General features: G+C 49.6%; 49 protein-coding genes, 1 pseudogene and 2 riboswitches (1 of these 52 running past the window's edge). Of the genes and pseudogenes, 22 read left to right on the forward strand and 28 right to left on the reverse strand.

The features are described 5' to 3' along the window. From T433_RS14945 to T433_RS0107825, 3 genes are all read right to left on the reverse strand, one after another. A partial coding sequence (locus T433_RS14945; RefSeq protein WP_044109476.1) for a hypothetical protein occupies nucleotides 1–446 on the reverse strand: 446 nt, incomplete at its 3' end. A gap of 724 nt (nucleotides 447–1,170) precedes the next feature. Then, nucleotides 1,171–1,779 (reverse strand): BamJ family beta-barrel-assembly machinery protein, encoded by a 609-nt coding sequence (gene bamJ / locus T433_RS0107820; protein ID WP_027455413.1) that lies wholly within the window; start codon nucleotides 1,777–1,779, stop codon nucleotides 1,171–1,173. Continuing rightward, the gene (locus T433_RS0107825) at nucleotides 1,780–3,321 is read right to left on the reverse strand and encodes a glycine--tRNA ligase (protein WP_027455414.1); all 1,542 of its coding nucleotides are present in this window, start codon (nucleotides 3,319–3,321) and stop codon (nucleotides 1,780–1,782) included. A 149-nt stretch (nucleotides 3,322–3,470) separates the two neighbouring features. Between T433_RS0107825 and T433_RS0107830 the strand changes: the two genes are divergently transcribed. From T433_RS0107830 to T433_RS0107840, 3 genes are read left to right on the forward strand one after another with little or no spacing between them, the layout of a single operon-like run. Beyond that, nucleotides 3,471–6,209: a DNA gyrase/topoisomerase IV subunit A gene (locus tag T433_RS0107830; protein ID WP_027455415.1), complete on the forward strand. Its 2,739-nt coding sequence runs from the start codon at nucleotides 3,471–3,473 to the stop codon at nucleotides 6,207–6,209. Beyond that, nucleotides 6,199–6,990 (forward strand): DUF3316 domain-containing protein, encoded by a 792-nt coding sequence (locus T433_RS0107835; protein ID WP_081778417.1) that lies wholly within the window; start codon nucleotides 6,199–6,201, stop codon nucleotides 6,988–6,990. Before T433_RS0107830 ends, T433_RS0107835 begins: the two co-directional genes overlap by 11 nt. Before the next feature lie 12 nt (nucleotides 6,991–7,002). After that, nucleotides 7,003–8,007, forward strand: coding sequence for a S41 family peptidase (locus T433_RS0107840; protein WP_027455417.1), 1,005 nt, complete (start codon nucleotides 7,003–7,005; stop codon nucleotides 8,005–8,007). Here the strand turns inward: T433_RS0107840 and T433_RS0107845 are convergent. Together T433_RS0107845 and T433_RS0107850 are read right to left on the reverse strand one after the other, a co-directional pair. Next, a complete protein-coding gene (locus tag T433_RS0107845; RefSeq protein ID WP_027455418.1) occupies nucleotides 7,993–8,961 on the reverse strand; it encodes an aminotransferase class I/II-fold pyridoxal phosphate-dependent enzyme in 969 nt (322 codons plus the stop codon). The two genes, T433_RS0107840 and T433_RS0107845, sit on opposite strands and share 15 nt — an antisense overlap. Beyond that, on the reverse strand, nucleotides 8,958–9,437 hold the full coding sequence (locus T433_RS0107850; RefSeq protein WP_027455419.1) for a cob(I)yrinic acid a,c-diamide adenosyltransferase: 480 nt from the start codon (nucleotides 9,435–9,437) through the stop codon (nucleotides 8,958–8,960). The genes T433_RS0107845 and T433_RS0107850 overlap by 4 nt, the downstream gene beginning before the upstream one ends. Nucleotides 9,438–10,230: 793 nt before the next feature. On the opposite strand from T433_RS0107850, the gene T433_RS0107855 reads away from it, so the two are divergent. Genes T433_RS0107855 through T433_RS16485 form a run of 4 tightly spaced genes read left to right on the forward strand, consistent with a single transcriptional unit; the run spans nucleotide 10,231 to nucleotide 16,959 of the window. Continuing rightward, nucleotides 10,231–11,544 (forward strand): hypothetical protein, encoded by a 1,314-nt coding sequence (locus T433_RS0107855; RefSeq protein WP_027455420.1) that lies wholly within the window; start codon nucleotides 10,231–10,233, stop codon nucleotides 11,542–11,544. Nucleotides 11,545–11,580: 36 nt separating this feature from the next. After that, nucleotides 11,581–13,404: a hypothetical protein gene (locus tag T433_RS0107860; protein ID WP_155808428.1), complete on the forward strand. Its 1,824-nt coding sequence runs from the start codon at nucleotides 11,581–11,583 to the stop codon at nucleotides 13,402–13,404. Nucleotides 13,405–13,425: 21 nt separating this feature from the next. After that, nucleotides 13,426–16,803 carry a leucine-rich repeat domain-containing protein gene (locus T433_RS0107865; protein ID WP_027455422.1) on the forward strand — a complete coding sequence of 1,126 codons (3,378 nt, stop codon included), beginning with the start codon at nucleotides 13,426–13,428 and terminating at the stop codon, nucleotides 16,801–16,803. Nucleotides 16,804–16,815: 12 nt separating this feature from the next. Continuing rightward, on the forward strand, nucleotides 16,816–16,959 hold the full coding sequence (locus T433_RS16485) for a hypothetical protein (protein WP_155808429.1): 144 nt from the start codon (nucleotides 16,816–16,818) through the stop codon (nucleotides 16,957–16,959). 133 nt (nucleotides 16,960–17,092) lie between these two features. On the opposite strand, the gene T433_RS0107875 is transcribed toward T433_RS16485, so the two are convergent. Both T433_RS0107875 and T433_RS0107880 read right to left on the reverse strand, forming a co-directional pair. Then, the gene (locus tag T433_RS0107875; protein ID WP_027455423.1) at nucleotides 17,093–18,151 is read right to left on the reverse strand and encodes a sirohydrochlorin cobaltochelatase; all 1,059 of its coding nucleotides are present in this window, start codon (nucleotides 18,149–18,151) and stop codon (nucleotides 17,093–17,095) included. Next, on the reverse strand, nucleotides 18,138–20,264 hold the full coding sequence (locus tag T433_RS0107880) for a TonB-dependent receptor plug domain-containing protein (protein ID WP_052357037.1): 2,127 nt from the start codon (nucleotides 20,262–20,264) through the stop codon (nucleotides 18,138–18,140). Before T433_RS0107880 ends, T433_RS0107875 begins: the two co-directional genes overlap by 14 nt. Before the next feature lie 160 nt (nucleotides 20,265–20,424). Next, nucleotides 20,425–20,609: riboswitch (cobalamin riboswitch) on the reverse strand. A 69-nt stretch (nucleotides 20,610–20,678) separates the two neighbouring features. Next, nucleotides 20,679–20,873: riboswitch (cobalamin riboswitch) on the forward strand. A gap of 65 nt (nucleotides 20,874–20,938) precedes the next feature. On the opposite strand from T433_RS0107880, the gene T433_RS14950 reads away from it, so the two are divergent. The 6 genes and pseudogenes from T433_RS14950 to cbiB all read left to right on the forward strand — a co-directional run bounded on the left by T433_RS14950 (nucleotide 20,939) and on the right by cbiB (nucleotide 28,886). Continuing rightward, nucleotides 20,939–23,098, forward strand: a complete 2,160-nt coding sequence (locus T433_RS14950) for a TonB-dependent receptor domain-containing protein (RefSeq protein ID WP_248616500.1) — start codon at nucleotides 20,939–20,941, stop codon at nucleotides 23,096–23,098. Nucleotides 23,099–23,133: 35 nt separating this feature from the next. Then, nucleotides 23,134–24,402 (forward strand): hypothetical protein, encoded by a 1,269-nt coding sequence (locus T433_RS0107890; protein ID WP_027455425.1) that lies wholly within the window; start codon nucleotides 23,134–23,136, stop codon nucleotides 24,400–24,402. 5 nt (nucleotides 24,403–24,407) lie between these two features. Beyond that, nucleotides 24,408–25,121: a precorrin-2 C(20)-methyltransferase gene (cobI, locus tag T433_RS0107895; RefSeq protein WP_027455426.1), complete on the forward strand. Its 714-nt coding sequence runs from the start codon at nucleotides 24,408–24,410 to the stop codon at nucleotides 25,119–25,121. 16 nt (nucleotides 25,122–25,137) lie between these two features. Beyond that, nucleotides 25,138–26,418, forward strand: a pseudogene (locus tag T433_RS16490) (cobyrinic acid a,c-diamide synthase CobB); the annotation flags it as partial. Nucleotides 26,419–26,529: 111 nt separating this feature from the next. Next, entirely contained in the window at nucleotides 26,530–27,933 is a 1,404-nt protein-coding gene (locus tag T433_RS0107900) for a cobyric acid synthase (protein WP_044109499.1), read from the forward strand. Then, on the forward strand, nucleotides 27,930–28,886 hold the full coding sequence (gene cbiB / locus T433_RS0107905; RefSeq protein WP_027455428.1) for an adenosylcobinamide-phosphate synthase CbiB: 957 nt from the start codon (nucleotides 27,930–27,932) through the stop codon (nucleotides 28,884–28,886). Before T433_RS0107900 ends, cbiB begins: the two co-directional genes overlap by 4 nt. Here cbiB and cobS read toward each other — a convergent pair. Genes cobS through cobU form a run of 3 tightly spaced genes read right to left on the reverse strand, consistent with a single transcriptional unit; the run spans nucleotide 28,856 to nucleotide 31,160 of the window. Continuing rightward, on the reverse strand, nucleotides 28,856–29,638 hold the full coding sequence (cobS, locus tag T433_RS0107910) for an adenosylcobinamide-GDP ribazoletransferase (protein ID WP_027450179.1): 783 nt from the start codon (nucleotides 29,636–29,638) through the stop codon (nucleotides 28,856–28,858). The two genes, cbiB and cobS, sit on opposite strands and share 31 nt — an antisense overlap. A gap of 1 nt (nucleotide 29,639) precedes the next feature. Continuing rightward, on the reverse strand, nucleotides 29,640–30,650 hold the full coding sequence (gene cobT, locus T433_RS0107915) for a nicotinate-nucleotide--dimethylbenzimidazole phosphoribosyltransferase (RefSeq protein ID WP_027455429.1): 1,011 nt from the start codon (nucleotides 30,648–30,650) through the stop codon (nucleotides 29,640–29,642). 3 nt (nucleotides 30,651–30,653) lie between these two features. Next, nucleotides 30,654–31,160 (reverse strand): bifunctional adenosylcobinamide kinase/adenosylcobinamide-phosphate guanylyltransferase, encoded by a 507-nt coding sequence (cobU, locus tag T433_RS16745; RefSeq protein WP_027455430.1) that lies wholly within the window; start codon nucleotides 31,158–31,160, stop codon nucleotides 30,654–30,656. Nucleotides 31,161–31,232: 72 nt separating this feature from the next. Between cobU and cobJ the strand changes: the two genes are divergently transcribed. From cobJ to cobM, 8 genes are all read left to right on the forward strand, one after another. Next, a complete protein-coding gene (gene cobJ / locus T433_RS0107925; protein ID WP_027455431.1) occupies nucleotides 31,233–32,669 on the forward strand; it encodes a precorrin-3B C(17)-methyltransferase in 1,437 nt (478 codons plus the stop codon). Nucleotides 32,670–32,792: 123 nt separating this feature from the next. Beyond that, on the forward strand, nucleotides 32,793–33,317 hold the full coding sequence (locus T433_RS0107930) for a DUF4252 domain-containing protein (RefSeq protein WP_027455432.1): 525 nt from the start codon (nucleotides 32,793–32,795) through the stop codon (nucleotides 33,315–33,317). Nucleotides 33,318–33,323: 6 nt separating this feature from the next. Then, complete coding sequence (locus tag T433_RS0107935) at nucleotides 33,324–33,836, forward strand: RNA polymerase sigma factor (protein WP_027455433.1); 513 nt, start codon at nucleotides 33,324–33,326, stop codon at nucleotides 33,834–33,836. Next, on the forward strand, nucleotides 33,824–34,237 hold the full coding sequence (locus tag T433_RS0107940; RefSeq protein ID WP_027455434.1) for a hypothetical protein: 414 nt from the start codon (nucleotides 33,824–33,826) through the stop codon (nucleotides 34,235–34,237). The genes T433_RS0107935 and T433_RS0107940 overlap by 13 nt, the downstream gene beginning before the upstream one ends. Before the next feature lies 1 nt (nucleotide 34,238). Beyond that, nucleotides 34,239–34,706: a DUF4252 domain-containing protein gene (locus T433_RS0107945; RefSeq protein ID WP_027455435.1), complete on the forward strand. Its 468-nt coding sequence runs from the start codon at nucleotides 34,239–34,241 to the stop codon at nucleotides 34,704–34,706. 12 nt (nucleotides 34,707–34,718) lie between these two features. Continuing rightward, a complete protein-coding gene (locus T433_RS0107950; RefSeq protein ID WP_027455436.1) occupies nucleotides 34,719–35,978 on the forward strand; it encodes a bifunctional cobalt-precorrin-7 (C(5))-methyltransferase/cobalt-precorrin-6B (C(15))-methyltransferase in 1,260 nt (419 codons plus the stop codon). Continuing rightward, nucleotides 35,975–37,114, forward strand: a complete 1,140-nt coding sequence (locus T433_RS0107955; RefSeq protein WP_027455437.1) for a hypothetical protein — start codon at nucleotides 35,975–35,977, stop codon at nucleotides 37,112–37,114. Before T433_RS0107950 ends, T433_RS0107955 begins: the two co-directional genes overlap by 4 nt. After that, on the forward strand, nucleotides 37,111–38,958 hold the full coding sequence (gene cobM, locus T433_RS0107960) for a precorrin-4 C(11)-methyltransferase (RefSeq protein WP_027455438.1): 1,848 nt from the start codon (nucleotides 37,111–37,113) through the stop codon (nucleotides 38,956–38,958). The genes T433_RS0107955 and cobM overlap by 4 nt, the downstream gene beginning before the upstream one ends. 21 nt (nucleotides 38,959–38,979) lie before the next feature. Here cobM and ftsZ read toward each other — a convergent pair whose 3' ends face one another. From ftsZ to T433_RS0108025, 14 genes are all read right to left on the reverse strand, one after another. Then, the gene (gene ftsZ / locus T433_RS0107965) at nucleotides 38,980–40,239 is read right to left on the reverse strand and encodes a cell division protein FtsZ (RefSeq protein ID WP_027455439.1); all 1,260 of its coding nucleotides are present in this window, start codon (nucleotides 40,237–40,239) and stop codon (nucleotides 38,980–38,982) included. 3 nt (nucleotides 40,240–40,242) lie between these two features. Further along, nucleotides 40,243–40,824 carry a hypothetical protein gene (locus T433_RS0107970; protein ID WP_155808430.1) on the reverse strand — a complete coding sequence of 194 codons (582 nt, stop codon included), beginning with the start codon at nucleotides 40,822–40,824 and terminating at the stop codon, nucleotides 40,243–40,245. Nucleotides 40,825–41,044: 220 nt separating this feature from the next. Further along, entirely contained in the window at nucleotides 41,045–41,875 is an 831-nt protein-coding gene (locus T433_RS0107975) for a hypothetical protein (protein WP_027455441.1), read from the reverse strand. Nucleotides 41,876–42,085: 210 nt separating this feature from the next. Beyond that, the gene (locus T433_RS0107980; protein WP_027455442.1) at nucleotides 42,086–42,388 is read right to left on the reverse strand and encodes a DUF6804 family protein; all 303 of its coding nucleotides are present in this window, start codon (nucleotides 42,386–42,388) and stop codon (nucleotides 42,086–42,088) included. A 6-nt stretch (nucleotides 42,389–42,394) separates the two neighbouring features. Further along, the gene (locus T433_RS0107985) at nucleotides 42,395–42,697 is read right to left on the reverse strand and encodes a hypothetical protein (RefSeq protein ID WP_027455443.1); all 303 of its coding nucleotides are present in this window, start codon (nucleotides 42,695–42,697) and stop codon (nucleotides 42,395–42,397) included. Continuing rightward, a complete protein-coding gene (locus tag T433_RS16495) occupies nucleotides 42,678–42,833 on the reverse strand; it encodes a hypothetical protein (protein ID WP_155808432.1) in 156 nt (51 codons plus the stop codon). Before T433_RS16495 ends, T433_RS0107985 begins: the two co-directional genes overlap by 20 nt. Before the next feature lie 29 nt (nucleotides 42,834–42,862). After that, nucleotides 42,863–43,510: a hypothetical protein gene (locus tag T433_RS0107990; protein WP_155808433.1), complete on the reverse strand. Its 648-nt coding sequence runs from the start codon at nucleotides 43,508–43,510 to the stop codon at nucleotides 42,863–42,865. Nucleotides 43,511–43,710: 200 nt separating this feature from the next. Then, nucleotides 43,711–45,069, reverse strand: coding sequence for a DUF4407 domain-containing protein (locus T433_RS15915; RefSeq protein WP_027455445.1), 1,359 nt, complete (start codon nucleotides 45,067–45,069; stop codon nucleotides 43,711–43,713). A gap of 1 nt (nucleotide 45,070) precedes the next feature. Further along, nucleotides 45,071–46,684 carry an OspG family effector kinase gene (locus T433_RS15920; RefSeq protein ID WP_052357039.1) on the reverse strand — a complete coding sequence of 538 codons (1,614 nt, stop codon included), beginning with the start codon at nucleotides 46,682–46,684 and terminating at the stop codon, nucleotides 45,071–45,073. Further along, the gene (locus T433_RS14965; RefSeq protein WP_052357040.1) at nucleotides 46,685–47,764 is read right to left on the reverse strand and encodes a protein kinase domain-containing protein; all 1,080 of its coding nucleotides are present in this window, start codon (nucleotides 47,762–47,764) and stop codon (nucleotides 46,685–46,687) included. Between the two features lie 5 nt (nucleotides 47,765–47,769). After that, on the reverse strand, nucleotides 47,770–48,879 hold the full coding sequence (locus T433_RS0108010) for a hypothetical protein (RefSeq protein WP_027455446.1): 1,110 nt from the start codon (nucleotides 48,877–48,879) through the stop codon (nucleotides 47,770–47,772). 12 nt (nucleotides 48,880–48,891) lie between these two features. Further along, nucleotides 48,892–49,740 carry a vWA domain-containing protein gene (locus T433_RS0108015; RefSeq protein WP_027455447.1) on the reverse strand — a complete coding sequence of 283 codons (849 nt, stop codon included), beginning with the start codon at nucleotides 49,738–49,740 and terminating at the stop codon, nucleotides 48,892–48,894. Between the two features lie 687 nt (nucleotides 49,741–50,427). Further along, on the reverse strand, nucleotides 50,428–50,550 hold the full coding sequence (locus T433_RS16910) for a hypothetical protein (protein WP_282706094.1): 123 nt from the start codon (nucleotides 50,548–50,550) through the stop codon (nucleotides 50,428–50,430). 555 nt (nucleotides 50,551–51,105) lie between these two features. Further along, nucleotides 51,106–51,972: a DNA/RNA non-specific endonuclease gene (locus T433_RS0108025; RefSeq protein ID WP_052357041.1), complete on the reverse strand. Its 867-nt coding sequence runs from the start codon at nucleotides 51,970–51,972 to the stop codon at nucleotides 51,106–51,108. A gap of 95 nt (nucleotides 51,973–52,067) precedes the next feature. Here T433_RS0108025 and cbiD point away from each other — a divergent pair, with 95 nt between their 5' ends. Continuing rightward, nucleotides 52,068–53,846, forward strand: a complete 1,779-nt coding sequence (gene cbiD / locus T433_RS0108030; protein WP_027455449.1) for a cobalt-precorrin-5B (C(1))-methyltransferase CbiD — start codon at nucleotides 52,068–52,070, stop codon at nucleotides 53,844–53,846. A 68-nt stretch (nucleotides 53,847–53,914) separates the two neighbouring features. On the opposite strand, the gene T433_RS0108035 is transcribed toward cbiD, so the two are convergent. From T433_RS0108035 to T433_RS0108050, 4 genes are all read right to left on the reverse strand, one after another. Then, complete coding sequence (locus tag T433_RS0108035; RefSeq protein ID WP_027455450.1) at nucleotides 53,915–54,691, reverse strand: ABC transporter ATP-binding protein; 777 nt, start codon at nucleotides 54,689–54,691, stop codon at nucleotides 53,915–53,917. Further along, the gene (locus T433_RS0108040) at nucleotides 54,684–55,715 is read right to left on the reverse strand and encodes an iron ABC transporter permease (RefSeq protein WP_027455451.1); all 1,032 of its coding nucleotides are present in this window, start codon (nucleotides 55,713–55,715) and stop codon (nucleotides 54,684–54,686) included. Before T433_RS0108040 ends, T433_RS0108035 begins: the two co-directional genes overlap by 8 nt. Then, nucleotides 55,712–56,860 carry an ABC transporter substrate-binding protein gene (locus T433_RS0108045; RefSeq protein ID WP_027455452.1) on the reverse strand — a complete coding sequence of 383 codons (1,149 nt, stop codon included), beginning with the start codon at nucleotides 56,858–56,860 and terminating at the stop codon, nucleotides 55,712–55,714. Before T433_RS0108045 ends, T433_RS0108040 begins: the two co-directional genes overlap by 4 nt. Before the next feature lie 131 nt (nucleotides 56,861–56,991). Then, nucleotides 56,992–57,671: the end of a hypothetical protein gene (locus tag T433_RS0108050; RefSeq protein WP_155808434.1), read on the reverse strand. 2,377 nt of this gene lie beyond the right edge of the window; the window shows 680 of its 3,057 coding nt (coding positions 2,378–3,057); its start codon lies off the right edge, out of view — the gene reads right to left on this strand; its stop codon occupies nucleotides 56,992–56,994.

Raw genomic sequence — 57,671 nt, forward strand, 5'->3', positions numbered from 1 at the left:
GAATAACTATCGAAGAATGCCTTTAAGTCTGCCACAAAACGATCCTTGTCAAACGACTTCCTAATCTTAACAGGGAGATTTACTTCAGTGAAATACTTAACCATCGTATCTCCAATCATCGCGACAGCGTTATCCACAGAACAAGTAGCAAATTCGTCTGGCAAAGGAATATCTACAAAAAGCAAATGATACATACGAAATGTTGCATCACTTTTCTTGTCCCGAGGAAATACCTTTGATGTTTTATCTTCATGGTATACAGGCCTGCTATGATGTTTTAGCCTAAATGGCGTATTGAAGCAATAAAGATCAATGTTTATTTCTTCTACCATAGATGAGTATGTTCTCTCTGAGAAAAAAGATGAGAGTTCTTTGTCTAAATTAGACACCAGCTCATCTTTCTGACTTGCTTGAATATCAAAAACGGTTTTCAGTATAAATTCCATAATAATATATTAAACTATAAGAAAGTATTATCTAAATATTCTGTTTCCAGGAGGAAGTTCACCATGTGTAAAAAAGTAACAATACAAAAAGAGGTAGTCTTTTCATTTTAATTTTTAAAGTTTAGATTGATGTGATGTTAATTATTTGTACGCAAAGGTAATCAATTTTATTGAAACAGATATAATGATTGACCAACTCAATCATCATTTTATATAAAATAGTGGTAAACAGTGCTTTCAGGAAGCAAAAAACAAGTCATGCAATCTAAAAGAGCCAGTATAACAGCGCGACATTGGCACTTTTCAGATGCAAAACAGCTACTATTAGAATGCAATAGTGGCAGTTTTATGTCGATTCTAAAGTCTAGAACACCCATTTCTAGAGTCTAGAAAGGATCATTCTAGAGTCTAGATTAGCCATTTCTAGACTCTAGAATTGAGTCGTCTAGGGGCTAGAATGGAGTCATCCAGGGGCTAGAATCGAGCCGTCTAGGGGCTAGAATGGAGTCGTCTAGGGGCTAGATGCAAACCAAAAGTTAAACTATAACAGCACGAAAGCGCAACTATTACCGAATGATACTGTAAGTATGACTTGGTAAAAGCAAAGGTATTGAGGGCCTATTCTATATATTAATATGGTGTAAAGGGGTATAACGAAAACGCCCCGTCACTCAAACGAATGACGGAGCGTTATGCTGTAAAGATGAATCTTTGTTTTTATCTTTTAGTTCCAGACCGGCATTGCCTGACCTGCAGGACTGAAGTCGATGAGTATGAGGTCGAACACCAAGACACTATAGCCGGGGATGCCCGTGGTGCCATATTCACCATAGCCCAATGAATAAGGAACATAGATGCGCCAATAGTCGCCGCGATGCATGTTCTGCAGAGCTGTGGCAAAACCATCGGTGAGACCCGACACGAGGAACTTGGTCGTGGCACCCGTGACAGGTGTGAACTTACCATAGACGGTTCCCGGGTTGAACACGTAGCCTTCGCTATAAGATGCTGAAGGAATGAGGCGTCCCTGATACATCACACGCACTGAGTCAGTGTAGAACGGACTGGTGGTCTCGCCACTCTCCATGCCAGAAGGCATCACGTGCGCATAGATATAATCGGTGGAAGCCGTCAGCGTGTCTTCACGCAGAGACCAGCTTTTCAGTTTCTTCCACTCGCCGGGCTTAGCTGTCAGCGAGTCTTCCAACGAGGCAAAGAACACAGCATTGCGTGCTTGCCAGTTGTCATATTCATCGACCTCGCCATCGGTCTCACTGCATGAGGCAAAGCTCAACAGTGAGAGACAGGCAAAGATAAAATATTTCAGTTTCATTTATTGAAGTTTCTTAAGCAGACTTGCAATGCTAACCTTGTCCTCGATGATAGAAGCCAAGTCGCTGATCTTCACACGCTCCTGCTCCATGGTGTCGCGGAAACGCAGGGTGACGCAGCCATCGTTCAGGGTGTCGTGGTCAACAGTGACGCAATAAGGAGTACCGATAGCGTCCTGACGACGGTAGCGCTTACCGATAGAGTCTTTCTCGTCGTACTGACAGTTGAAGTGGAACTTCAGGTCGTTGATGATCTCGCGTGCCTTCTCGGGCAGACCATCTTTCTTCACCAGAGGCATCACAGCCAGTTTAACAGGAGCCAAGGCTGCGGGCAACTTCAGCACTACGCGGGTCTCGCCATTCTCTAGTTTCTCCTCGCAGTAAGAGTGGCACATGATAGAAAGGAACATACGGTCAACACCGATAGAGGTCTCGATAACGTAGGGCACATAGCTCTCGTTGGTCTGAGGATCGAAATACTTGATGCTCTTGCCAGAGAACTTCTCGTGCTGACTGAGGTCGAAGTTGGTGCGAGAGTGAATACCCTCAACCTCCTTGAAGCCAAATGGCATCTTGAACTCGATATCGGTGGCAGCGTTAGCATAGTGAGCCAGCTTGTCGTGGTCGTGGAAACGATAGTTCTCAGCGCCGAAGCCCAGTGCCTGGTGCCACTTCATGCGGGTCTCTTTCCACTTGGGGAACCACTCCAGCTCGGTGCCGGGAGCTACGAAGAACTGCATCTCCATCTGTTCGAACTCACGCATGCGGAAGATGAACTGGCGAGCCACAATCTCGTTGCGGAAAGCCTTACCAATCTGTGCGATACCGAAAGGAATCTTCATACGACCAGTCTTCTGCACGTTCAGGTAGTTCACGAAGATACCCTGAGCAGTTTCAGGACGCAGGTAAACCTTCATTGAGCCGTCGGCAGAGGCACCCATCTCGGTAGAGAACATCAGGTTGAACTGACGTACGTCGGTCCAGTTCTTGGTACCGCTGATAGGATCCACAATCTCCTCGTCGAGGATAATCTGCTTCAGAGCCTCAAGGTCTGGACCTTGCATAGCCTCAGCATAGCGGGCGTGAAGTGCGTCGCGCTTCTCCTTAGCTTCCTTCACGCGCTCGCTGGTCTCCAAATATTTTGCTTCATCGAAAGAGTCGCCAAAGCGCTTGCGAGCCTTCTCAACCTCTTTCTGAATCTTCTCGTCGTATTTAGCAATCTGGTCCTCAATCAGCACGTCGGCACGATAGCGTTTCTTGCTGTCGCGGTTGTCAATGAGGGGGTCGTTGAAAGCATCAACGTGGCCAGAGGCCTTCCAGATGGTGGGGTGCATAAAGATAGCAGAGTCGATACCCACGATGTTCTCGTGCAGCAGAACCATAGACTTCCACCAGTACTGTTTGATATTGTTTTTCAACTCCACACCGTTCTGACCGTAGTCATAAACAGCGCCCAGTCCGTCGTAGATATCGCTTGATGGGAAAACGAAACCATACTCCTTACAGTGCGATACAATCTTCTTAAATACGTCTTCTTGTGCCATAATAAAAATAATAATTTCTAGAAATTTGCCTGCAAAGTTACAACTTTTTAAGCAGTTATAGGTAGATTATGGAGTTAAAGGGAGTTAAACTGCGACATTTCTCGCTATTTTTTCCTAATTTTGCAGACAAACTGAAAAACAAGCAAGTAATGGACGACGAAAAAAAAGAAGAATTGAAGAAGTCAGAGAATACTGATATTTCCGACAATTCGGACTACTCTGATCAACCAGAAAACGCCGAGGGCCATTCTGACTACAAGCCGGTTAACCGCTTCGATGCATCGGTGGTGCACCACCTGAGCGGCATGTATCAGAACTGGTTCCTGGACTATGCCTCATACGTAATCCTGGAGCGTGCCGTGCCGCATATCGAGGACGGACTGAAGCCCGTGCAGCGCCGCATCCTGCACTCGATGAAGCGCATGGACGACGGACGCTACAACAAGGTGGCCAACATCGTGGGTCACACCATGCAGTTTCACCCTCACGGCGATGCCTCTATCGGCGATGCGCTGGTGCAGCTGGGTCAGAAAGACCTGCTGGTGGACACACAGGGTAACTGGGGTAACATCCTGACCGGCGACCGCGCTGCTGCTCCCCGTTACATCGAGGCCCGCTTGTCTAAATTCGCTCTAGACACCGTCTTCAACCCCAAGACCACCGAATGGCAATTGTCGTACGACGGTCGTAACAAGGAACCTATCACACTCCCTGTGAAGTTCCCCCTACTTCTTTCACAAGGTGCCGAAGGCATTGCCGTAGGTCTGTCGTCCAAGATTCTGCCCCATAACTTCTGCGAGATATGCGACGCTGCCATCAGCTACCTGCATGGCGAGGAGTTCCATCTGTACCCCGACTTCCAGACGGGTGGCAGCATCGACGTTTCGAAATATAACGACGGTCAGCGTGGCGGCGTGGTGAAGGTGCGCGCCAAGATTGAGAAGCTAGACCAAAAGACGCTGGTCATCCGCGAACTGCCTTTCTCGAAGACGGTATCGACGCTCATCGAGAGCATCACGAAAGCCATTGAAAAAGGTAAGATCAAGGCACGCAACGTGACCGACCTGACCTCAGCTCAGGTTGAGATACAGGTACACCTGGCCCCTGGAGTGTCGAGCGACAAGACCATCGATGCCCTCTATGCCTTCACCGACTGCGAGATCAACATCTCGCCCAACTGCTGTGTCATCAAGGATGAGAAGCCACAGTTCCTGACCGTGAGCGACGTGCTGATTCACAGCGCCGAGCGCACCAAGGACTTGATTCGCCAGGAGCTGGAGATCCGCAAGGGCGAACTGCTGGAGCAACTGCATTTCTGTTCGCTGGAGAAGATCTTCATCGAGGAGCGCATCTATAAGGACAAGAAGTTTGAAGAGGCGCCCAACGTGGATAAGGTTTGCGAGCATATCGACAACCGTCTGACGCCGTTCTATCCTCAGATGGTGCGTGAGGTGACCAAGGACGACATTCTGCGACTGCTGGAAATCAAGATGCAGCGCATCCTGAAGTTCAACAAGGAGAAGGCCGACGAGCTGATGGCTCGCATCAAGGCCGAGATCGACGAGATAAACCGCGACCTGGCCAACCTCACCGAGGTGACCGCCGCCTGGTTCCAGTTCTTGAAGGATAAGTATGGCAAGGACCACGCCCGACTCACCGAGATTCGAAACTTCGACACCATCGAGGCTACGAAGGTGGCTGAAGCCAACCAAAAGCTCTACATCAACCGCAGTGAGGGTTTCATCGGCACAGGTCTGAAAAAGGACGAGTTCGTGTGCAACTGCTCGGACATCGACGACATCATCCTGTTCTACAAGGATGGTAAATACAAGGTGGTGCGCGTGGCCGAGAAGCTCTTTGTGGGCAAGAATGTGCTGTGGATAGACGTGTTCAAGAAGAACGATAAGCGCACCATCTATAATGTAGTGTATCGCGATGGGCGCAATGGTCCCTGCTACATCAAGCGATTCAACATCACGGGCATCACCCGCGACCGCGAATACGACCTGACTCAGGGCACAGCCGGTTCGAAGATCATGTACTTCACAGCCAATCCCAACGGTGAGGCCGAGGTGATCAAGGTGACACTCGATGCCTCTGTACAGGCTAAGAACCCACGCATGAGCATCTTCCTGGAACGCTCGTTTGCCGAAGTGCTGATCAAGGGTCGCGCCTCGAAGGGCAACCTGCTGACGAAGAAGCCCGTGCACCGCATCACGCTGAAGTCGCAAGGCCACTCGACTCTGGGTGGACGCAAGGTGTGGTTCGACCCCGATGTGAACCGCTTGAACTACGACGAGCACGGACGACTGCTGGGCGAGTTCTTCGACGACGACCAGATACTGGTTGTGCTGACGAATGGTGACTTCTACTTGACGAACTTCGATGCCAACAACCACTACGAAGAAAATATCCTGCGCATAGAGAAGTTCAAACCCGAGAAGGTGTGGACTGCCGTGCTCTTCGATGCCGACAATCAGGGCTATCCCTACGTGAAACGCTTCCTGATGGAGGCCACCAAGCGCAAGCAGAACTACCTGGGCGAGAACCCCGCCTCAAAGCTGATTCTGCTCAGCGACCAGGTCTATCCGCTCATCAAGGTGACCTATGGCGGTGCCGACGAGTTCCGCGGCTCGGAAGAGATCGACGCCGAGCAGTTTATCTCGGTGAAAGGTTTCAAGGCTAAGGGTAAACGACTGAGCACCTATCAGATAGAGAGCATCGTTGAGCTAGAGCCTACGAGATTCCCCGAAGAGCCAGAGGCATCCGAAAAACCGGAAGCTACAGACAACGCTGGGGAGGAAGACTTAGATCCTGATGAGGGCAAAAGCCAACAGCAGGTGATTGACGAGATGACCGGTCAACTAAGACTTTTCGATGATGAATAACAAGATAAAATGGCTGATAACCCTTTGCTGGTTCCTCTCTATTGGCTACACAGCCAATGGACAGGAACCAGTTTACGTTACACGCTATCAGCAGGTGGGCTATGGCACCACCAACATACTGGACACGTACCTCACACAGGAGAAGTTCAAAGGTAATGGTCTTAGCATCCTGGTTTCTTCTGAAAGGAAAAAACCGTCGTCAAACTGGAGCACACTGATGCACAGTCAGCTGAACCTGTCAACAGCGAAGGATCGGTCGGGCGACAAGAGCGAGGTGGAGGGCGCCTTCAACTTTCTTTGGGGACGTCTGTACCGATGGCAAATGCTCAACGGCAACCTGCACCTGCAGGCTGGCGGCATGGTGAACGCCGGACTGGGCTTTATCTACAACACCGCCAACGCCAACAATCCAGCACAGGCACGGGCCGCACTACAGCTGATGCCTACGGGCATAGCCAGCTACACCTTCCCCCTGTGGAAGCACCATGTGCTGATGCGCTATGAACTGAACCTGCCACTGGTGGGCGTGACGTTCAGTCCTAACTATGGCCAGTCGTACTACGAGATTTTTTCGTTGGGCAACTACGACCACAACATCGTGCCCACCACATTTGTCTCTGCCCCCTACTTCCGTCAGCACTTCACGGTGGCCTACCCTATCTATCGCACCACCATGCTGTCGCTGAGCTACCTGGGCGACTACCAGCAGCTGCAGGTGAACAACCTGAAACAGCATGTGCTGTCGCACCGTATCATGCTGGGCATCATCAAGGACTTTTAACGACAAGAAGCTATGAGAAGACTGATATACCTGCTTTGTCTGCTGCCACTATTCGCAGCGTGCGTCGACGAGGAACAGTTTGCCAACTCGCCACAAGGCAACTTTGAGGCTTTGTGGAAAATCATAGACGAACACTACTGTTTCTTTGACTACAAGCAACAGGCGTATGGGCTGGACTGGGATGCCGTGAAAGTGAAGTATGCCGCGCGCATTGACGACAACATGACCAGCAAACAGCTCTTTGAAGTGCTGACGGGGATGCTCAGCGAACTGCGAGACGGACATGTGAACATCAACACGGCCTTTGACTACGGACGCTACTGGGCGTGGTACGAGAACTACCCTGCCAACTACAACGACTCGCTGATTCGCCGCTATATGGGCACCGACTATAAGATAGCCTCCGGACTGGACTACAGGCTGCTGGATCGTAATATAGGATATATTCGCTACGAGAGTTTTCAGGATGCCATTGGCGATGGCAACCTGGACGAGGTGATGATGGAATGTATCTTGTGCCGAGGATTGATTATCGACATCCGCAATAACGGTGGCGGCAATCTGACTAACGCCGAGAAACTGGCAGCCCGCTTCTGCAACGAGAAAACGCTGGTGGGCTACTACCAGCATAAGACAGGCCCAGGGCGCCATGACTTCTCGAAGATGGAGGCCCGCTATATTGAGCCATCAAGCAATATCCGCTGGCAGAAGCCCGTGGTCATCCTGACCAACCGACACGTGTATAGCGCTGCCAACGAGTTTGTGATGTACATGAAACAGATGCCGCAGGCCACCATCGTGGGCGACCATACCGGCGGCGGCGCAGGCATGCCTTTCAGCAGCAGTCTGCCCAACGGCTGGAACGTGCGCTTCTCTGCCGTACCGATGTACGATGCCAATCAGCAGTCGTGCGAGTTTGGCATAGAGCCAGACCACCTGGTAGAGCTCACCGACGATGACGTAGCCAAAGGACGCGACACGCTCATAGAGTATGCCATCGACCTACTGACGAAATGAGGCAATAGCCGCTACCAGCGCATCGTTTTCTTCGGGCGTCTGTGCCGAGATGCGGAAATAATGTTCATTTAATCCTGGGAAATTGGATGCATCGCGAATCAACATGCGATGCTCTTGGGCGAGGTATGCCTTCAGCTCTGCCGCTGTGGCACCTTCTATACGAGCCAGCATAAAGTTGGTCTCGGTGGGCAGTGCCTGTACCATGGGCAACTGGTTGAGCGCGCGGTTCAGGCGCTGGGTCTCTGTCAGGTAGGCCGACATATCAGCCACCACGCAGACTTCATTTTCCAGCAGCCATTTGCCAGCCTCTACAGCCAAGGCGTTGACAGACCAGGGGCGCTGCCAATGCTGCAACCTACTGATCATCGACTCGGAAGCTACGACATAGCCCACACGAAGTCCTGGGACGGCATAGGTCTTGGTCAGGGAATGAATCTGAATGACATTCTCTGCGGCCACAGCCTCGGCGGGCGACATCAGCTGGGCTGAAGTCAGATCCTCGTAAGACTGATCGATCACCACTGCCTGATAGTCATCCAATGGCAGTCGGCGGGTCACTGCACCTGTTGGGTTATTGGGATTACAGATCCAACAGACGCCATGCTCCCCTTTCTCCATGCCATACATTCTGCAGGCATCTTCGTATTCGCTGAACGTAGGTTGCGTGACCTTATACTGATGGATGCCCGCGCCAGCCAGCATCTGTGCTACCAGATAGATTGCCTCTACAGCACCATTGGTGACCAGTACACTACCGGCGGGAATATGGTTCTTTTGGGCGATGACCTCTGCCAGCGACGAGGCGTCGGGCTCGGGATATTGCGCTATCACGTCCATGCGCTCTGCCAGAAAAGCCTTCAGGGCAGTCAAGTCGGCATGGGCATAGATATTCGAACTGAAATTCATCCGAATATCCTCATAGCGAAAAGCATCGTCTCCGTGACCTTGAATCATAGTGAAAGCGCGAATAAATAGTCAGACAAGCGATTGAAGAATCTCAGAATATCGTCATCCACGGGATACGTCTTGTGAAGTGTCCACAGCTGACGCTCCACCGTGCGGCACTGGGTGCGTGCCACATGAAGCATGGCAGTCTCCGGTTTGTCGCCAGGCACTACAAAACCCAGGGGCCTGTCAGCTGTCAGGAGGTCAATGGCCGTCTCTATCTCCGCGGTCAAGGCGGCCACATGTAGCGGCTTGGGGTTCTCATCCCCCTGCGGTGTAGCCACATGGCTCATCACAACCATCAGTTCCTGTTGTACACGCCGCAAGAGCGGTGCACCAACAATGCCACGAGCCACGCCAAGCAGTGCATTCAGATGATCTATCTGCCCATTGGTCTCAATGCGCACATCATCCTTATCCACCCGCACACCTCCGCGCAGCGAGGTCTGTCCGTTGTCGCCTGTCTTCGTATAAATCTGTTTCATTCTTGTGGCAAAGTTAAACAAAATATACATACGTTCCAAACAATCCCCATGAAAAATGCGCTCTTGACATAGGTCACCATTATGCTGTTATTCAGACAATAACGACGTAAATGCTTGGCTGTTTGGAGGAAACGTACTAATTTTGCACTCGGTTAGGATTATAGAGAGAAAAAAGATGTAACGCCGACAAGGGGTCGGCCGAGAATTAAAGAAAAGAAAGGATAACGATTATGAAGAAATTAATAAAGAAGATTGTAGCTACTGTAGTTAGCAATTGGAACGAGGCTAATGCACTGATGTCGAAAAGCTACACTTACAGTGTTTAAAGAGAACTAAAGTTTGATTATATAACGAGAAAGCGTGTTGCTCATACGGGCAACACGCTTTCTTTTATTCATCCTATTAATAGGATATGACGTACCCGTCATGTTGACGAGGTATGATTTGTGACACAGTCTGTCGACCAGATAACAAAAAAGAATGGCAAACCGTTTCGTTTGCCATTCTTTTTTTCTACATCTTTTCGCCTTACTCCCCACCTCCATCTGTGTACCCTTGTACCAATTTTATCAAATTTAACTTTTTTTGTTTTATTTGTTTTGAATTAAACGCAGAATATACTATCTTTGCATCAAGAATACAAACTTTCACAACATGGCACTAGCGAGAAAATGCATATAGTGCAATAGCTCGAAGCCAAATCGCGCCTTTGTCATACTAATAATTAATATTACCAGAATTCAAAATGACTACACCTAAAACATTAAACAGGTTGTCTTTACTGACAACGATTATGGCTGCTATTCTTATTTGCTGTCACATATTCACATCATGTTCGAACAATGATGATCCTGCCCCCATTTCAGGCCGTGCATACAATCTCGACCAGAAGATAACGAACCGTCGGGAGTGTCACGCGCTGAAAATGATTGCGAATGATGCGCTGAACTTAAAGTTCCGTCAAATCGTGTTCGAATATACTAGCGTCGGTCCCGACTTGAAGACGCCGGTACGGCTTACTGGCGTCATCTCAATGTCCCCTGACGTATATAATAAGGTGGCTTCACCTCGCGGACTGATGCTCTACAATGAGTTTACATGTGCCAAGCATGGTGAGCGTACTTCTCAGAACGAGATTGACGACATCGGTCTATACATGAACAAATACCAGAATCTCATTATGGTTTCTGCCGACCTCTATGGTTGGACACTCACGGAGGACAAGCCACAGGCCTACTGCTGTCCGGAGATTACAAGCGTTGAGACCATCGATGCTTGGGATGCCGCCATGCAGATTCTGAAAGACGAGGGCTATGCCATCAGCGGTCTGCCCACCTTCAATGTGGGCTATAGCAGTGGCGGTTTCTCGGCACTCGCCGTTCAGCGCTACTGCGACGAGAAACGTCCTGACATCCATTGGGACCTGACCTCGGGAGGTGCTGCTCCCTTCGACTTGCACAGCGTTTATATCAGTAACATTACCAACCCCACCTCTGGTTATGCTTGTTCTTTCCCACTCGTGGTGGTGGCTTACAAGGAGACTTACCACATGGACTTTGACTACAAGGACGTGTTTGTAGAGCCTCTTGCCAGCAACATCCAGAAGTGGATACTCTCCAAGGATTACGGCACATGGGACATCAACAAGCTCATTGCAGGTGGTGATGAAGCAAAAGCCAAGGACTGCCCTGTCAACCTTATTCTGACGCCCGATGCACTCAATCCTCAGTCTGTCGTTGGCAAGAAACTGGCCCAGAAGCTCCGCGAGAACTCCCTTTGCGGCGAAGGACAGACCTGGCATCCCAACACCAAGACCAAATATTACATTATGCACTCTGCCGGCGACAAGTACATGGACTGGCATGTGGGCGAGGAAATGGCCAACTACCTGAAGGGCCACGGCTGCAACGTCGTAACCGAGTTTGGAGACTGGGGCAACCACGTGGACTACGGACTCTTCCAGCACATCGGCAAGACCATTCTCTTAATGGAAGATTTTATGCCCGACAAAGATGCTACCAGGGAGCAGACAATAAAGGATGCTATTGACAAGGCTGAAGAATATATCAGAGACCAGGTCTCTGATATGACGGGAATATCCTTGTAAACAAATACAGAGGACTAAAATAAAACCATTATGACTATGAATATTAGAAAATTCCTATTATTAGCCCTTATGCTGCCTGCAGCAGGAACATGGGCACAAGGAAACCTCGGCTCGTTGACGAAAGAGGTTGACGTGAAAGATGTCATAGTGACTAAGGTGGAGTACGCCATCTTCAGCAGTCACGATAGCATCTGTGTAAATCCGAAAACAGGACAACAAGACACTATTACCGTTGATGAGGGCATGGAGATTGTCACTCCCGAGGTGTTCCAGGCTAAGCGCGAAGCCAAAACCGCAGCCATCAAGAAATTAGTGCAGCGGGCGCAAACCCGTCGTGCTTCAGCCCCTTCCGTCAATGCAGATTCTGACTGGCATTACGAAGGCCAGCAGGAGCGCTCGATGGCACAACTCTATTACTACACCTACCCCTCGGTAGATGCCGACGGCAATCCCGTACGTCTCTCGGCAATGATGGGTATACCGGTAAACACTGTGTGTGAAGATATTGCTGATGTATTAACCACACTTACAACATTTTTCCCCTGGGGTAACAAGATAGCACCCGACTCGAAAGCCCGCCCCAGCAATGTGGTCATTGGCTGTCACGTCACGATTACCAGCAACTGGGAATGCCCCACATCCTACGAGCGTTACGGTAATTCGAGTTTACTTGGCTTTGATAATTTCTCGACCGATGCGGGCATGATGCTGTTCTACACCCGCTACGACGTGCTGCGCCAGCCCTGTTGCCTTGTGATACTACCCGACTACGAGGGCTATGGCAACACTGTAGACCGTCCACACCCCTACCTCTATCAGGAACTGACCGCACGCCAGTGCGTAGATGCTACCCGCTACGGGTTGGCGCTCTACAATTCAAAGGTTACCTCCGGAGACGCCCTGAAGTTGGAGGATGACTGGAAGACCGTCTGCGTGGGTTTCTCGCAGGGAGGCTCCGTGTCGCTGGCTACCCACAAATATATCGAGACCAACGGACTGACTGACGAGCTCCACTTTGCAGGCTCCGTCTGCGGCGACGGTCCCTACAGCCCCGTCGACCATCTGCTCTACTATATGACTGACGATGGTACAACCTACGATGGCGACAACAAGACTTCCCACAAGGCAGGGCGTGTGTCGATGCCTATCGTGATGCCGCTCATACTGAAAGGCATGCTCGACAGCAATCCCTATATGCGCCAATACAGCATCAAGCAGTTCCTGCAGCAGAATTTCCTCGACACGGGTGTCATCGACTTCATTGAGGCAAAGAAGAACCCGTCCAAAAAAGACCAGTATAGCACGGTCGATGTGAATAAAGAGTTCCGTAAAATAATAAAGACGAAAACACATAATGGCATCACCATCCACAACGTCGATAGTTTGTTCCCATACGACGATGGTGAGAACGTACATGGCTCACTGAAGTATATGCTGACACCCGCATGTTATGGTGACTTTGTGCATCTCACGAAAAATGAGGGGATGGATAACACATTCATGAAAGACTTGGTGAAGGCACTGGAGAGCAACAACCTTACCAAAGGTTGGACACCTCAGAAGCGCATCGGCTTCTACCACACTACCTACGACACCGTTGTGCCATACGTCAACCTGCTCACCTTTATAAAGAACCAAGACGGACTGACCTACTATTTCGACGACAAAACAAGAACGCGCTCGCTGACGGCTAGGGTGTCTCCTACACACGTTGGCTCGAAGGAACAGGCGGATGTCATGATTATGGACACCGACAGTAAGGAAGACCACGTAAAAGCTGGTAAGGATTTCTTTCTGCTTAGCGGTATTACATCGCCAGACTATGAGATGATGAAATGGGTTCTTGAGGGCAAGAAATAAAACAGAAAGGAGAATAAAGCGATGAAGAAAACTATATATATTTTGATAGCCCTGCTGCTGCCACTTGCAGCGAGAGCCGACTACACTCTCAGCACGATCAACGTGACTGTGGGCGGCAATACGCAGGCTGCCGTAACGCGACTGGATGCCACCAATAAGATTGCACTGCTGGGTAATGGCTATAACGCCTGTATACCTTACTGGAGCGAGGGGGCACTCACCATTCCGGGAACCGTCAGCGTGGGAGACGATACCTACACCGTAGAAGTGGGGCCTGTAGCCTTCCGGCTGTGTAGTAATCTGACAAGCATCACCATTGGAGAAGGCGTTACGAAAATCGACGACTATGCCTTTGTGGGCTGCTCGTCGGTAGCGAAGATTACACTACCGAAGACGCTGACCACCATCGAGCGTGGAGCCTTTGTCAACATGAAATCACTAAAGATCATGGTTTGCAATGCTACCTCAGCACCGGCATGGAGTTGGAACGACATCTTCAGCGACAAGGGTACGAAGGAGAGCATGACAAACATGGCGGCTGAGCGCATCATGTACGTTCCAGAAGGACATGAAAGCAGTTACCTTTCTACCAAATTCGATGGAACATCCTACGGCAAGGAAACCGTAGGATGGCAGGAGGCCTTCACACGTATCTACGAGATGAACGACGAGCCACAGGAGATTACATCGCTACAAGACTTGGAGGCCTTCCGCAATGCAGTGAACAGTGGCAACAAGTATAAAGGCAGCAACAACAAGATGGTGACACTGACGACAGACCTCGACCTGTCAGGCATTGAAAACTGGACGCCTATCGGCACTTCGGAATATCCTTTTGACGGCGTCTTCAATGGTGGTGGCCATGTCATCAAAAACTTAAATGTTAGTGGAAGCTCAAACTACAACGGTCTGTTCGGGTATGCCAACAAAGCCACCATCTACAACATGCATCTGCTGAATCCCACGGTGTCCGGTCCTGACTATGTTGGCACTGTGGTTGGGTATGTTGAAGGAGATAGCCATATCACGGACATACTGGTCACCAGTAATTGCGACGGTAACGATGGCTATACGGCCAAGGCAACGGATGGTAGTGTTGGCGGTATCGTAGGTCGTGCTAAGAATGCCACCATTGAGCGCTGTCTGTTCGATGGATGGGTAAAGGGAACTGGTTGGACAGGCGGTATTATCGGTAATGTAAACACTAACGTGACCATCATCGACTGCTCAGCTTCCGACTTTGTACAGAATACGAAAAATATATCTGCTCAAGCGATACCTTTCACTGGCGGCATTGTTGGTGGCGCCGGTTATGTCACCATTGAGCGCTGTTTTGCGAGAAACACTGTTAGCTATACAGGAAGCCCATCAACATTTCCTGGCATCATCGTGGGAGGCACAAACGATGTGACGGCAAGCACTATCAAGAACTGTGCATATTTGAATGTAGGATTTAATTTGATAGGACAGCCTCAAGCAGGTAGTAATAATACTTTAACTGATAACCAGGGTTATGAAAACCGATCAAACATGAACCAGGACAAGACCAAGAGCGTTTTGGGCGAGGACAACTGGTACTATTTCACCGACAACTACATCGACTACCCCATACCTGCTACGTTGAAGGACATGTATCTTGCCAATTGCGTAGATAAGGTTGACGGCGATTTCGTTTATCGTCCGGCAAAAGCCGCTGATTCTGAATACGAGGTGGTGGCCTATACCGGTAGTGCCACATCAGTCACTGTCCCCGCTACCTACGACGGTAAGAACGTCACAGCCATCCTTCCTGAAGTGTTCAAGGACAACACCACGATGACATCGGTCACCATCGGTGATAATGTGACAACCATCGGAGCGAGCGCCTTCGAGAACTGCGACGCACTGACTACGGTCAACTTCGGCTCTGGCGTGACAACCATCAACGCCAAGGCTTTCTACGACTGCGATGCGCTGACCAGCGTTGACCTGCCCGATGCCGTGACCGATGTGGACAGGGATGCCTTTGTCAGTTGTGACGCTCTCACCACCTTCAATATCGGCAAAGGCTTCAAGGACCATACAGGCAACTTCCTTGCCTATTGTCCTCAGCTGACCACGCTGACCGCATCGAGAGGAAACGACAACGGCTACCTGTGTGTTGATAATGTGCTGATACATAACTCAGGCGACTATCGCAGTTATGTCATTGCGTGTGCGCCTGGCAAGACGGGTGACTATGTGATACCTGTCTCCAGCCTGACTAATTATACGGTAAATGTGTTTGGCAGTTGTTTCGCTTCCTGCACAGGGCTGACAAGTGTCACCTTCCCTGCAGGAAAGAGGTTCTCTTTAGGCAAGGGTGTATTCGACGGGGCATATAACCTGCGCTATGTCAACCTGTCGGCCATCACAGGGACTATTGAAGATGTAAAGTACACTGTCAACCGTAGCGATGCAGACTCACCGTTCTACGGTATGAGCGAATACACCATGATTTATCTGCCAAGCGGTCATAGTGCCGCTAATGACGAGGTCAATGCGGTAATAGGCGGTACGGCTACGGCAGGAATAAAGCTGAACGACGGCTGGGACTTCAATCCGCCATTTTCCATCACCGCAGGGGGCGCCACGCTGAATCGTGCACTTACAGCAAAGAGCGTTACCTACGCCAAACTTGTCACTGACTCGAATGGCGATCCTATAGTCATTGGTACAGTGCCAGTATATGATGCTAGTGGAAATCCAGTATATGAGGAAGACCGTATAACTCCAAAGACACGGAATATCTACCAGACGGAATCCGAGGAGCGTCTTGATCCCCGTGGCTACACCTGCTACCTGCCTTACGCCCTGACACTCAGCAATGAGAACGCAAAGGTCTATAAGCCTTACACTTCAAGCGTAGAGGGAGGTGTGACCACCATCACCTTCGAGCAGGTGGAGAATAACGCGATGGAGGCATATAAACCCTATTATATCGTGGTAAGCGGAAGTAGCGGTGTTGACCTGAGCACAGATAAGAATATTACGATCGTCAGCGACACCAACGGCTCATGGACGGTGGGAGGCTATGAACTGAAGGGCACTACGACAACCATCCCCAACAGCTCGCTCTACAATGCTGACAAACCTGCCTACCTGCTGCAAAGCGACGGCAAGTGGCACAAGGTGCCTCAGAACCAGTCGAAGGCTTACATTGGTCCCTTCCGTGCTTACTTCCAAGCTACTACAAATAGTGGCGCCCGCGCTATTAACATGGTCATAGACGACGGTGAGGCGACTACTATCGACGCTGTCATCCGCACCATCGATGCCGACGGCACAGAGCACTACTACGACATGAACGGCAGACTACTCAGTGGGAAACCCCAGAAGGGCATGTATATCCAAAACGGTAAAAAGTACATTAACAAATAGGAGGACACTGCAATGAAGAAATCATACGAAAAGCCCGCCATTTGCGTGGTACAAATACGTTATCAGAACCATTTGCTTGTTGACAGCCAGACTCAAAGAAAAAGTCAGTTTGTTGACGATGACTACGAAGATTGGGATTTTGACGGCGCTCAATAAAATTCCCATCACACTTCGAAATATAAGCGTGCTGTGTCGCTATTATAAAAGAGAACTAAAGTTTTATTATATAACGTGAAAGCGTGTTGCTCATACGGGCAACACGCTTTCTTTTATTCATCCTATTGTAAGTTTACTCTGCAAACATCTCTACGGCTTCCTTGGTGTGCTTCTTCCAGATAGCACGGATGTTGGCATAGTCGCCAAGACCTTTCAGGATACAAGTGTTAGCCGTATTAGCATCGTTGCCGTCGTACTTGCAGTTGTAGCCTTTTTCTGCAAAGAACTCACGCCAGCTGTCGCCCTCGTTCTCGATACCAGACATATCGTTGTGAGCGTGGTCACCGGCAATACACATCAAAGCGTGGAGCGTGATGGTGGTACCAGGAGTCACTCGGTCCTTCATGCGCTCATAGAGGTCGTCGAGCAGATTGTCTTCCATATCGACAGTAGCCACGTAATAGTTTGGATTGATGGCCTGCAGAGCGGTCTCCAACTGCTCATAGCGCACGTTACCATTGCCATAGTTATAGCCCTCAGGGTTACCATGGCCCAGGAATGCCATCACCTGACCGTCCTTCACATACTGGCTGAAGTTGCTGTTCAGAGCCTGAGCCACTGCGTCAACATCTTCCTGCTCTGCCATCAGAGGGCCACCGATAAACACCTTGACGCCCTCTTCCAGATACTGATCATCGAGGTCGCCATAGACATTGTTCTTGAAGTCCTTGATATAGTTATCGCGCAAGCGCAGGAACTCCTCACCTGGGATCACGTGGAGCGACTGTACGCGCACCTCTTCGTACTTCTGACGGCCGATAGCCTCCAACCAGAAGTTGGGTGCATAGAAGTCCTGACTCTCGTAGTGCTCGCCCTCACGGCTCTTATTAATACAGATAGCCGATGTGAAAGAGAAATAAACGTCGTAGTCTTTGAAGGCCTGATCATTCTCATAGTCACTGACAATTCCCTTGAAAGTCTGGTGGGCATTCTCCCAAGTAGAACCGAAAGCCACGAGAAGCAGCGCCTTCTTATTGTTGCTCTTTGCCTTTTTGGCCTTCACCTGCGACTCCACGCTTGACAGATACTTCGTAAAGTTGTTCTGCTGGTTGTCTTCATCATCGCAAGCTACGAAGCCCGCACTCATTGTCATGGCCAGAAAAGCCATCAGTAAGAACTTAATCTTCTTCATTGTTGTTTGATTTTAATGTTGAGTAATGTTTATTATAGTTTATCTTTTTGCCGTGATTATATCGTAGGATTAGCGATGCATAGACCGTGGTGCCGGGCGTGGTGGTCCCAAGATGGCGCAGGTGGGGCGTGCGATCCACATAGTTGAACAGGTTGTCGATGCCTGCCTCTACCCTACAGGTGGTGGTTTTCATGTGGAAGAGGTCATGATTGGTAGACAGACGCCACAGCTGGTAACCCTTACCATTGCCGTAGTTCTCGTAATATCGCGTGGAAGAAGCACGACCATAGAGTCCTACGCCGAGGCGGTACGACGGAGTGAAACGATGGTTCCAGGTCAGGAAGACATTACCCTTGTGATGGGCTGTTCCATCGATTGTCATGCGGCGCAGCTGTTCGGTATCCTCGTTATAGACACTGCCTCGTGCCTGCAACAGGCTATAGCCGCCACCCACCTGGATTTCCTTGGTCACGTTCCACTTCACATTGAAGTCAAGACCGGTGGTATAGGCATCCTCCAGGTTCTTGTACTGTCTGACAAAAGCTGGCGCATACTGTATCAGAAGGTCGGCAGGCGCCTGCTGCTTGGGGATGGTGACCAGGTTTATCATATGGTCAACCTTATTGTAATAGCCCGTCAGACTGACGGTGAGCTGGCGGATGTGATACTCCGTGCTAAGCGAGAAGTAATTGCTGGTCTGAGGTTTCAGATCGGTATTACCCAAGAACAGGCGCACGCCACCCATGTCGCGCACATAGCGATAGTGCAACTCTTTGGGTGTAGGCGACTTGAAGCCTTGTGCCCACGAGGCTCGCAACACCACGTCGCCCACGCTCCACATGGTGCTTATCTTAGGCGTGAGGTGCAGTCCAAACTGCTGGTTGTGGTCCAGACGGAGTCCCATCGTGACGTTTAGGTTTGTCAAGGGGTTCCATTCGTCCTGCGCATAGATGGCCTGTGTCCAGTCTGTCACGCGATCCTTATTAATACGTAAAGGAGCCTTCAGCCAGTCAAAGCGATAATCATAGCCTGTGCTCAGGCGATGATGCTCCGACAAGCGGAAGACTCCTTTCAGGTGGGAGAGAAAGCGACGCTGGTCTGCCTGCAGTGCGCGGTCTCCCTTATAATAGATAAAAGGTAATGCGGGATTATCACTTTCCACCACCCATCCATTCTCTGACGTGTAGTCGTAGAAGTAAGCATGGCGGTTCCAACTGATGTCGGCACTAAGCTGAGTGCCATTCTTTCGCTGCCAAGACCAGCCCGACGAGACGGCAGCATCATCATAGGACAGGTCGTAGCCATGCACATCGGCAAAGGAATACTTGCCGTTAGGACGGTAGATTCGTTTATGATACATCATCCCTTCAGCATAGACTTCCATGCCACTCATCGGATGGTACGACAGGCGTTCGGCCACCTGCCATAGCTCGTTTCTGTTGACTGTCTTATTGCGTGAATCCGTCACAACTCTGCCACCTATCTGGGTAGGGTCTTCCACCCCGGTATTCTGCCAACCATCACTGTGACGGAAGTGGAAGTTGGTGTAGCTTCTAAAGCGTCCGAAAGCTATGCCTACGCCATTATGCTGACGCAGGTCGCCATAGCTTCCGCCGCGTGTCTCATGGTCTATTTGAATACTGCTTTCTTGCTTGCGTGTAATAATGTTGATAACACCTGCAATGGCATCGCTGCCGTAGAGAGCCGATGCCGCCCCCTTCACTATTTCAATGCGCTCGATACGTGCCGGATCAATGAGCCCCAGGTCGTTCTGTCCGCCATTGTCGCCATGCAGTCGTTTGCCGTCCAGCAAGATCAGCACATAGCTATTGCCCAGACCGTTCAGCTGCAGATGGGAACCCATATCGTCTTCGTTGAAGGCAAAGCTAGCCGACAGACTGCTCAGGACCTCTTCGATGCTACGCCCTGCAAACTGTTGCAGGTCACGACTCGTAATCACCTCGGTCTGAACAGGCGCTGTGCGCAGCAGATGCCGAGTACCTGTACCCGTCACCACCACCTCTTGCAGGCTGTCGCCCTGCAGCACTTTCTGGGCTTGTATGGCTGGCAAGATGCTTAACAGCAATCCTGCCACTATTGCGATGCGTTTCATGAATCTCTTTTTAAAGATAAAAGAGAACGTACTATCTCACGACAGGACGTTCTCCTGACTTATTACTTATATAATAATACACACATGCACAGTTATGGTTGTACACAATTCTACGTCTTGTCAATGCTAGCACCATATGCTCTTACATCGAAAGCATATCGGCAATTTCCTACAAGAGGCTGGTCTTCTGACTTTCCTCCACTCTCAAGCGCCTTCTCGTCCAAATGGACAATGGCGTTTATGCTTAAGAGCCATAATGGAGTTCACAGCTGCGGGACAGTTGGAGATTTTCACCCCTATTCCCAATTAAGCGCGGCTAAGCGCACCTCTGTGGGCAGTGTTTTTTTACAACATTGCGGGTGCAAAGTTACACTTTTTTTTGAACAAACAACAACTTTAGTCAAAAAAATGTTGTACCTTTGCTGCCGATTTGGTGATTCCTCCGTGTTTCACTGGGGAAGAGAGGGAATCAGGTGTAAAACCTGAACAGTGCCCGCTACTGTAATCTTCATTATGGAAAAGTCAACAGAAAGCCACTGAAGCTACTTCGGGAAGGCAGACTTTTTTGAGGGAGAGAGTCAGGAAACCTGCCAAAGAAGGGAGCAGACAATGTTTGCTCTACAAACAAAACAGATACAACGTGGATGCCTCGGGACAAGGCCCAACAGTTAACAATGAAAACAACTACCCACATTATCCTTGCGATGATGCCCATCATGCTGTGGATTGGCGGTATGACGACAGCCTCAGCACAGAAGTCACGGAAGAGCCACATGCGCGATTCTGTGACCCTATCCGATGTGACCATCACCGGCAAGAGCAAAATACAACAACTGCGCGAAGGTGCGCTGACAGTGAATGCCGTTGACATTCGCTCTTTTGCAGGCAGCATCAACAATCTGAACAACATTATCGATCGAACGGCAGGGGTTAAGATTCGCGAGGAAGGCGGGCTGGGTTCCGACTTCGACTTGAGCATCAATGGTATGTCTGGCAATGCCGTGCGCTACTTTATCGATGGCATTCCCCTCGACGTAAAAGGCTCGGGTGCCACACTGGCCAATCTGCCCATCAGCCTCATCGACCGTGTAGAGATATATAAAGGTGTGGTGCCTGTCTGGTTGAACAGCGATGCACTGGGTGGCGCCATCAACATAGTCACCAATCAGCGAAAGTCCAACTATCTGGATGTGTCTTATGGCGTAGGTTCTTTCCACACCCATAAGGCCGACTTCAACGCACAATATATCTTCAAGAATGGACTGACCATCCGCCCTACCCTTGGCTTCGACTATTCCAAAAACGACTACACAATGAAAGGTGTGGAACTGTGGGACGAGGCTGTGCGAAAATACCTTCCTCAAAACCGCAAGCGCTTTCACGATGACTACCTTTCTTTCATAGGTCAGATGGAAGTGGGGGTCAAAGACAAATGGTGGACAGACGAATTCTTTATCAGCACCAGCTACCTGCAGACCAACAAGGAACTGCAGACCGGACAGGTACAGACACGCGTCATCGGTATGGCTGAGCGCAATACTACGGCCTGGAGCGTTGGTGCCCGCTACCAGAAGCGCCACTTCCTGACGGAAAACCTTAGCGCCAACCTTTCCTTTTCACATACCTGGGACCATTCTATAGCAACGGACACTGCCCATCGCCAATATGACTGGAATGGCGATTATATTTATAGCGGACGCAACGAGATTAACGGCAGGAATTTCCAGTTACGACATATCAAACGTCCTACAACGGTGGTTCGTGCCGAATTGAACTATCATCTTTCCGACCAACACATGTTTGATTTCACCTACACCATGAATCGCATTGGCAATCATCGATGGGACGAAGTGGATAAGGAGTTTACACCGGCTAACGATGTGTTGGCCAAACATATCATTGGCTTGGCATACAACCAGTCACTGTGGCAAGGCAGAATGTATAACACATTCTTTCTCAAAGACTACATCAACCACCTGTCAGTGGAACAAACCGACTTGGCTTTCCTCACTAACTCACGCGACGTCAAGGGCAGCAACACCAAGAACCATTTTGGCGGTGGCATCGGTACTCGGCTCGAAATTCTCAAGTCGCTGACCATCAAAGCCAGCTATGAGCACAGCACTCGCCTGCCCCTGGCACGTGAACTACTAGGTAACGGGACCACCATTTATGCCAACATGGCTTTGAAGCCCGAGAGTAGCGACAACCTGAACATAGGACTATTCGGCACCCTACGCAGCGGACAACACACATTGTTCTATGAGGCAAACGGTTTCCTTCGCTATGTGGACAACTACATTCAGCCACAGATAGCCGAAAAAGAAGGAATGATGCAATACAGCAACGAACCTGCCGTACATATCAAAGGTATGGAGGGAGAAATACGCTACGACTGGGACAGCAGGTTACAACTGATAGGAAACATCAGTTGGCAGGATGCACGCAACCGTCTGCGCTACTTAGACAACGGACAACGGAATGCCACTTTCAACAACCGGGTGCCCAACCGCCCATGGTTGTTTTCATCGGCAGAGGTGCGCTACACGCTAAAAGATGTCTTTCAAAAAAATGACCACCTGTCACTCTGCGCCGACCATCAGTGGGTACACGGGTTCTTTCTCTCTTGGGAAGCCTATGGCAGCAAGAGTACCAAAGCACGTATTCCCGAGAAAAACATCGTAGGTGCCAACGCCACTTACACCTGGCACAACCGCCGCTACAGCATCTCGTTGGATTGCGAGAACATCTTCGACGCCACCGTTTACGACAACTATAAGTTGCAGAAACCAGGACGCACCCTGTTTGCCAAATTCAGACTATTATTACAATAAATATTTTCAACTTAATTAATCAGAAATACAAGACAATGAAAAAGCTAAGTTTCATTCATTCACTGATGGCAGTACTACTGATGACTGCCTCTTTCACCGCTTGCGAAGACGACGAAACAAGTAATGAACAAACCAAGGAAGAGAGCACCGCTCACTACGACCTGACCTGTACAGTCGGCAAGTACGGCGGTATGAGCAAAACCGAGACCCACATCACACTAAGCACTGCGTCGCTGAGCAATCCCGACACGCTGATATCTTTCGATGGCAATGGTGTCGAGATTACCGATTATACTATTGAGAGCATCTACGATGATGAGTTCATGTATCAGGTTCCTTCTTCTAAGGATCGTTTCTCAAAGTTGAAGTTGAAAGACAACCAGCTGATGGTCATACAGGAGCAGAAGTTCGATAAGAACACCTATGCTCCACGTAACTACACCCACGCATGGCTCAACAAGAACACCTTGCTCATCATGTCAACCGACGATGCTCACACCAAGGTGATATGGACCAAGCTGAACACCACCGATATGAGCATCATCGCCGAAGGAACCGTTGCCGGTATTCAGGTGGCAGAGGGTTACAACGTGCTTTCGACCAGTGGTTTGTTGGCCTATCGTAAGAGCGACAACAAACTGTTCTATTTCTACAACAACAAAGGTGTGACCAGCGGAAGCAACAAGAGCACCAACGAGCCCTTCTTCCGTATTGCTGTGATCAACCCTGAGAGCATGGAGGTAGAGCAGGAGATTATCAATAAAGAAGCTGCCCAGATGCAAGGTTCTGCCTATGGCGAACTGCTGCAGGATTTCATCTTCTTCGATAAAGACGACAACCTGTATCTCACGGCTTTCAACACCGTCAGCAAAAAGAATTATGGTTGCCTGCTGCGCATCAAGAAGGGTGAGTACGACTTCGAAGCCGGCTACAATGCTTTCCCCGATACCAAAGGCAAGATTCTAACCATCCAGTATCTGGGCGGCGACAAGGCACTGGTTTACTCTGGCGACAACACCGTGGGCACTGGCATCCAGGACGTGGCTTACTATTACTCTGTTGTTGACCTGAACGCCAAGACAGCTACTCGTTTGCAGTACAACGGTGAAGATTTGCCCTACAGTGCCGGCAGTTTCTCTCAGCGTTCTGTTTACAACGCCAAGGAGAATAAGGCATATTTTGGCATCAGCAACGACACCGAGAACCGCATCTACATCTACGATGTGGCCACTGGCAGCGTGACAAAAGGTGCCCAGTTGGCGTCTGGTATCTACTTCGATCAGATTCGTTTCTTTGAAAAATAAAACGTATGACTCCTATCACATTCCTATCGCTGGGACCTGGTGACCCCGAGTTGCTGACATTGAAAGCTGTAAAGACGCTAAAAGAAGCCGACATTGTCATGGTGCCTGCGACAAGAAGTACTGAGGGGACATTGCGATCACGTGCCACCGAGATTATTGGCGAGTGGTGCGACAACAACCGCCTGAGGGTCTTCGAGCTGCCTATGCTCAAGGACCGTCAGGCGGTTTCTTTGGTTTACGATGCCATCTACAACGATTGTGCCAAGTGTTACCATGAGGACCAACGGGTGGTTGTTGCCGTCGAAGGCGATGTCAGCATCTATGCCTCCATCCACTACGTGATGGACCGACTTCAGAGTCAAGGCATACCCACTGTTCAGTCGGCCGGCATCCCTTCGTTTATTGCTGCCGCTGCCGAGGCAGGACTCTCGCTGGTTAGTCAGCAACAGCGACTCACCATTCTCCCAGGCGATGCCGATATAGAAACGCTTCGTCAGCTATTGGATAGTAATCATGTGGTCGTCGTAATGAAACTCTCGCAATGTCAGGAGGTAGTGAAGAGTCTGTTGCAGCAAGAAGCACATATCACATGCCATTATTTCGAGAATGTAGGTATGTCGAATGCTTTCCACACCACCAATTTTGAGGAAATCATAGCCCGACAGATGCCTTATTTCTCAATTTGCATCCTTTCGGCTTCTCCAATTCAGAATAAATAACTATCTTTGTCGCCGTATGAAGTCCGCTTTTCTCATAGCAGCCCCCACTAGCGGCAGCGGGAAGACCACCATAGCCCGCGGCCTGATGGCCCTTTTCACTGCGAAGGGCTATAAGGTTCAGCCATTCAAGTGTGGGCCTGACTATATAGATACGAAGTTCCATGAGGCAGTATGCGGCACCCCCAGTGTCAACCTCGACACGTTTATGGCTACACCAGAGCATGTCAGCGAATTGTTTTCGCACTATGGCGACCAAGCCGACATCTGTATCGTTGAGGGCATGATGGGACTCTTCGACGGCTACGACCGCGACATGGGGTCGTCGGCAGAGATCGCTCGCACACTCGATATCCCCGTCATTTTGGTCGTCGATGCCAAGAGCGCTGCCTATTCTATGGCACCACTACTAAAGGGTTTCCTGCAGTTCGACCCACGGGTACGCATCAGCGGTATTATATTTAATAAGGTGGGGTCCGACCGCCACTATCACATGTTGCAGCAGGTGTGCCAGGATGTGGGCATCTGCTGTCTAGGCTATCTGCCCAAGAGTCAGGCTTTGGAGACGGGCTCACGCTATCTGGGGCTCGACTTCTCGGAAGATACCAGCAGCGACGAACTGCTCGCACTGATAGAAAGCCATGTGGATTGGAAAACACTTGTTTCGGAAGAGAGTAAGTTTAGTTACAGCAAACCTACAGTTTCGTTACGGCAAAGTGCCACTTTAGTTACGGCAAAGTGCCAGTCCGCCGTAACTAAACCTACACGCCCCGAAAAGGTGCTGATAGCCCGCAACAAGGAATCGTTCTCATTCCTCTATACAGAGGTCATCGACAGTTTCGCTCAACCACAGTTTTTCGATCCCGAGACCGACACGCCAGACCTCACCGATATAGACCTCCTTTACCTGCCCGGAGGCTACCCCGAGAAGCATCTCGAGGCACTGGTGCAGAACGAATCCTGCCGAGAGGCCATCCGCAACTATGCCTTGCGGGGCGGACACATCATTGCCGAATGTGGTGGCATGATGTATCTGTGTGAAAAGATACTCACCGACGAGGGCGAATATCCCATGTGCGGCGTTCTGCCCCACCGTATTTCAGCTCGTAGTGCAGACCGTAAGTTGTCGCTGGGCTACCGCCACTTTGAACTCGACGGAAAAGAATATCGCGGTCACGAGTTCCACTACACCCAATTCACAGAAACACCTGAAAGCATCACACAGGTCTATAACGCTAAAGGCGAACCCGTGGCAACGCCCGTATTCAAATGGAAAAACGTATTAGCCAGTTATACCCATCTCTACATGTCCCCTAAGTTAGGGGACGATAGGGGTCTGAACAATCACAAAGAAACTGCCTCTTCAGACCCCCTGCCCCCTAACTTAGGGGGTAAAGGGTTACACCCCATCATGTTGGCAGGCACAGGCAGTGATGTAGGCAAAAGCATCATTGCAGCTGCCTTCTGTCGCATCTTCAAGCAAGACGGCTACCAACCGGCTCCCTTCAAAGCTCAAAACATGGCACTCAACTCCTATGCCACACCCGACGGCTTAGAGATAGGACGTGCTCAGGCCGTACAGGCTGAGGCCGCCGGCATTGCTTGTCATACGGACATGAACCCGCTACTGCTGAAGCCCAGTTCCGACCACACCTCGCAGGTGGTGCTCAACGGGCGCCCCGTTGGCAACAAGGATGCCTACGACTACTGGCGCACGGGCACGGGGTTCGACTACCGCCGAGCTGTATGCGAAGCCTTCGACCGTTTGGCAGCGCGCTATAATCCCATCGTGATGGAGGGAGCTGGCAGCATTGCCGAAATCAATCTGAAAGACCGCGACCTGGTCAACATGTCGATGGCTCGCCATGCCCATGCCGACGTGATTCTTGTGGCCGACATCGACCGCGGTGGCGTCTTTGCCTCGGTCTATGGCAGCATCATGCTGCAAGAACCCGAAGACCGCCAGCGCATCAAGGGCATCATCATCAATAAGTTTCGTGGCGACATGCGCTTGTTTGACCAAGGACGCCAGATGTTGCAAGACCTTTGTGGCATTCCCGTTCTGGGCGTGGTGCCTTACTATCGCGACATCTTTATCGATGAAGAAGATAGCGTCAGTCTGGAGATGAAACGCCGCGAACTGGCCGAGGGCAAGGTAAACATTGCCGTGGTGCTGCTCAGACATATCAGCAACTTCACCGACTTCGACACCCTGGAGCGTGACCCACGCGTCAACCTCTTCTATACCAACAACACCGCTGATATTGCCCGGGCCGACATTATCATTCTACCCGGCACCAAAGCCACACTCGATGACTTGATGGAGTTGCGCCGCAACGGTTGTGCGCAGGCCATTCAGCGCGCCCATCGCAATGGCAAGACGGTAGTAGGCATCTGCGGTGGCTACCAGATGCTGGGACAGACCATCAACGACCCCGACGGCATTGAGGGAGGCAACATTACCTCTCTGCCGGGATTAGGACTTCTGCCTATCCACACCACGATGACCTCCGAGAAGAAGACCCAACAAATATCTTTCCAGTTCAACGGTCAGACCTGTCAGGGCTACGAGATTCATCAGGGCGTCAGCTCTACCGACGAGCCCATCCTGCAGACAGACCACTGCATCGGCACCTATATCCACGGTTTTCTGGACAACGCTCCCGTCATCGAGCATCTCCTCAAGGGCCTGACGACGACCGCCACGCCGACACAGAGTCTTGCCGATTTCAAAGAGGAACAATACAACAAGTTGGCCGACCACGTACGCCAACACGTGGACATGGCACGTATCTATCAAATCTTAAGCGAATGATTAAGGTTCTCTCACTACTCATTGGATGGGTCATGGACCTTCTTTTTGGCGACCCTGCTCGTTTGCCCCACCCCATTGTGTGGTTTGGCAAGACCATCGCCTTCTTCGAGCACAGACTAAACAAGGGGCCTCATCGCCAAATGAAGGGTGCACTCATGACCATTGGCCTTATCATATCAGTTTTTATTGTCGCATATCTCATCCGCCACTATCTCTTTTTCCTTCCCTTCAACATAGGAGTTATCTTCGACTCTGTCATCATCTTCTACTGTCTGGCTGGCACCACGCTGATTCGCGAGGTACGCGAGGTCTTTTTAGCCCTCGACCGTTCGCTGGACGAAGGCAGAACGCAGGTAGCACGCATCGTGGGTCGCGACACCTCCCAGCTGTCGGCCCAGGAGGTGCGCACAGCTGCCCTCGAAACGCTGGCAGAGAATCTCTCTGACGGTGTCATTGCCCCCCTCTTCTGGTTTGCCGTGCTGGGCGTGCCCGGCATGCTGGCATATAAGATGGTGAACACCCTCGACTCGATGATTGGCTACAAGACCAACCGCTATAAGGACTTCGGCTGCTGGGCAGCTCATATCGACGACGTGGCAAATTATCTCCCTGCAAGACTCACGGCAGTACTGATGATCTGCACGCCCCTGCACACATCATCAAAGCGAGGCTTCTTCATGCGGCTCTCTTTTATCCGGAAATACGGCCGTCAGCATGCTTCGCCCAACAGCGGCTATCCCGAGGCAGCCCTAGCCAGCATCCTTGACTGCCGGTTTGGCGGACCGCACTACTACTTCGGTGAACTGTTCTACAAACCGTTTATTGGCCAAAACGAACGCGAGCTGACCACTCAAGACATGAAAAAAGCCGTCCTGGTCAACAGAACGGCAGAGGTTATCATGGTCGTATTGGTAGCCTTGCGCTATATGGCTACGATGCTAACCACCACGTAGATGCTCAGTTCCACCAGCAGACACACCGCTCCACAACAATCGCCCGTATAGCCCTTAAGCTTACGCCTGATCAACAGGTAGAGGAAATACATCACCAGCGCTGGCACAAACAGCACCCATTCCCAGGCTATACGCGTATATAATAGGTAGAGCGCCATGGGCACCAGTCCCTGCAGGGCCAGTCCTACACCTGCCCACGTACTTATAGGCCGATACACCAACTTTATCTTTGCCTCCTCCTCACGGCGGGCATAGGGCAGCATCATCACCAGCTGACTGGTCACCATCTTGGCAAACGGATCGGCAGCCAGCACCGTCAGCGCAGCCCACTCAGGGCCCAACATGAACCACGAGGAAAATAGCAGCAACTCATAGCCCACCAGTCCGAGCACGCCATAGGTACCTATGTGCGAGTCTTTCATGATGCTCAGTATGCGCTGGCGGTCACTACCGCCACCACCAAACCCATCGCAGAAGTCAGCCAGTCCGTCTTCATGCAGTGCCCCCGTCAGCAGCAGTCTGACGATGATAGCCACGATGACAGTCGTCATGAAAGGCATCAGCAGACTGCCAAAGTAAAGCACCGCTGCCGTCACGCTGCCAGTGATCCATCCTGCTAGGGGCCACCACTCCACCACCGACTGGTAACTCTCCTTGCGGGGCTGATAGATGCGCCACAGCGGCAGTCGTGTAAAAAAGATCAGTGCCGCCCAAGGACGGTCGTACCAGGGCGTGTGCAAGCTCGATATCATATCAGAAGTATTTAGTTATCTTTGCGTCGTCAAAATTGTTCATCTCGTTCATCATCCTCACCGCCGAGTCTATCAGCGGATAGGCACACAGTGCACCGGTGCCCTCGCCCAGTCGCAGACCCAAGTTCAGTAGCGGGCGGGCGCCCAACAGGTCCAGCATCCGGCGGTGTCCACTCTCATCGCCGCAGTGGGTAAATATCATGTTCTTCTTCACCTCGGCATTCAGTTGCACGGCACCCAGGGCACATGCCGTCATGATGAATCCGTCAACCAATATCACCAGGTGCTGTTCGGCAGCGCGCAGCATGGCACCAATGGCTGTTATCATCTCGAAACCACCGAAGTAGCGCAGTGGCGATGGCTGCGGTGCAGGCAGCGCCAGATAGTTATCTACGGTCTGTCGCAGCACCTTGTACTTGTGCTGCACGCCCGCGCTGTTCAGTCCCGAGCCCGCGCCGATGCAGTCTTCCAGGGGGATGTTGCCATAGAGGTGCATCCAGATACTGCTGGGCGATGTATTGCCAATACCCATCTCACCGATACAAATCACGTTGCACCCCTCTGCCACACAGTCGTCCACCAGTTGGGCACCCACGTTCAGAGCCTCGTTGTACTGCGCCTCCGTCATGGCAGGTTCATGCAGGAAGTTCTGCGTGCCACGTGCAATCTTGCGATTCATGATGCCCGCCACACCCGACAGGTCATAATCCACCCCCACATCCACGATGCGCAGGTCGAACCCATGTTGTCGGCAGAACATGTTGCAGCCCCCGCCGCCATGGGTGAAGTTGATCATCTGTTGCCACGTCACCTCACGGGGCGACACGCTGACGCCCTCTCGCTCTATGCCGTGGTCGCCACCCAACAGCAGGTGACAGGGATGCTTCAGCACCGGTGTCAGCGTCTGTTGTATCAGGCACACCTGCATGGCCAATTCCTCCAGTCGTCCCAGCGATCCCTTCGGTTTGTTCAGGTTGTCTATTTTTTGTTGTATTGCGTCTTTCAGTTCCATGGTCTATTTGATTTTGACGGCAATGCCGCTCACCATCAGTATCACTTCGTCGGCCTTGCTGGCCACATACTGGTTCATCCAGCCCTGCAGGTCGGTAAAGTGTCGTTGCAGAGCATTCTCGCTCACGCCGCCACTGCCTATCTCGTTGGTCACAAAGATAAAGGTAGCATCCTGCGCCGTCAGACGGTCAAACTCGTCTTTTACCTCGCGTAAGGTCTGTTCCGTGGTCTTGTCGTCTGCCAGAAAGTTGGTGAGCCACAACGTGATGCAGTCCACCAACACCACGCGTCCTGTCACGTCGTGTCTGCTCAGCCAGCGTTCCTCCTCGATATTGGTCCACTGCGGCCCGCGCCTTTGTTGATGCTTTTCAACCCGCTGACAGAACTCTTCGTCCCACACATGGGCCGTTGCCATATACACAGGATGCATGCTCAGACTCAGTGCGAGAGCCTCTGCCTGTTCGCTTTTCCCCGAGCGCTGTCCACCCGTAATCAGAACTATTCTGCTCATTGTCCTGTAAAAATGATTCTTTTATGCTTTTTGCTTGCAAAGTTAATCATTTTTTGTATCTTTGCAAGCAATATGAAGAAAATAATCATAGCGGGCTTAGGCCCTGGAAGTCCAGAGGATATGACACCTGCCGTACTGCATGCCGTCAGTCAGGCCGATGCGGTAGTTGGCTATAAATACTACTTTCAGTTTGTTGAGCCATACTTGAAAGAAGGATGCGAGTGTGTAGATACTGGCATGAAGAAAGAGCGTGAACGTGCCGAGATGGCATTCCAACTGGCATTGCAAGAGAAGACCGTGGTGGTCATTTCCAGTGGTGATGCCGGCATCTATGGCATGGCGCCACTTATCTACGAGATGCAGCAGGAACAGGCTGCCGCCGATGTCGAGGTAACAGTATTGCCGGGCATTTCCGCCTTTCAGAAGGCTGCCTCGCTGCTGGGTGCTCCTATTGGTCACGACATGTGCATCATCTCGCTGAGCGATCTCATGACGCCATGGTCACTCATTGAGCGCCGTATCCGTGCTGCTGCCGTTGGCGACTTCGTCACGGCTGTCTATAACCCCAAGTCGCACGGACGCTACTGGCAGCTCTACCGTCTGCAAGAGCTCTTCTTGCAGGAGCGCAGTGCCGACACCCCCGTAGGCTATGTACGTCAGGCAGGGCGCGACGACCAGCAGGTCAAGCTCACCACCCTGGGTGCTTTCGACCCCGAGGAGGTGGACATGTTCACCGTTGTACTGATAGGCAACTCCCAGTCGTACATAAGCCTCACCCCCGCCCCCTCTCCAAAGGGCGAGGGGCGTAAGATCTTTATTACACCACGCGGGTACTACCGCGAGGAGAAGCAGGAAGACGTAAAGCCCGGCCAGTCTATCATGATGGAAAGCTTCCGCACCATTCTTTCCGAGATGCAGCACCCCGACGTGCCCCGCTGGCGCCTGTGGCCTTTGCTACATGCCATACATACCACCGTTGATTTCTCGATGGAAGACTGTCTGTGGATGGATGAGCGTGCCACCGAACTAATATATAATAAGGTGAAGGACGGCACCCTGAAGCACATCGTCACCGATGTCACCATGGCTGCCAGCGGCATCCGCAAGGGCGCCCTCGACCGTCTGGGCATCCAGGTGCATTGCTACATCAACGATGCCAAAACCAAACAGATGGCCGAAGAGAAAGGCATCACCCGCAGTCAGGCCAGCATGCAACAGGCTGCCGAGCAATATCCCGACGCACTCTATGTGGTAGGCAATGCCCCCACGGCACTCTTCGAGATTTGCGATCTGGTGCACAAGGGTAAGCTACATCCAGCCGGTATCATCGCCGCCCCCGTGGGTTTTGTACATGTGTGCGAGAGCAAGCATGCCGTCAAGACGTTGCGCCACATCCCCAAACTGATTGTCGAAGGACGCAAGGGCGGAAGTAATCTTGCCGCCACACTTTGCAATGCCATCTTAACCTTCGACGATGCCGAATGTTTGTCACCAGGCCGAGATATTTAGAAAAAAACGCCAGTCTCTGTAACAGACGCTACATTTTTTCCGTATGTACTAATAGAAGGGTTCATCGATGACGCTCTTGGAGAACAGAAAACAAAAGTCAATCATTAAAACATCCAAACAACAATGAAACACTCATTTATCAAGTATGTATCATGGAGAAATGTTAAGGCACTGGCTGTCTGCGTAGCACTGGTATTGGCCTGCATCACCGTCAACGCTCAGGCCAAGAGTTTCAAGAGTCTGTCAAAAATCGACGGCGTGACACATGTCCACATCCCCAAGTTCATGATCAAGCTGGCATCACACAATAACGAGGGACTTCATATTGGCAACAACATAAACATCGGCGACAAGTCGGGCGACATTCTGAAAAACATCAGCTCTATCGATGTGTTTACCTGTGAAGAGGAAAAAGCTGGCGAGCAACTGGCAGCGGATGCACATGCTCTCACCACTGGCAAAGACTGGGAGGTGCTGGTCAGTGCCAATGAAGATGGCGAGCGCGTAAAAATCTGTCAGAACACCAGTGGCAAGAACAACATCTTTGTCATTCTGGCCGAAGAGAAAAAAGAGGTGTCACTGGTTATCATCAAGGGCAAGCTGGACCTTGCCAAACTGATGGAACAAGACGAAGATAAAGCCGAATAGCCCGTCATGGACGCAAAGGAGTTCAAACAGCGGTTCTTGCCACACCATCAGTTTCTCTATCGGGTGGCTTACCACCTGACCGGACAGGCGCAGGATGCTGAAGACCTGCTTCAGGACCTCTACTTGAAGCTGTGGCAGAAACGCAATGAACTGCCAGCCGAGGCGGTGACCGAGGCCTACCTCGTCGCCATGATGCGCAACCTGTTCATCGACCAGCGCCGCCAGCACCGACTGGACACCTCGGCAGAGCTGAAGTGCGAAGACGGACCGCCCGACCAGCTGAACCTGGACCACCAGGTTGACGCCCGCGATGCAGTAAACCAGCTAGAAGGACTCATCCGGCAACTGCCCACCAGAGAGGCACAGATCATTCAGATGCACGAGGTGGAAGCACGCTCCTACGAGGAGATAGAACGCGACACCGGACTCTCGCAAGGTAATATCCGCATCATCGTGATGCGAGCCAAGAAAAAACTGAAACATCAATTTCAAAGTATCACTAAGACATGGACCAGCTGAATTTAAAACAACTCGAACAGATACCCATTCCTGAAGGACTCTCAGAACGTCTCTCTGCCAAGATCGACGAATGGGAGCAACAGGAACTGCAACAACAGCATGCTCGGCAGCACGCCAAACAGCGCAAGCTGTACCCCAGCATGTGGCGCATCACAGCCGTTGCCGCTTGCATGGCCCTCGTCTTTGGTGTGGGATATCACCTGCTGAGTCAAGACGAGTATCAGAATCTGGCCGAACAAGACACCTACCAGGATCCCGTCAAGGCACAACAAGAGGCCCAGCGTGCGCTCACACTGCTGGCTGTCAACCTGAACCGCGGCATGGGTCATCTGGAGAAGGCAAAAGCTCTGAGCGACAAGACAGAACGAACATTAAACGAACAATTAAACAACTTGAAATAACATGAAACAGTCTATCATAAGATTCTTCCTGTGCACGATGGTTGCCCTGTGCAGCCTCAGTGCCAACGCCCAAGTCAAGGCATTCGAAAAATATGCCGATGCCAAGAACGTCACCTACGTCTATATCTCGAAGTACATGCTGGGATTGGCCGGCAAGAATGCAGCTCCATCCATCCCCGGTGTCGATATCAAGACGCTGTCCGGCAAGTTGACCGGTATTCAAATCATCACCTGCGAGAATGCCGCCATACAGAAGAAACTGAAAGGCGAGGTCAAGAGCATCTTGGACAAAGACAACTACGAGTTGCTGATGCAAGTCAACGAAGACGACAGCAAGGTCAACATCTTCCACCACATAAACAAGTCGCAGTCAGCAGTGCTCATGCAGATCGAGGATGGCCAAGAGCTCACGCTGCTCGTCTTCTCGGGGCATTTCACCCTCGACGACGTGATGAAAATGACACAATAACCACCCGTCTGTATGAAGCAAAGATTTATCGTCATAGGTATCACCGACCATCCAGCCCCCTGGTTTCCGCCAGAGGTGCTGGATGTTATTCGTCATGGCAGCATCTTCTCTGGAGGCCGTCGCCATCACGAGATTGTAGCGTCATTACTGCCAGAAGATGCTCAGTGGATAGACATTACCGTACCCTTGGACAATGTCTTTGAACAGTACCGAGCCACATCAGAACAAGTTATTATCTTCGCCAGCGGCGACCCCTTGTTCTTTGGCTTTGCCAACACCATCCGCCGCAAGATGCCCGACGCCGAGATGGTGGTCTATCCCGCATTCAACTCGCTTCAGCTGTTGGCCCACCGCCTGCTACTGCCCTATCACGACATGCGCATCGTCTCGCTGACAGGACGACCCTGGCCACAGTTCGACCGTGCACTGATCGAACGGGCCGAGAAGATTGGCATCCTCACCGACCGCGAGCACACCCCTGCCGCCATTGCGAAGCGCATGTTGGAGTATGGCTACAATAATTATATTATGAATATCGGCGAGCATCTTGGCAACCCTCAATTAGAAACTGTCAGCACATGCTCCCTCGAGGAAGCCGCAAAGAAGGATTTCTCCACACCCAACTGCCTAATCCTAACAACTCCCCTCCCTCGCAGGGAGGGGCTGGGGGTGGGTCTCCTGGGCATGGGTCTCCCAGATGCTAAATTCACTTTACTCAACGGTCGCGAGAAGATGATTACCAAGATGCCCATCCGCCTGCTCACGCTTCAAGCCCTCGACCTCACCCATCGCCACACCCTGTGGGACATCGGTGCCTGCACCGGTAGTGTCAGCATCGAGGCTCGCCGCCTGTTTCCCCACCTCGAGATCCACGCCTTCGAGATTCGTCCTGAGTGCGAGGCCATCATCCAGGAGAACGCCCGCCGCTTTGGCGCCCCAGGCATCCACCTACACATCGGCGACTTCATGGCATACGACCTCTCACCTCTCACCTCTCACCTCTCACCTCTCACCTCCCCCGACGCCATCTTCATCGGCGGACATGGTGGTCATCTGAAAGCAATCATAGAAAAGGTGCTGACCGTGTTGACCGACGATGGTATCATCGTATTCAATAGCGTCACCTCACCAAAGGTACCAACCAATAGTCGTGCGCTTTGGGACGAGGCCTGCCGGGACTTTGGACTTCAGCAGGGAGAACCGCTCCACATTCATCTCAACGACTATAATCCTATAGACATACTAACCGCCTCTAAACCACATATACTATGAGACAAGACATCGCCATCTACACACTGACGTCCGAACTGCACAACGAGCATGCCGTGACCACCATGACAACAGCTTTTCTGGAGAGTCTGGAAATAGACTATCTGCTGAAAGGCACCGACTATAGCGACTATGGCAGTCATGCGCTCAACCTGATATATGTCCGCACAGGTGGCACCGAAGGCATCTTCCGCCGTTTACTGCCTGAGCTGCAGGATAAGAGTCGCCGTCCGTTCTATCTGCTGACATCGGGAAAGAGCAACTCACTGGCCGCCTCGATGGAGATTCTGTCATTCCTGCGACAGCACAATATCGGTGGCGAGATTATACATGGCAACAGCGATTATATGTCGCGCCGCATCCAGCTCTTATCAAAGGTTGAAGAAGCCAGGAAGTCTCTTTTTGGCACGCGGCTGGGCATCATTGGTGCACCTTCCGACTGGCTTATCTCCAGCCATGCCGACAAAGCGAAGGTGAGAGAGAGGCTGGGAATAGAACTGATAGACATCCCCATGCAGGAACTGCTTGACGAGATTGGCGAGTCAAAACAGATATACCAGGCACTGAAGGTGCTCATCAACAGATATCAACTGCGGGGCTTTACCCTTCGGTGTTTCGATCTTCTCACCACCGTAAAAGATACGGGGTGCATGGCTTTAGCCAAACTGAACAGTGAAGGGTATGTGGCTGGTTGCGAGGGTGATGTTCCTGCCATGCTCTCAATGATGATTGTCCGTTCGTTGTTGGGGGTGTCAGGCTTTCAGGCCAACCCTTCGCGCATCGACCCGGAGACGGGCGAGCTGCTCTTTGCTCATTGCACCATACCACTTGACATGGTAGAGCGCTATGAGCTCGACACCCATTATGAGTCGGGCATCGGCACGGGCATACGTGGCTATATGAAAGAAGGCCCCGTCACCATCTTCAAGGTCTCGGGCGATCTCTCACGCCACTTCATCGCTGAAGGCCACCTGATTCGTAATGAGTCAAAGCCTGATCTTTGTCGCACCCAACAGGTGATACGTCTTACGGACAAGAATCTCACCAATAGTTATTTCCTCGCAGATCCAATCGGCAATCACCATATCATCATGCCTGGACACTGCCAAGAACTCTTAGAACAGCTTTTAGTAAAATGAACAGAATTTCCATCATACCAATAAGCGAGGCAGGCTGTGCCATCGCTGACACCTTGCAACAACATTTTCCATCGGCCCACATCGTGAGTCGCGACGCGGTCTCTACCTGCTGGAAGAGCTACGACGCCTTCATCTTTATCGGTGCCATGGGCATCTGCGTGCGCACCATCGCTCCGCTTGTTGCCGACAAGCACACGGACCCTGCCGTGGTCTGCATCGACTCATTGGGACAGAATGTCATTTCGGTTCTCTCTGGACATATCGGGGGCGCCAACGACCTGACGCGCGAGTTGTCGGCCCTGCTCAGCGCCCACGAGGTCATCACCACTCAGAGCGACTGTGCCGGACTGTGGGCGCTCGACACATTCCAAGAACGTTTCAACTGGCCCGTAGCCAGCGAGATTGAAGACATGAACGACTGCATCTTTGCCTTTGTCAACCGCAAGCCAACAGCCCTGTTGCTGGAAGCACGCGACGAAGGCACCGACTATCTGGAAGCAACCAAACCCGACCATGTCACCATCATCCACGACATCAGCGAGGCCGACCCACAGAGGTATCAGCTGCTGATTATCGTTTCGCCCTTCATACGCCATGCGCCCGATGGAATGCTTGAGCTTCATTTCGTGCCCATGATTGGCACCATCGGCTTCGGCCTGGCGCATCATCCGGCAGACTACCAAGCCATCCTGGGTGATATGCACGAAGCCCTTGCCCAGCAAGGCTTCCTGCCCTGTGCCCACCGCTATTGCACCATCGACGTAAAGCAAGACGAGCCCTTCGTGCAGTTGCTGCGTGAAGAGGGAAAAGAAGTGGTGTTCTTCAGCGCCGACGAGCTGTCACAGATCGACGTTCCCACACCAAGCTCCACCGTCCAGAAACACGTAGGCACGCCCAGCGTCTGCGAGGCAGCCGCCATCCTCGGCTCAGGCCATGGCACCCTCGTTGTGCCTAAGATAAAAGGAAAGAACTGGACAGCAGCACTGGGCCTCCCCCAACCCCTCCGAAGGAGGGGAGTGCCACAGGGGCTTGATGGATGTTCGTCAGATCTCCCCTCCTTTGGAGGGGTTGGGGGAGGCTCCCGAGGAGGATTTATTGAAATTGTTGGTGCCGGCCCTGGCGATCCCGATTTAATAAGTGTGCGAGGCAGGAAGATGCTGGAGCGTGCCGACCTGATTCTCTATGCCGGTTCGCTGGTGCCCAAGGCATTGACCGAGTGCCATAAGCCTGGTGCCGTGGTGCGCTCGTCGGCCGACATGAATCTGGATGAGCAGTGTGCCCTGATGAAGAAACACTACGAGCAGGGCCACTTCATTGTGCGCCTGCATACTGGCGACCCCTGCATCTTTGGTGCCATACAGGAACAGATGGCCTTCTTCGACCGCGAGGGCATGGCATACCACATCACCCCAGGCATTTCGTCGTTCCTTGCTGCCGCTGCCGAGTTGCAGAGTCAGTTTACCATCCCCGAGCGCTGTCAGACCATCATCCTCACCCGTGGCGAAGGTCGCACGCCAATGCCCGAGAAGGAACAGCTGCACCTCTTGGCTCGCAGCCAGAGCACCATGTGCATCTTCCTCTCTGCCGCCATTGTCGATGATGTGCAGCGCCAGCTGTTGCAGGAATATCCCGAGGACACCCCTGTTGCCGCCTGCTATCACCTCACCTGGCCCGACCAGCGCATCTATCGCGGTAAACTGAAAGACCTGGCGCGCCTTGTCCACGACAACCATCTCACGCTCACCACCATGCTCGTGGTAGGCGAAGCCATCGACAATCGTCAGGGACTCTCTGAGCTATACAACAAACACTTCACCCATCTCTTCCGAGAGGGTGAAGCGTAAATCACTATCCATCAATTCAGACTATTCCGTCACGGTGTTCATCAGGTTTCCCAACCACTTTTTCCACCTGTCTATCACCGTGACTTCTTTCTCTTCTTCTTTTGCAGCTGTGGTATCCTCTTGAACGACCACAGCTGGCTCTGGCTCCTCGGCCACCTTTACATCAAACGTAGGCTCCTGAGTGATCATGTCCCCCATGGTCGGTGTCTTCACCGGTGGACGATACAGTCCCTGTATCAGGTCCTCATAGTAGTCATCCTCATCGCGATGCACGTCGGTCCTCACCTCTTTTTCCAGCCGGTCTTCCATGCCCGTGGCCAGGATGGTCACCTTGGCATCCTCGCCCAGCGACTCGTCGGTAGCAGTGCCCCATATCACATCGATGTTCGGGTCCAGCTGGTCGAAGAAGTCATCGATCTCCTGCAGTTCGCGCACAAAAATAGGATGTTCGTCACTCGAGTAGATGTTAAACAGAATACGCTTCGCCTTGCCGATGTCGTTTCCATAGAGCAGTGGTGAGTCTAGCGCATTCAAGATAGCCTTCTCCACACGGTGTTCGCCACTGGCGCGTCCCATCGCCATGATGGCGCCACCGCCATCGCGCATGGTTGTCTCCACATCGCGGAAGTCACTCTTGATACCTCCATCACTGGGCATCACGATGAGTTCCGAAATGCCCTTCACCGCGTCCATCAGTATGTTGTCTGCCCTGTAGAACGCCTCTTTCACCGAGATATCCGAGTCGGAGTATACGTCGCAGAGTCGCTCGTTATTCACTATCAGCAGTGCATCTACGTTCTTGCGCAGCGCATCCACGCCCTTCAGCGCCTTGATAATTTTTCGTTTCTTCTCGAAGTAGAACGGGATGGTCACCACGCCCACCGTCAGCAGTCCCATCTCTTTGGCTATGCCAGCCACCACGGGTGCTGCTCCCGTACCGGTGCCGCCACCCATGCCGGCCGTCACAAACACCATCTTGGTGCTGTCGGCAAACAGTTTCTTGATGCCTTCCTTCACGCTCTCAGCTTCGAAGCGTCCCTTCTCAGGATTACCGCCCGCCCCCAGGCCTTCGCCCAACTGCAGTTTCACGGGTACCGGCGAACGCGACAACGACTGGCTGTCGGTGTTGCACACGGCATAGGTCACACCTTCCACGCCTTCCTTATACATGTTGTTCACCGCGTTACAACCGCCACCACCAACGCCTACCACCTTGATGATGCCCTGCATCTTGTCTTCCACGTTCTGCATGAACTGTTTCAGTATCTCGTTCTCGTCCATATCCTATTTCCCTTCTACGATGATTAATTCCCTTGGCAGCGTTATCAGTTTCAGCCGTTCGTACCACACGCGTCCGCCAATATGCTTCTGTGTGTGTCCACTGATGATATAGTAGCTGGCGCGATACTCGTCCATCAAGTTCAAGAACACCTTTTTGATTCTCGAACACTTCTCGTTGATGGCATTATCCAGTGGGTCCACCAGTTTATCCACGCTCTCCCCTATCTTCTCGCGGTCCATCCATCGCGCCGTCTTAGCATACAGCTCCATCAGCTCCTGCCTATAATCTCTCAGATGCTTAAACTCAATTCCTTCGGGATGGCGCAGAAACAACAGATATACCGCCTTGTGCACCGGCTGCAGTTCCACCTCTATATTATTATAGTCCGTCAGTATAAAGCGATAGTCGGCCGTGATGAGCAACCTTGACAGTCGTCCCCGAGCAGCCTCGATGCGCAACTCCTCTACCAGTGGCACGCCAATAGCCCGCAGCAGCAGGTCCTTTCTACCTGCCGCCACCAGTAGCTCCGTCAGTCGTTTCACCTCCAAAGCCATCTCTTCTGCCGTCTGCTGTTCACGCGCCATCACATTCATTTCGGCAACAAAGGTACAAAACAAATTCTATATACAAAAATCCTCGCAAGCCTTGCGAAAACAGAAAAGAAAATAAGCCTAGAATGGTAACCCCTCGGTATTTCTATACAGAAGGGCCATGGTTGTTTTCTTTCTGAGGTTTCTGACTCAGGAAGGAATATCACCGGTATAGTCAGAAAAGGAAGTTTCTCACTATGATATCAAAGACGCCCTATCTACGATAGACAAGATAGAACTGGTTGGGTCCTCCAATCTTGAACACACGCTTCTTGGGTGAAAACTCACTGGCACATTTCGTCTCATCCTTTACTAATTCTGTGGCTGCATTCTCCGAATAGTTCTTCACAGACTCCAGCCAAAAGGAGTTTTCAATAAATGTCAAGGGAGCAGGCCTCTTATCGAAAGAATAAGCGATGCGATTCTTGAAAGTCAACGGTGTTGTTGACAAGCTATAGTCTGCAAAGACAGCAGTTTTCGACGGGTAATCAATTTTGTTATCACACGTACTTGACGGTTTTTCACATATGCTATATCCTCCAATATACTTAAAGCTATGAGCAGGTATGCATATAACCTCTTGTTCCTTGGTCTCTACACCAGATGAAAAGCCATTCTTCTTTTCAGCGTTTAGACCTATGCCGAAGAGAGAAGATGCTACCGAGGAATACTGATTGGGCCACCATTTGCCCGCTACAGCATAAGCATTTGATACCGAGTAGCTGTAGCCTACGTTGACCGAAGAGAAAGACTGGTTAGTGAATGTTCTGTTTAAATAATAGTCGTGCGCTTCACCATCTTTTATAAAGAAAGTCTGCGTCATGTCTATAAAAATATCTTTGTCGGTTTTGTTTTTAAACACGAAACTCACAGACCCTTTCTCAGACCAAAGATTGTAGAGCACCTCGCAATCTTCGTTTTCAAATGCCAAGGTGTTTTCCTTTTGCGTTAAGTTTTCCGATTTCACAGTATACACCTGATAGAATGGTGTCATACATGAAGTCAGCATCAATGATGCCAGCAAGGCGTAGAATAGATTTTTCATAATAATATGCCTTAAAAAGTTTATAATAGATGTTTCTATTTGCAAAGATATGAGATTCAGACAATATATCCAAATAATTCGCCACACTTTCGATGCCGCAAGGCTTGCAAAAGACGCTTTCACACACGTCTCCAACGGCAAGAACCATTATTAATGTCTCCCAATTGTTCCTATTATGGATTTTGACCATTGACGGAGAAAGAACAATACTTATGCGTTTTCCTTTCCAGCCTCTCTTTCTCGAACAACTAGGATTATCAAGAATATAGCGACTAAAACATCTACAACATTCCAGATTACGCGTCCAAGTACAATCTTAAAGAAAGGCTGGAACAACAGAGCAAGACCTACAAACGTCCAAGCTAAAGAAGCCTTTCCCGCAGAATAATAGTTATAGGCCGAGGCACCAAATACCATCATTGCCACAAACCGCACCAGCATGAAGTACCCATAAGGCATAGGTGCAAGACATAGCAGCATCATGGTTGTAAGGACAATATAAATATGCTTCATAAATCATTAAATATCATCTCGTGTCAACATAGCAGCAGCACATATTCCATAACAGACAATTATTTCTACAAAAGTAATTACAGCACCGAAATAATACCAGAATCCAAGATCGATATCATCTATTATTAATTCGATTGGATCCAAAAATAAGATTCTGAAGTCTGAAATAACACCCAAAAAGAACCAAATAAGAGGTAAAGCGGCTATGCCTTTCGATCCTCTAACCAACCAAACAAGTCCCATTCCGATTAGCCATAAGATAGCCCATACTAATGGTAATAGGGCACCTCTAAACAAATCTAAACTCAACCAATTGTTCCAAGAAAGATTTGAAAAAAAAATGTGCAGCACCGCCAAAAAATACGATATGGAAAGAGTCCACCAAATGACTAAATAAAAATGCTGCAATAACCGCACCAAAAAATCTTAATACTTTTTGAATCATATTATATACCTACTTGCAAGCGTACCTATTTAGAATATTTCTCTTCTGTTACTGCCTTTAGTCTGGAAATTACCATCTCGTTGCAATTGAAGGACATAAACTAGGATACCGTTATTAATAGCTCGTGGATTGTCTTTTGAGTAAACCTCATCTTTTACAAAGCCACCCTTAATTCCATTGCCCATATCTTTATTAGGATTCCATCCTGTCCCGTAATAAAAGAATGTTTGGTATGTTCCATCAGGAATTGAAAGAAACAAAGTCGCTCCAGCTTTGATATATCCATGAGATATTACTTTTCCATCTGCATTATTCTTCTTGATGATAACCACGATGTCACTTTCACTTGGTGCTGTCACCTTTATACCCGAACATTGTTCATACGGGCATTTATAGTTCTTTCCATAATATATGGAATAAGGTGTAGCCCCTGTTGTTAGTGAATTGTACTCGTATTGTTTATCCTCTTCTGAGAGTTCATCTGACACAGAATAATCTTGAGAGACACTACTATTTTGGTAAGGAGAGTAGTTCGACTCCGTATTCTGTGTCGACGTACTTGTTGACGAATTAGAAGAGGATGACTCTTTACACTCGTTCACTAACAATGCAATTACCAAAACTATACACATTAAGCAACCACATCCACAGCTGTTTGAGTTATCGCGATATGCCATAATATAGTTTTTATTAGAACATCAATTATTTCATTTTGTCTTAAAGAGCATTCTCAAAATGGAGCTTCCTATTTTCCGCTCCAAACCTGCTTTAGATAGGGGAATGCCAGTTTCCCTCGCTAAACGTTGTTTGGCTTGGGTAATTCCCAAAGCTCGTTTCCACGAAAAACTAAGCCCTGGAATGGGTGTCGATTTCTTTGTCATGATCTATTTGTTATTTGAATATAAGCAGATGGATTTTCGTTTATTTTGGCAAGTTCTTCCTCTCGCCACTTTTCAATAGCCGTTTGAAGTAGCTCAGCCTGCGTCTTTGCAAGTCTTTCCATTAATTCTTTATTGGCAAGAACTTCAGCTTCCAATCTTTGACGATTCTTCTCTGTGGAGATTTGCACTTCTGTATTAATATTATCATTCAAGTCTGAGATTCTTTTGTCTGCTAAAACTGCAAACTTATGTTTCTCGGCTTCAAGGATCTTATCATATGAACCATCAGCAACCATCATACGCATGAATGTTGGAGCACATTCTATGATGATAAATAGCATTGAAATAAAGATGGCAGCCCACCATGTTGAATCGTCTTCTTTTAGACTACTATAAGCAGACATTCTACCTTGAAATCCATCATACTTATTACTGAGTTTAATCTTATTTACCTCTCTTGCATTATTAATTCTGTTATTAAGTTCTTCTATCTCTTTGTCCAAAATCGCAAGTTCTTTGTCTCTTCTTTCTCGATTTCTTTTAATCACATCTTCTCGGACATTGGATGCATCACTACCTTGTCTATCTAATTCGTCAATTTCTCTCGACAAAGAATTCCGTTGGACTGATAACTTGTTGATCTTTGAAGTTAAATTCTGATATTGATTAGGGTTGTCAATTTGAGAAACACTATTTCTTTGTATCTTAATTGTATTAATTTGACTTATAATCTGTTGTCTTTTGGTGTTTAATGCTTTCTTTTTAGCAGTTACTCCACTGTAGACGTCTTCCATTTTTTCACCTTCTATATCTGTTAAAGGTCGATTGAAAACTTCATCTCTTTTCACTTCTTTATCAGAAAGTTTTGCCTCATCTTCAGCTATAAGCAATTTGAGATCTTGATCCTTTAATTTTTCAATCTCAGCATCAATACTTTTCTCATAGATTTTCAATTCCAACGGAGTTGATATTACAATTCCAAGAAATATCGCCATAATAATTCTAGGAAGGCCCGAAAAGAACTCTTTCCAGCTTATTGTTTCCTTTCCATCGGAATACATTGTGTTTACAATAAGTCTATCAAGATTAAAGATAATCACGAATCCCCAAAATAGTCCAAATAGGAAAGAAATAATAGTATTCTCGAAAACTGTTGATATTGCATATCCTCCTGATAATGCAGCCATACAAGCGGTTGAAAAAATGGTACCACCCATACCTGCATATTTTGCATATTCTGTAGGGCACTGACGCAATATCTTTTTATTTGCACCAGCACACCACCACAAAAACTCATTATACCAATTACTTTTTTCAACAAACTCTGTTTCTATTATTGATTTCTTTTCTTCCATTTTATTTCATTATGATATGTTTAATAACCCTCTTTATCGAACTCATTAGACTAAACTTCCGTAATGGTGGAGATAACTCAACACTCAAACCTAACTCTGTTAAATATTTAACTCGTGGAACCTCTACATGTATCCAATCAATATCAATTATCGGAAACTTCACGTCTACATTATATCTAGGCTGTTGTATCGAAATAGATAGATTATTTTCTATCTTGGGAGTAGGTACAAATAATGCTTTAACTTGTGGAACTGGCAACATTTGAATATCTATATGCCTTTCTTTCGTACCAAATTCATCCTCAGCCGATAACACATAAGAAGTTGCCTTGGGGGGCTCAACAATTTTCGTTCCCTCTTCCCCTATTGGTTCTCCATCCAACTTTACATTCCATCCTTTATCTACTTTCCAAGATAAAACAACCGGAATTGAAGGATAGATATAGTATTTATCTGCTTTAAATTCAATTGCACATTCATCAAAGACTCGTACAACAATCTCCTTCTTAAATGCCTTACCATCGCTTTTATTCACTTCAATTTCAAAACGCGCATCTTCTGATAGTGTCATTGACATATGACCTTTGGTATCAACATTCCATTTTTGCCCAGTTGCTTTTTCTGATAATGTAGCATTAGCCTCAAATGGAATCAGCCAATTGACAACAATTGTTTGCTTGTCACGAATGGCCTTTGTAACAGATGATGAGAATTGAATCGATTTCTCTACAAGAAATATGTCAAAAGGAAGTAATTCGTCTATACTATTACACTTGAGGTATTCTTCCAGAACGTCTAGCAGATTTTGAAATTGTTTCCCTAAAGATTGAATATCTTTATAAATCTGTGATTTCGTTATATCATCAAAATCTTCCTTAGAGAAAAGCAACCTTTCTGCATCTTCCACTTTGTACTTATCTACTAAAGACGGAGCTTCTGCTATTGACAGAATGCTTAAATAGATAATCAGCTCAGAAAAGTAATCCAATTTTTCAGACACCGTCTTATTACTTTTTCGTGCAGGATGTTGATAATCAGGAAGTCCTGTTACAGTATCTTCTTCTCCCTTCAACTGTGGGCAGTAGAACGAATCGTAGTCAACAAGGAATAATTGATGGTTTTTATCTACAAGTATATTTCCATGCTGCAAATCTCCATGAGCCAATGATTGCTCATGCAAAGCACATGTCATTTTTAGGAATTTTTCTGCCAATGATAATAATAATTCTTTAGAATTCTTATTTTGACATATATAATCCTTAATCGTGACACCTTCTATCCAACGCATCCTTGTTATAGGATAAATGGTTCCTTCAACGTTGATACCCTTTTCTATATAATCAAATTCGCAAAGGAAATCTAATTGCGCTTTTTGAATTGCTTCAGAAATAAGTTCATACCTACTCTGAGTATTATTGATGTCAGAGTGCCAACAACGGAAAGCCCACTTCGTTCCATCCGAGACTTCATAAGGGAACACAACAGAAAAGCCTCCAGCATATGCGATAAGCCTTCCTCTAGCATCTCTTTTAAAAGTACCATTCTTTGCATGTTCATCAAGAATAAGTGCATTCTTATTCTCTACAGATGTTCTTATGCTTGGTATTGTAGGCATTTATTCAGACTTTTTGAATTTATCAGTAATGGATGACAATAGTTTTGCTTTTTCTTCTGTCCAATCAGGCTTTTTATACCCGCTTCCTGCAGCCCATTTGCCTGAAATTTCTTGTGAATCCACAATTGAGCCTTTATGCTGTGATGGATTATAACCATTTCCAGCTTTCCATTTTGCAGAAATACTATCACACTTAGAAACGATAGCATCTTCTAATGGCGATAAGTCATTGATTGAAGGCATTGCCATGAATTCACAAAGCTTATCTACAAGTGGGGACAATTCCGTATCTGTCCTTAAAACTTGAAAAATAGTAGAAGAACCACGAGACTCGATATCTTCACCAGAGAACAGAAGTGTCTCAGTATCTTCCACATTCAAATCATTCCACAACGAAGGTATTTTTGCCAATGCTTTTAGGCTGATGTATATAATAAGTTCAGAAAAGTAGTCTGCCTTCTCTGATACGTCTTTATTTTTCCATCTGCCTTCATGTTGATAGCCAACTAGTCCCTTGATTTCATCTGGCATTCCCTGTAAAGCTGGAACATACATAGAATCATAGTCAACCAAAACTAAAGAATGGTCATCTTTCACCATGATATTACCATGCTGTAAATCGCCATGTGAGAAATGATTGGCATGCAAATCTGCCACCATCTTCTTGAAGTTTTCTGCTATTTCATTGATGACGTTTGATTCTTTAATATGTTCTGACAGAAACTTCTTTAAAGACTTCGCTTCTACCCAATCCATGACAACTACTGGCTGCATACCTAAAGGTGTCATAATGCCATCCTCATAAAAATCAAAACCTACAAAATAGGGAAGATTCGATTTTTTAAGAGCTTCTGCAATTAACTGAGTCCTACGTTTGGCATCTGAAACTTCTGCATGCCAGCAGCGTACAGCATATTTCTTTGTTGGTGTCTGATAAGGAAAAACCACACAGAAACCACCAGAGTATTTTATCATACGAACACCTTTTTCTATAGGATGCCCATCTTTTAGTACTGATGGTTGTATCAATGCTGGCGTTTTGATACAGGTGCTATATTCAGGAATACTTGGTAATGGCATAGTTACTATTTGATGGAGATGGAATATTTTTTAAATATGACACTTATAGCATCTATTATTGCTTTTTGAGTCCATTTGAATTTTAATTCACCAATGTTTGGATGTTTTTTCTGTAATGCTTTTTTATATTCAGTTAAAAAATCAGCTCTGAAAACATCTTCATTAAAAGGCGATTCTTTCTGCTCAGCAGCGATTGTTTTTTGTTTTTCATCTTTTCCAACTACATCTATAGTCTCGCCTTCTGTTAACTCATTAGGGGCTGATGTAGATACCAGCTCTACAACATCCTCTTTCTTATTCTCTTCAATCAGTTTCTTCTCTTCATCAATTAATTTGTTTATATCGTCATATTTATTTATCTCTATCAAAAACTCATCAGAATCATCTGGTTCTATTATTACAAGCGTTGTGTCATCGTTATGCATCCCTGCTTTTCTCCATTCATCAACTAAAGTTTCGAACTCTTCATGAGAGGAGAGTTCCAATAGCTTTTGCATGTACACAGCAACATCGCCTTGTTTGTTGTGCTCAAACAAGAAATCTGAAAAAGGGTCAGATACAAGAAAAAGAACATTGCTACCGGATAAAATTCCTTGGATTTCCTTTGGAGCCCCTTTCCCATCATTCAAAGGATTACTATCAAAATAATCAGGATGGCTATCAAATGCTTCCACTTCCTGTGAAGTAAATATTGCAGCATCTTTACCATCCCACTCTATAAGACATGAATCACCCAGAACAGAACCGCTCCATTCATTTCCATTAAAACGAATGCCAACAAATGTTGCTCCTGCAGATTTTCCTTCTGCCAGATTACGCTCGTTTCTGTAAATAATATTTTCAGGTGCTCCGGTTTCTTTTAATTGCTGAATTAGGTTAACCACATCTTCTCGCCATTGTGAACAAAGCGGTTTTATAGAATCACTATTTGGTGTCCAATCTTTACTTTCTGTATAGGTCTCTACGAGAAGATTAGCCCATATTTTTTGTTGCCAACTTTGGCTCATTCCATCGGAGACCGCAATAGATTTCGTGTCTTCATTGACACGAAATCTATCTTGGCAATCAGAAAATAGTTCTGCCTTCTTATGGGTAATAAAAGCTTTAATTCTCATTCGTTATTTCATTTACAGTCCTTTATCTCCCTGTCCTTTTGAAGAACCGAAATCAATTAACTGAATTAGTTCCACGCCATCCGCTCCAAAGATGCATCCACGACATCCATCTTTTGTCGGCAGCTCATTTTTTGCAGCAGCAGCCTTATAAGATTCGGGTACCTCGCTCGTAATATCAAATAAGAATTGTGCAGCTTCTTGAGTAATCTCATTCCTGTCTGAAGGGAATTTAATCGTTCCACTTGATCTATCCATTTGAGCATTGAAAATCAAGACATTTCCATCGCTATTAGAAAGGTTCATGATTTCATTTGCCAAAGCAACAGTTTCTTTCATACAATCTCTTGGATCCTTCATATCGTAATATGGGACACCATCCGAGATATTAATGATTACAGGTGCTGGTCCATCTGTATTATCGGCCATCCACTTCTCTACAAGCTCCTTTGCTAACTGGAATGCGCCTAACATGTTTGTTGCACCGTCTTTGTCAATTGGATCAACCCAAACTGGCTGTTTTACCTCAACCTCTACAAGTCCGCCAACTCCATCTGGCTGCTTTTTCTTTAGTGTTTCATATCTCAAAGGAGATGCGTCCAGGTCCTTCAACCAACCAGAACATAATTCTTTGACATTGTGATTATAACCAATCACTGAAATAAAACAACGGTTTTTGGGTGCTTCACCATCAAAGTTCTTTTGAATAATATTATCGATTACCTTATTAACAGCTAGAGTCGCATACTTAGTACGAGTTGTACCTGTACCTTCATAATCTTCCATCATTGACCCTGACTGATCTAATAAAATAACTAGTAGACCTGGGGTAGCAGAACTCCATTGTTTCTCATTTTTTGTCATATTGCTTTAGTTCCTTTTCCGCCGGCTACCTTAGCAGAAGATTATACGTTTTAGGTTATCACTTACATACACACAAAAAACGTGGAGCCAGTTCCGTGCCCGGTCCACGCTTTGAAGGTCTTCGCATTACCCTGTCCGTCTAACCGAGCAACGCTGAAAGCCCCACGCCGATGTATATATCACACCCACGCCATCTCTGGCGGGCATAATGTATTACACCACTAAGGGGCGTTCCCGTTGCTTTGTTTTTGACAGACAGTTTGGAAGTTGCGAAGTTCTCAAAGCGTCAAAACCAAAGCGTTCAGAAAACGCCTTTAATATGTATGTGTCCCACCTCCTGTGAATACCCAAGGGCTTTCAGCATTTGGAAAGAACTTTGCAAAAATATAAAGAATAATTGACTACCGCAAATATTTGACAAGAAAAAAAGGAAAAAAAATATTTTCGCAAGGCTTTGTTATTTGTTGAAACCTATAGTAAACGTGGACAAATCAATGATTGGGGTGTATATCTGGTTGTGAACCGTTCAGATGATTACATATCTCTTCCGCCAGTTCATTCAGAGCTACGCAATCGGAGCGGCTGATATGGCGCTTTGTACTTTCATAAGGCCAGGGGCTAAGGATGAGTAACAAGCGTCGAAAAGGGCGGCTGTGGGCTTATTGTAATCACGAAAGCTATTGTCTGTCAAAAGGATTGTAGCTGTTCCTTGGGCACCAGCGTCCATAGCTCACGCACCAAGGTCATGTGTCCCATGTTGATGTCTATGCCGGCTTCGTGCAGCATCTGACCGATTAACGCCTTGTCCATCACCGTCTTCCAGCAAAGTTACGACAAAACCTTGGCCTAAGCAAAAAGGCACATAAAAATTGACCTGTAATCCGACAATAGCACTTGTTTTGAGATGCAAAAGCTTGGGAATGGAGGGGTAATAGTTTAGGTATTGAGTTGCAAAAGTAAAGGTTTTAGAGCTAATCTAGACTTTAGAAAGGCCGATTCTAAAGTCTAGAAATGGCTGTTCTAGAGTTTAAAACAGGCCGTTCTAAAGTCTAGAAATGGCAGTTCTAAAGTCTAGAACGGTAACAATCACTTTGGATCTAGGGGCTAGAATGACTACTTTTAGGGGCTAGAATGGCCACATCCAGCGGCTAGAACTGGCGCATCTAGCCCCTAGAAACGAGTCGTCTAGGGGCTAGATTAAGAACAAAAGTGGCAGTTTTGCACAACAATAGTGGCAGTTTTGCACATCAATAGTGCCACTATGGGAAATGAAAAGTGCCACTATTCCAAACGGAAAGTGGCACTTTTAGGAGTACATGGCGAAACAATCGCTCTGCTGGCACGGCCCTTCGGGGCACCGACGACTCACCACGCTGCCATATCGGCAGTGGCTTCTACCTGAAGTTCGACATCATCGGGCAAGGCAGGGAAGAAGTCGATGCCGGTGATGCGCTCTACTTGATCAACGCTATTGAAGTAGAGGTCGCGCTTGCGGGTGCCCTCGGTGTTCTTCACCACAATGCCGAAGGCCTGTGGCGTGGGCGACAGGCGGAACACCACCTTGAAGAAGGCGTCGGGCACGGCAACGGCGTTGGGGCCGATGGTGCGACGCGGGCCGCGACTCCACACGGGACCACAGACGATATACACCTCGCCATACTGGCGGGCCCAGCGGCGACAGTCGGTCTCGACACTGTTCCACACGCCACTGTTGAGCTTGGCATTCTGCGGACACACGTTGACCAGCGAGAACGAGTCGTACATGGCCTGGCGGCTCCACTTGTTGTCGCCTGCGGGACACATATGACCGCGCGACCACCCACTGCCACGGTAGTCCTGTAGCGTGGCACGAGGCAGCGGACAGTCCTCGTCCTCGTGGAAGTTGCTGATGCGCTTCATCAGTCCATCGGTATGATCAGCTGTGAGCTGCCATGCTACCCAGTTGGGGCAGCGGGTCTCGGCATTATACGACACCACATAGGATGTACGCTCTAGCACCTGTTCGGGCACCGAAGTCAGTGAAGCTGGTTTGCAGAGCACCAGGACGGAGTCGGGCATCGCCGTCCACGTGCCATTGTCCTGATGCGCCGTGACAATGGTCTCTGCCTTTACAGGTTCTACCTCCTCTTGCTGCGTCAGCGCACGGACGGCCACTAAAAGCAGCAGTAGCACAAGTCCTATCCATCCCAGACCGCCAAACCTGCTTCCACTCTTACGTTTTCTGTTATTCATCGTGATTTTTTTGTTTTCAACTATCAATGTTGCAAAGGTAGCAAAAAAAGGTGGAAAGATAAGGGTTATCACATTTTTATTATTACTTTTGCATCATGATACTTGTATTTGGCGGAACAACAGAGGGACGCAAGGCGGCAGAGGTGCTGGAGGAGAGCGGAAGCACGTTCTACTACAGCACAAAGACGGGCGAGCAGGAGCTGACGCTCAAACACGGCGTGCGAACAGACGGCGCCATGGACGGCGAGGCGATGCGGGCGTTCTGCGGTGAGCACGGCATCAGACTCATCGTGGATGCGGCACACCCTTTTGCAGCCCAACTGCACAAGACCATCGGTGAGGTGGCCCGAGCACTGGATATCCCCGTGGTGCGCTACGAGCGCATCTACCCGCCACGCGATGCAGACATCGAGTGGATAGACAGCTACGACGAGGTGCCTACAGACATCCGCTCGCTGCTGGCCACCACGGGGGTGCAGAGTATCGGCAAGCTGAAACAGCTGGAGGCGAAGGGCATCAAGGTGTATTACCGAATACTGAGACGTGCCTCGTCAATAGCGCTGGCCAGGGCGCAAGGCGCCACCGACGATCAGCTGTGCTACTATGAAGATGGTGATACCATCGACGTGAAAGCCGACGCCATCCTCTTGAAAGAGAGTGGCGAGAGCGGCGGTTTCAGCGAGAAGGTGGCAGCAGCACGCCGACTGGACATGAGAATCATTGCCATCAGGCGACCAGGACTCCCCGTAGGAAGCTATGCCACATGGTGCAACGGCCCTTACGGACTGCGCCGTGCCGTGGAGAAGTTGTTGCCCGAGTTCTTTGCGCTCCACAGCGGACTGACCACCGGCACCTGCGCTACGGCGGCAGTAGTGGCTGCCATCAGGAAGATGGACGGCGAGCAGCCCAAGGAGGTGCCAGTGATACTGCCCGACGGCGAGACCATCATGGTGGCGGTGGGCTATGGCGAGGACTATGCCTACTGCATCAAGGATGCCGGCGACGACCCCGACGTGACGGATGGGATAAGGATAGAAGCCCACCCCCAGCCCCTTCCGAGTGGAAAGGAAGCTTCTTTTACTGCGGGAGATTGGGAAATCTTTGCGGGTGAAGGCATTGGGCACTTCACACTGCCTGGTTTCGACTATCCTCCTGGCGAGCCAGCTATCAACAAGGGGCCGCGCGAAATGATTAAAAAGAATCTGGAAGGTCTAACCACTCCCCTCCATTCAGGGAGGGGCCGGGGGTGGGTCTGCAAGCTTTCTGTCCCTGGTGGTGCCGACATTGCCAAGCGAACCTTCAACCCGCGACTGGGAATTGAAGGGGGCATCTCGATTATTGGGGTGAGCGGCATCGTGAAACCATTCTCGGAAGAGGCGTTCATCAACAGCATCAGGAAGTGTATGCAGGTGGCGAAAGCCAGCGGTTCGGAACGGGTGGTGGTGAACAGCGGCGGCAAGAGCGAGCGCTTTGTGAAAGGACTCTATCCCACCCTGCCCTCGCAAGCCTTCGTGGAGTATGGCAACTACGTGGGCGAAACGCTGAAGGCGGCCCACGAGCTAGGGTTCAAGAAAGTGACCCTGGGCGTGATGCTGGGCAAAGCTGTGAAGTTGGCAGCAGGCCATCTGGACACCCACAGCAGGAAGACGGTGATGGACAAAGCGTTCATAGGCCGCATGCTGCACGAGGCAGGCATAGACATTGACCTGGAACAGATGACGCTGGCCCGCGAGCTATGGACACTGGTGCCACAGGCACAGCTACAAAAAATGGCCGACACGATTATCGACCACTGTATGAAACACTGTCAACCCCTGTTGTCCGATGGCGAACTGACCATCCTTCTGATAGGCGAAGAGGGGGAGATCTACTAACCACCCCCTCTAAATCTCCCCGAGGGGAGACTTTCTTAACTCCCTCCCTCGGGAGGGCTGGGGAGGGGTTATATCTGTACCCGCAAGGTATTGGCATCGAAAGCGATGCCTTCACGCTCGACGAAGCGCGACAGCACGCCACTATCAGCCAGTTGGCGAGCCGTGCCGATGTGGAGCGACTGCGGTTCCATGAGCCACAACACGTCGGCCACCTGCAGGGCTAGCTCGAAGTCGTGGGTGGAGAGGAACACGGTCTTCTGCATTTGGTGGGCCAGTCGGCGCAGCAGTTGCATCATCTCCACCTTGCTGGGAAAATCGAGAAAGGCCGTGGGCTCGTCGAGATAGATGATGGGCGTCTGTTGGGCCAGCGCCTTGGCAATCATCACCTTCTGGCGTTCACCGTCGCTCAGCGTATCAACCATGCGATGAGCCAGACTCTGAATGCCCACCTGACTAAGACTCTCGTTGACGATGGTGCGATCCTCATGATTGAGCCGCCCCCAGAAGCCGGTATAGGGAGCACGCCCCAAACCGACGAGTTCGCTGACCGACATATTGCGGATGTGGGGCTTCTCGGTGAGGACCACCCCCACCCTGCGACTGAGTTGGCTGTCGCTATAGTGGCCAAGCGGTTTTCCGTCGAGCAGAATCTCGCCTTGGAGTGGCGGTTGGAAGGCTGCCAATGTACGCAGCAACGTGGACTTGCCGATGCCGTTGGCACCCAGCAAGCAGGTGAGCTGGCCCTCGGCGATGGTGGCATCGATGCCTTGAGCCACCAACTTCTGCTGATGCTTCTGTTTGTAACCGATGGACAGTTGACGGAGCTGGACAGATATGTTACTCATAATTCTCCTTTCTTTTGCGGAACAACACACCAGCCACGATGGGTGCACCGATGAGGGCCGTGACAGAATTGACAGGCAGCACGCCTTCGAAACCCGGCATGCGCGCCACAAGGTTGCAGAACAGAGCCAAAGCACCGCCCGTGAGCAGCGAGGCCGGCATCAGAATGCGATGGTCGCTAGTGCGGAAGATGGCACGTGCCAGATGAGGCACGGCCAGACCAATGAACATGATGGGACCGCAATAGGCGGTGACGATGGCCACCAGCGTGCCCGAGCTGAGGATCAGGAGCACACGCGTGCGCCGCACGTTCAGTCCGAGGTTGCGAGCATAGCCATTGCCCAGCATATAGAGGTTCATGGCTTTCACTGTGAGCATGCTCAGAGGCAGCAACACCGACATGAGGCACACGAAGAGCAACATCTGTCCACCCGACACACGACCGAACGAGCCCAGTCCCCACACCACGTAGGCACGGATGTCCTCTTCGGCAGAGAAGAACTTCAGCACACCGATGATGGCGGTGGCCAGATAGCCTATCATGACACCGATGATGAGCAGCGTGACATGGCCTTTCACCTTGGAAGCCACCCACACGATGAAGCCCATGACCAGCAGTGAGCCAACGATGGCAGCCAGCGAGATGGCGGCATCGCCCAGATAGCCCAGTCGGCTCAGGGCCACACCTCCCAGTGAACCCGAGAGCAGCACCACGCAGGCCACGCCCAGCGAGGCACCATTAGAGATGCCCAGCACCGAAGGACCGGCCAGCGGATTGCGGAACACGGTCTGCATCTGCAAGCCACTCACCGCCAGACCAGCGCCAGCCACCAAGGCCGTCAGGGCCTGTGGCAAACGTGAAGAGAGGATGATATTGCGCCATATCTCCGACTCACCCTCGCTGCCCAGCAGGATGCGCCACACCGTGGCAAAAGGAATGCGCACCGTTCCGAGCAGAAGGTTCAGAACGAGCAGCGCCACGATGGCGAGCATCAGCACGAGAATGAGCAAGAGCGTCTTTTTCATTTCAGCAGTTGGTAGAACGTAGATTGATAGTCAGCAGGGACCATCGCTGGATGGAAGATATGCACCAGGTCGGTCAAGACAAGATCGGGACGGACGGGTGCCAACTCGTAATAGGGCGTCTGCTTCATGTTGCAATAGATGACACGCTTCTCGCGGAAAGCCTTGAACAGCTCGTTGCGGGGCTCGGCCTTCTTCAGTGCCTGATAAGAGAAGTCGCCTTCATAACTGTTGAGTATGCGCCAGTAGTCGGCATTGGCCGCAGTGGCATACATCTGTTCGAACTCGATGTTGACACCACCGGTGTTGTCGTCGTGGATGACATAGTCGGCACCTGCATCGCGGAAGAGTTGCGCCAGTGAGTTCTTGCCACCCACGGCATACCAGTTGCCGCCATGCATCTCGCCACTGAACACGGTGGGAATGGTGTCGGACGACAGGCTATTGGGATCTACTTTCATACTATTATAAGCCTCGGCAATGTGGTTGAACAGCGAGTCGGCCTGTTGCTCCTTGCCGATGAACATGGCCACGAACTTGATCCACTCGGCCTGACCCAGCGGGTGCATCTCCTTATAGCCCAGATGCGGAATGAGGGTGATGCCCGTCTCCTTGATGGCATCGTAACCACCACGCTTGAAAGGCGAGATGAAAATCACCTCGGGATGAGCAGTCAGGATGAGCTCAGTGTCGAAGTTGCCCTCCATGCCGATCTTAACAATCTGGCCCTCCTTCACACGCCGACGCACGTCTTTGTCGAAGAGGTTCTTGGTGCCGGTGATGCCCTTGACGGCATCGAGTCCATCGAGGATTAAGAAGTTGGATAGTTGCAACATGGTCATCACGATCGTGCGCTCTACAGGCACATCGACCCTGACATAGCCCTGAGGTATCTCAACATCCTGAGCGCCCTTTTGCACCAGAGCGAAATGATAGTCAACAGGCATGCGGTCCTCGTCCTCCTGCGGGTCGGCCACGTCCACCAGCCGGACACCATTGTCGAGCGTCTTCACCGAGAAGCCCTTGGCATAGACGGGGTTCGACAGCGAGTCGCTGGCAGCAGTTTCGTTGGAAGGACGGTGGGCTCCGCTACAAGCGGACAACAAGACGAGCAGACAGGCAAGGCTGCTCAGGAAGATGTGTTTCATGTCACGTTTCATGTTATAGTTCTTGATTCTGCTGACAAAGGTACAATATTTTTCTGAAAAGAGCACTAAAAAAGGTCTGCGTTTTTTCAACGCAGACCTTGATGAATGGTTTCCCGTAAAAGGGAATTGGATTACTTCTTGATGAACTTCTTACCGTTGCTGATGTAGAGACCAGCCTTCTCGGCCTTCTTCAGCTCAACACCCTGCAGGTTGAAGATCTTGTTCTGCTGTGCAGAAGGAATCACTTTCTCGCTGATGCCTTCAGTGTCGGGCTTAGTGGTGCCCAAGTACTTCATACGGAAGTTGTCGGCAACAACCCAGTCTTCTGTATTGGCAGCATCATCTTTATAGATACCAAGGTTGAGTTTGCCATCTGCTTTAACTTCCGCAATGATAGATGTCTTATAAAGACCATTCTGGAAGTACTGAGCTGCCTGGTCGCAGTTGTTAGGCAGTTCGCCAATATCAGACTTAGAACCCAAGCCAGGAGCCTTATCAGCACACTCCACAATGTTAGGCAGGAGAGTCTCAGCATCATTTCCATAGAAGGTAGCCAACTGGAGAGCCTCGCCATTATCAGAAATAACACTTACCTGATTATTGAAGTTACCATCGCGGTAGTAGCCCTGAACAGATACCTCATAGAAACCAGGTGTCAAGCCTTTAATCTCCTGGTCAAGAGCCATGCTTAACTTGTTCCATGCCTCAACGGTGAAGTCATTGTGATTATCACCACGACCCCAAACGCTAGCGTCAAATAAAGACCATACGGATTCAAGTTCTGCGCGCTGGTTGAAACCAGGGTTAACAA

The sequence above is a fragment of the Xylanibacter brevis ATCC 19188 genome (assembly GCF_000621725.1).
In the GTDB taxonomy this organism is placed as follows: domain Bacteria; phylum Bacteroidota; class Bacteroidia; order Bacteroidales; family Bacteroidaceae; genus Prevotella; species Prevotella brevis.

What these genes read in the sequence shown, in the direction of transcription:
- bamJ (WP_027455413.1), bottom strand. Translation starts at nt 1,779, where the DNA reads ATGAAACTGAAATATTTTATCTTTGCCTGTCTCTCACTGTTGAGCTTT.
- T433_RS0107825 (WP_027455414.1), bottom strand. Translation starts at nt 3,321, where the DNA reads ATGGCACAAGAAGACGTATTTAAGAAGATTGTATCGCACTGTAAGGAG.
- T433_RS0107830 (WP_027455415.1), top strand. Translation starts at nt 3,471, where the DNA reads ATGGACGACGAAAAAAAAGAAGAATTGAAGAAGTCAGAGAATACTGAT.
- T433_RS0107835 (WP_081778417.1), top strand. Translation starts at nt 6,199, where the DNA reads ATGATGAATAACAAGATAAAATGGCTGATAACCCTTTGCTGGTTCCTC.
- T433_RS0107840 (WP_027455417.1), top strand. Translation starts at nt 7,003, where the DNA reads ATGAGAAGACTGATATACCTGCTTTGTCTGCTGCCACTATTCGCAGCG.
- T433_RS0107845 (WP_027455418.1), bottom strand. Translation starts at nt 8,961, where the DNA reads ATGATTCAAGGTCACGGAGACGATGCTTTTCGCTATGAGGATATTCGG.
- T433_RS0107850 (WP_027455419.1), bottom strand. Translation starts at nt 9,437, where the DNA reads ATGAAACAGATTTATACGAAGACAGGCGACAACGGACAGACCTCGCTG.
- T433_RS0107855 (WP_027455420.1), top strand. Translation starts at nt 10,231, where the DNA reads ATGGCTGCTATTCTTATTTGCTGTCACATATTCACATCATGTTCGAAC.
- T433_RS0107860 (WP_155808428.1), top strand. Translation starts at nt 11,581, where the DNA reads ATGAATATTAGAAAATTCCTATTATTAGCCCTTATGCTGCCTGCAGCA.
- T433_RS0107865 (WP_027455422.1), top strand. Translation starts at nt 13,426, where the DNA reads ATGAAGAAAACTATATATATTTTGATAGCCCTGCTGCTGCCACTTGCA.
- T433_RS16485 (WP_155808429.1), top strand. Translation starts at nt 16,816, where the DNA reads ATGAAGAAATCATACGAAAAGCCCGCCATTTGCGTGGTACAAATACGT.
- T433_RS0107875 (WP_027455423.1), bottom strand. Translation starts at nt 18,151, where the DNA reads ATGAAGAAGATTAAGTTCTTACTGATGGCTTTTCTGGCCATGACAATG.
- T433_RS0107880 (WP_052357037.1), bottom strand. Translation starts at nt 20,264, where the DNA reads ATGAAACGCATCGCAATAGTGGCAGGATTGCTGTTAAGCATCTTGCCA.
- T433_RS14950 (WP_248616500.1), top strand. Translation starts at nt 20,939, where the DNA reads ATGAAAACAACTACCCACATTATCCTTGCGATGATGCCCATCATGCTG.
- T433_RS0107890 (WP_027455425.1), top strand. Translation starts at nt 23,134, where the DNA reads ATGAAAAAGCTAAGTTTCATTCATTCACTGATGGCAGTACTACTGATG.
- cobI (WP_027455426.1), top strand. Translation starts at nt 24,408, where the DNA reads ATGACTCCTATCACATTCCTATCGCTGGGACCTGGTGACCCCGAGTTG.
- T433_RS0107900 (WP_044109499.1), top strand. Translation starts at nt 26,530, where the DNA reads ATGTTGGCAGGCACAGGCAGTGATGTAGGCAAAAGCATCATTGCAGCT.
- cbiB (WP_027455428.1), top strand. Translation starts at nt 27,930, where the DNA reads ATGATTAAGGTTCTCTCACTACTCATTGGATGGGTCATGGACCTTCTT.
- cobS (WP_027450179.1), bottom strand. Translation starts at nt 29,638, where the DNA reads ATGATATCGAGCTTGCACACGCCCTGGTACGACCGTCCTTGGGCGGCA.
- cobT (WP_027455429.1), bottom strand. Translation starts at nt 30,650, where the DNA reads ATGGAACTGAAAGACGCAATACAACAAAAAATAGACAACCTGAACAAA.
- cobU (WP_027455430.1), bottom strand. Translation starts at nt 31,160, where the DNA reads ATGAGCAGAATAGTTCTGATTACGGGTGGACAGCGCTCGGGGAAAAGC.
- cobJ (WP_027455431.1), top strand. Translation starts at nt 31,233, where the DNA reads ATGAAGAAAATAATCATAGCGGGCTTAGGCCCTGGAAGTCCAGAGGAT.
- T433_RS0107930 (WP_027455432.1), top strand. Translation starts at nt 32,793, where the DNA reads ATGAAACACTCATTTATCAAGTATGTATCATGGAGAAATGTTAAGGCA.
- T433_RS0107935 (WP_027455433.1), top strand. Translation starts at nt 33,324, where the DNA reads ATGGACGCAAAGGAGTTCAAACAGCGGTTCTTGCCACACCATCAGTTT.
- T433_RS0107940 (WP_027455434.1), top strand. Translation starts at nt 33,824, where the DNA reads ATGGACCAGCTGAATTTAAAACAACTCGAACAGATACCCATTCCTGAA.
- T433_RS0107945 (WP_027455435.1), top strand. Translation starts at nt 34,239, where the DNA reads ATGAAACAGTCTATCATAAGATTCTTCCTGTGCACGATGGTTGCCCTG.
- T433_RS0107950 (WP_027455436.1), top strand. Translation starts at nt 34,719, where the DNA reads ATGAAGCAAAGATTTATCGTCATAGGTATCACCGACCATCCAGCCCCC.
- T433_RS0107955 (WP_027455437.1), top strand. Translation starts at nt 35,975, where the DNA reads ATGAGACAAGACATCGCCATCTACACACTGACGTCCGAACTGCACAAC.
- cobM (WP_027455438.1), top strand. Translation starts at nt 37,111, where the DNA reads ATGAACAGAATTTCCATCATACCAATAAGCGAGGCAGGCTGTGCCATC.
- ftsZ (WP_027455439.1), bottom strand. Translation starts at nt 40,239, where the DNA reads ATGGACGAGAACGAGATACTGAAACAGTTCATGCAGAACGTGGAAGAC.
- T433_RS0107970 (WP_155808430.1), bottom strand. Translation starts at nt 40,824, where the DNA reads ATGGCGCGTGAACAGCAGACGGCAGAAGAGATGGCTTTGGAGGTGAAA.
- T433_RS0107975 (WP_027455441.1), bottom strand. Translation starts at nt 41,875, where the DNA reads ATGAAAAATCTATTCTACGCCTTGCTGGCATCATTGATGCTGACTTCA.
- T433_RS0107980 (WP_027455442.1), bottom strand. Translation starts at nt 42,388, where the DNA reads ATGAAGCATATTTATATTGTCCTTACAACCATGATGCTGCTATGTCTT.
- T433_RS16495 (WP_155808432.1), bottom strand. Translation starts at nt 42,833, where the DNA reads ATGATTCAAAAAGTATTAAGATTTTTTGGTGCGGTTATTGCAGCATTT.
- T433_RS0107990 (WP_155808433.1), bottom strand. Translation starts at nt 43,510, where the DNA reads ATGGCATATCGCGATAACTCAAACAGCTGTGGATGTGGTTGCTTAATG.
- T433_RS15915 (WP_027455445.1), bottom strand. Translation starts at nt 45,069, where the DNA reads ATGGAAGAAAAGAAATCAATAATAGAAACAGAGTTTGTTGAAAAAAGT.
- T433_RS15920 (WP_052357039.1), bottom strand. Translation starts at nt 46,684, where the DNA reads ATGCCTACAATACCAAGCATAAGAACATCTGTAGAGAATAAGAATGCA.
- T433_RS14965 (WP_052357040.1), bottom strand. Translation starts at nt 47,764, where the DNA reads ATGCCATTACCAAGTATTCCTGAATATAGCACCTGTATCAAAACGCCA.
- T433_RS0108010 (WP_027455446.1), bottom strand. Translation starts at nt 48,879, where the DNA reads ATGAGAATTAAAGCTTTTATTACCCATAAGAAGGCAGAACTATTTTCT.
- T433_RS0108015 (WP_027455447.1), bottom strand. Translation starts at nt 49,740, where the DNA reads ATGACAAAAAATGAGAAACAATGGAGTTCTGCTACCCCAGGTCTACTA.
- T433_RS16910 (WP_282706094.1), bottom strand. Translation starts at nt 50,550, where the DNA reads ATGGACAAGGCGTTAATCGGTCAGATGCTGCACGAAGCCGGCATAGAC.
- T433_RS0108025 (WP_052357041.1), bottom strand. Translation starts at nt 51,972, where the DNA reads ATGAATAACAGAAAACGTAAGAGTGGAAGCAGGTTTGGCGGTCTGGGA.
- cbiD (WP_027455449.1), top strand. Translation starts at nt 52,068, where the DNA reads ATGATACTTGTATTTGGCGGAACAACAGAGGGACGCAAGGCGGCAGAG.
- T433_RS0108035 (WP_027455450.1), bottom strand. Translation starts at nt 54,691, where the DNA reads ATGAGTAACATATCTGTCCAGCTCCGTCAACTGTCCATCGGTTACAAA.
- T433_RS0108040 (WP_027455451.1), bottom strand. Translation starts at nt 55,715, where the DNA reads ATGAAAAAGACGCTCTTGCTCATTCTCGTGCTGATGCTCGCCATCGTG.
- T433_RS0108045 (WP_027455452.1), bottom strand. Translation starts at nt 56,860, where the DNA reads ATGAAACACATCTTCCTGAGCAGCCTTGCCTGTCTGCTCGTCTTGTTG.